The 57671-nt window shown below is 62.1% G+C and carries 41 protein-coding genes (1 of these 41 running past the window's edge); 15 read left to right on the top strand and 26 right to left on the bottom strand.

The genetic code is table 11. The features are described from left to right. On the bottom strand, window positions 1-85 hold the beginning of the coding sequence (locus ACPZMI_RS16100; protein ID WP_426352630.1) for an AAA family ATPase. Its footprint begins 1025 nt before the window's first position; 85 of the gene's 1110 nt are visible here — the first part of the coding sequence; its start codon is at window positions 83-85; the stop codon falls past the left edge of the window. A gap of 327 nt (window positions 86-412) precedes the next feature. On the opposite strand from ACPZMI_RS16100, the gene mobV reads away from it, so the two are divergent. The 3 genes from mobV (at window position 413) to ACPZMI_RS16085 (ending at window position 2301) form a co-directional block, all read left to right on the top strand. Continuing rightward, window positions 413-1375: a MobV family relaxase gene (mobV, locus tag ACPZMI_RS16095; protein ID WP_426352629.1), complete on the top strand. Its 963-nt coding sequence runs from the start codon at window positions 413-415 to the stop codon at window positions 1373-1375. Between the two features lie 141 nt (window positions 1376-1516). Beyond that, entirely contained in the window at window positions 1517-1702 is a 186-nt protein-coding gene (locus ACPZMI_RS16090) for a hypothetical protein (protein WP_196154559.1), read from the top strand. An 80-nt stretch (window positions 1703-1782) separates the two neighbouring features. Beyond that, on the top strand, window positions 1783-2301 hold the full coding sequence (locus tag ACPZMI_RS16085) for a TMF family protein (protein ID WP_426352628.1): 519 nt from the start codon (window positions 1783-1785) through the stop codon (window positions 2299-2301). A 1065-nt stretch (window positions 2302-3366) separates the two neighbouring features. Here the strand turns inward: ACPZMI_RS16085 and ACPZMI_RS16080 are convergent. After that, window positions 3367-3987 (bottom strand): LysE family translocator, encoded by a 621-nt coding sequence (locus ACPZMI_RS16080; protein WP_426352627.1) that lies wholly within the window; start codon window positions 3985-3987, stop codon window positions 3367-3369. A 374-nt stretch (window positions 3988-4361) separates the two neighbouring features. Here ACPZMI_RS16080 and ACPZMI_RS16075 point away from each other — a divergent pair, with 374 nt between their 5' ends. Together ACPZMI_RS16075 and ACPZMI_RS16070 are read left to right on the top strand one after the other, a co-directional pair. Then, window positions 4362-4595, top strand: a complete 234-nt coding sequence (locus ACPZMI_RS16075; protein WP_411383230.1) for a hypothetical protein — start codon at window positions 4362-4364, stop codon at window positions 4593-4595. A gap of 13 nt (window positions 4596-4608) precedes the next feature. Continuing rightward, window positions 4609-4866 carry a DUF3077 domain-containing protein gene (locus ACPZMI_RS16070; protein WP_054892538.1) on the top strand — a complete coding sequence of 86 codons (258 nt, stop codon included), beginning with the start codon at window positions 4609-4611 and terminating at the stop codon, window positions 4864-4866. Window positions 4867-4928: 62 nt separating this feature from the next. On the opposite strand, the gene ACPZMI_RS16065 is transcribed toward ACPZMI_RS16070, so the two are convergent. The 3 genes from ACPZMI_RS16065 to ACPZMI_RS16055 form a co-directional block, all read right to left on the bottom strand. Next, window positions 4929-5393 (bottom strand): hypothetical protein, encoded by a 465-nt coding sequence (locus ACPZMI_RS16065; RefSeq protein WP_426352626.1) that lies wholly within the window; start codon window positions 5391-5393, stop codon window positions 4929-4931. 37 nt (window positions 5394-5430) lie between these two features. Then, a complete protein-coding gene (locus ACPZMI_RS16060; protein ID WP_426352625.1) occupies window positions 5431-6648 on the bottom strand; it encodes a type II toxin-antitoxin system HipA family toxin in 1218 nt (405 codons plus the stop codon). Window positions 6649-7181: 533 nt separating this feature from the next. Then, a complete protein-coding gene (locus tag ACPZMI_RS16055; RefSeq protein ID WP_186668268.1) occupies window positions 7182-8237 on the bottom strand; it encodes a diguanylate cyclase in 1056 nt (351 codons plus the stop codon). 258 nt (window positions 8238-8495) lie between these two features. Here ACPZMI_RS16055 and ACPZMI_RS16050 point away from each other — a divergent pair, with 258 nt between their 5' ends. Continuing rightward, window positions 8496-9386, top strand: coding sequence for a bestrophin family protein (locus tag ACPZMI_RS16050; protein WP_186721554.1), 891 nt, complete (start codon window positions 8496-8498; stop codon window positions 9384-9386). A gap of 95 nt (window positions 9387-9481) precedes the next feature. Here the strand turns inward: ACPZMI_RS16050 and phnE are convergent, their stop codons facing one another. The 4 genes from phnE to ACPZMI_RS16030 are packed head-to-tail and all read right to left on the bottom strand — an operon-like array spanning window position 9482 to window position 12712. After that, window positions 9482-10249, bottom strand: coding sequence for a phosphonate ABC transporter, permease protein PhnE (gene phnE, locus ACPZMI_RS16045; protein WP_186708068.1), 768 nt, complete (start codon window positions 10247-10249; stop codon window positions 9482-9484). After that, window positions 10246-11073 (bottom strand): PhnE/PtxC family ABC transporter permease, encoded by an 828-nt coding sequence (locus ACPZMI_RS16040; RefSeq protein WP_186668275.1) that lies wholly within the window; start codon window positions 11071-11073, stop codon window positions 10246-10248. Before ACPZMI_RS16040 ends, phnE begins: the two co-directional genes overlap by 4 nt. After that, window positions 11067-11861: a phosphonate ABC transporter ATP-binding protein gene (locus ACPZMI_RS16035; RefSeq protein WP_186668277.1), complete on the bottom strand. Its 795-nt coding sequence runs from the start codon at window positions 11859-11861 to the stop codon at window positions 11067-11069. The genes ACPZMI_RS16040 and ACPZMI_RS16035 overlap by 7 nt, the downstream gene beginning before the upstream one ends. After that, entirely contained in the window at window positions 11858-12712 is an 855-nt protein-coding gene (locus tag ACPZMI_RS16030; protein ID WP_426352624.1) for a putative selenate ABC transporter substrate-binding protein, read from the bottom strand. Before ACPZMI_RS16030 ends, ACPZMI_RS16035 begins: the two co-directional genes overlap by 4 nt. Before the next feature lie 125 nt (window positions 12713-12837). Between ACPZMI_RS16030 and selD the strand changes: the two genes are divergently transcribed. Together selD and mnmH are read left to right on the top strand one after the other, a co-directional pair. Beyond that, window positions 12838-13872, top strand: a complete 1035-nt coding sequence (selD, locus tag ACPZMI_RS16025; RefSeq protein ID WP_186721550.1) for a selenide, water dikinase SelD — start codon at window positions 12838-12840, stop codon at window positions 13870-13872. After that, window positions 13872-14975, top strand: coding sequence for a tRNA 2-selenouridine(34) synthase MnmH (mnmH, locus tag ACPZMI_RS16020; RefSeq protein WP_426352623.1), 1104 nt, complete (start codon window positions 13872-13874; stop codon window positions 14973-14975). Before selD ends, mnmH begins: the two co-directional genes overlap by 1 nt. A 205-nt stretch (window positions 14976-15180) precedes the next feature. Here the strand turns inward: mnmH and ACPZMI_RS16015 are convergent, their stop codons facing one another. After that, entirely contained in the window at window positions 15181-15570 is a 390-nt protein-coding gene (locus ACPZMI_RS16015) for a lysozyme inhibitor LprI family protein (RefSeq protein WP_186708077.1), read from the bottom strand. An 87-nt stretch (window positions 15571-15657) separates the two neighbouring features. Further along, the gene (locus ACPZMI_RS16010) at window positions 15658-16575 is read right to left on the bottom strand and encodes a LysR family transcriptional regulator (protein ID WP_426352622.1); all 918 of its coding nucleotides are present in this window, start codon (window positions 16573-16575) and stop codon (window positions 15658-15660) included. A 90-nt stretch (window positions 16576-16665) separates the two neighbouring features. On the opposite strand from ACPZMI_RS16010, the gene ACPZMI_RS16005 reads away from it, so the two are divergent. After that, window positions 16666-17145 carry a DMT family transporter gene (locus ACPZMI_RS16005; RefSeq protein ID WP_186668290.1) on the top strand — a complete coding sequence of 160 codons (480 nt, stop codon included), beginning with the start codon at window positions 16666-16668 and terminating at the stop codon, window positions 17143-17145. Between the two features lie 10 nt (window positions 17146-17155). On the opposite strand, the gene ACPZMI_RS16000 is transcribed toward ACPZMI_RS16005, so the two are convergent. The 14 genes from ACPZMI_RS16000 to ACPZMI_RS15935 form a co-directional block, all read right to left on the bottom strand. After that, window positions 17156-17695, bottom strand: a complete 540-nt coding sequence (locus ACPZMI_RS16000; RefSeq protein WP_186668292.1) for a hypothetical protein — start codon at window positions 17693-17695, stop codon at window positions 17156-17158. 50 nt (window positions 17696-17745) lie between these two features. Continuing rightward, the gene (locus ACPZMI_RS15995) at window positions 17746-18309 is read right to left on the bottom strand and encodes a GNAT family N-acetyltransferase (protein WP_186668294.1); all 564 of its coding nucleotides are present in this window, start codon (window positions 18307-18309) and stop codon (window positions 17746-17748) included. Window positions 18310-18483: 174 nt separating this feature from the next. Beyond that, entirely contained in the window at window positions 18484-32466 is a 13983-nt protein-coding gene (locus tag ACPZMI_RS15990; protein ID WP_426352621.1) for an autotransporter-associated beta strand repeat-containing protein, read from the bottom strand. Window positions 32467-32750: 284 nt separating this feature from the next. After that, window positions 32751-33134 carry a YkgJ family cysteine cluster protein gene (locus ACPZMI_RS15985; RefSeq protein WP_186668298.1) on the bottom strand — a complete coding sequence of 128 codons (384 nt, stop codon included), beginning with the start codon at window positions 33132-33134 and terminating at the stop codon, window positions 32751-32753. Between the two features lie 200 nt (window positions 33135-33334). Beyond that, the gene (gene alaC / locus ACPZMI_RS15980; RefSeq protein WP_186708085.1) at window positions 33335-34543 is read right to left on the bottom strand and encodes an alanine transaminase; all 1209 of its coding nucleotides are present in this window, start codon (window positions 34541-34543) and stop codon (window positions 33335-33337) included. Window positions 34544-34702: 159 nt separating this feature from the next. Continuing rightward, window positions 34703-35830 carry a hypothetical protein gene (locus tag ACPZMI_RS15975; protein WP_186708087.1) on the bottom strand — a complete coding sequence of 376 codons (1128 nt, stop codon included), beginning with the start codon at window positions 35828-35830 and terminating at the stop codon, window positions 34703-34705. 120 nt (window positions 35831-35950) lie between these two features. Continuing rightward, window positions 35951-36838 carry a heme o synthase gene (cyoE, locus tag ACPZMI_RS15970; protein ID WP_054892516.1) on the bottom strand — a complete coding sequence of 296 codons (888 nt, stop codon included), beginning with the start codon at window positions 36836-36838 and terminating at the stop codon, window positions 35951-35953. Between the two features lie 11 nt (window positions 36839-36849). Next, the gene (gene cyoD, locus ACPZMI_RS15965) at window positions 36850-37182 is read right to left on the bottom strand and encodes a cytochrome o ubiquinol oxidase subunit IV (RefSeq protein ID WP_054892515.1); all 333 of its coding nucleotides are present in this window, start codon (window positions 37180-37182) and stop codon (window positions 36850-36852) included. Then, window positions 37182-37805, bottom strand: a complete 624-nt coding sequence (locus tag ACPZMI_RS15960) for a cytochrome o ubiquinol oxidase subunit III (RefSeq protein WP_186668302.1) — start codon at window positions 37803-37805, stop codon at window positions 37182-37184. The genes cyoD and ACPZMI_RS15960 overlap by 1 nt, the downstream gene beginning before the upstream one ends. A 3-nt stretch (window positions 37806-37808) precedes the next feature. Beyond that, the gene (cyoB, locus tag ACPZMI_RS15955) at window positions 37809-39827 is read right to left on the bottom strand and encodes a cytochrome o ubiquinol oxidase subunit I (protein ID WP_186668303.1); all 2019 of its coding nucleotides are present in this window, start codon (window positions 39825-39827) and stop codon (window positions 37809-37811) included. A 3-nt stretch (window positions 39828-39830) separates the two neighbouring features. Beyond that, window positions 39831-40775, bottom strand: coding sequence for a ubiquinol oxidase subunit II (gene cyoA / locus ACPZMI_RS15950; RefSeq protein WP_186668304.1), 945 nt, complete (start codon window positions 40773-40775; stop codon window positions 39831-39833). A gap of 556 nt (window positions 40776-41331) precedes the next feature. Then, window positions 41332-41838, bottom strand: coding sequence for a disulfide bond formation protein B (locus tag ACPZMI_RS15945; protein ID WP_054892511.1), 507 nt, complete (start codon window positions 41836-41838; stop codon window positions 41332-41334). A 347-nt stretch (window positions 41839-42185) separates the two neighbouring features. After that, window positions 42186-43364: an NO-inducible flavohemoprotein gene (hmpA, locus tag ACPZMI_RS15940; protein WP_186668305.1), complete on the bottom strand. Its 1179-nt coding sequence runs from the start codon at window positions 43362-43364 to the stop codon at window positions 42186-42188. A gap of 218 nt (window positions 43365-43582) precedes the next feature. Beyond that, a complete protein-coding gene (locus ACPZMI_RS15935) occupies window positions 43583-45409 on the bottom strand; it encodes a hypothetical protein (RefSeq protein WP_426352620.1) in 1827 nt (608 codons plus the stop codon). A gap of 229 nt (window positions 45410-45638) precedes the next feature. Between ACPZMI_RS15935 and norR the strand changes: the two genes are divergently transcribed. Beyond that, window positions 45639-47189 (top strand): nitric oxide reductase transcriptional regulator NorR, encoded by a 1551-nt coding sequence (gene norR / locus ACPZMI_RS15930; RefSeq protein ID WP_186708091.1) that lies wholly within the window; start codon window positions 45639-45641, stop codon window positions 47187-47189. A gap of 96 nt (window positions 47190-47285) precedes the next feature. On the opposite strand, the gene ACPZMI_RS15925 is transcribed toward norR, so the two are convergent. Then, window positions 47286-50084: a hypothetical protein gene (locus ACPZMI_RS15925; RefSeq protein ID WP_426352619.1), complete on the bottom strand. Its 2799-nt coding sequence runs from the start codon at window positions 50082-50084 to the stop codon at window positions 47286-47288. Window positions 50085-50535: 451 nt separating this feature from the next. Between ACPZMI_RS15925 and ACPZMI_RS15920 the strand changes: the two genes are divergently transcribed. The 5 genes from ACPZMI_RS15920 to ACPZMI_RS15900 all read left to right on the top strand — a co-directional run bounded on the left by ACPZMI_RS15920 (window position 50536) and on the right by ACPZMI_RS15900 (window position 57491). Then, window positions 50536-53007, top strand: a complete 2472-nt coding sequence (locus ACPZMI_RS15920) for an autotransporter outer membrane beta-barrel domain-containing protein (RefSeq protein ID WP_426352618.1) — start codon at window positions 50536-50538, stop codon at window positions 53005-53007. Between the two features lie 342 nt (window positions 53008-53349). After that, window positions 53350-55356, top strand: coding sequence for an autotransporter outer membrane beta-barrel domain-containing protein (locus ACPZMI_RS15915; RefSeq protein ID WP_426352617.1), 2007 nt, complete (start codon window positions 53350-53352; stop codon window positions 55354-55356). Window positions 55357-55458: 102 nt separating this feature from the next. After that, on the top strand, window positions 55459-56358 hold the full coding sequence (locus tag ACPZMI_RS15910) for a chemotaxis protein (protein WP_054892508.1): 900 nt from the start codon (window positions 55459-55461) through the stop codon (window positions 56356-56358). A 90-nt stretch (window positions 56359-56448) separates the two neighbouring features. Beyond that, on the top strand, window positions 56449-56760 hold the full coding sequence (locus tag ACPZMI_RS15905) for a hypothetical protein (RefSeq protein WP_426352616.1): 312 nt from the start codon (window positions 56449-56451) through the stop codon (window positions 56758-56760). Continuing rightward, window positions 56757-57491: a YkgJ family cysteine cluster protein gene (locus ACPZMI_RS15900; protein WP_426352615.1), complete on the top strand. Its 735-nt coding sequence runs from the start codon at window positions 56757-56759 to the stop codon at window positions 57489-57491. Before ACPZMI_RS15905 ends, ACPZMI_RS15900 begins: the two co-directional genes overlap by 4 nt. Window positions 57492-57671: the final 180 nt, after the last annotated feature.

Here is a 57671-nt window from a genome sequence, read left to right as displayed (position 1 = left end):
GAAGCTGGAATGATGGTGCATTTCCAGTGCAGCCTTCACGGACTAGGGCAATCCATTCAGCGTGGGAGGCGGGAACTGTAGGCACGTGATTTTCTCTATGTGTGTTGCTGTCGTTGCGCAGTGTTGCATGATTTCGCGCAACACTCAAGACACCCCGATGCACTGCCAGCAGTTAAGAGCCCCCTCCATGTGGCACCCTCAGGCATTTCAATCGAAGCTAAGCATCTGAAAAATAAAAGCTTTCGTCTCTCCATGGAAATTCTCCGCAGAAGCTGCGACTGCGCAGCGCGCCTAGCAAGCCGATGTGTAGTGAGTAAACGCAACAACACGCCCCTTCACCTCGACGCGCCTTGTTTGCACCAACGCTCCACCCGCACGCTGATGGTAAGCGTTAGCAACAGGGGGGGTTGATATGCCTTACGCAATACTGAGGACGAAAAAGCTGAAAACGATCGCCGGGGTTTTAGGATCGGGCCGGCACACGTTCCGAGAGATGCCAACGCCGAACTCCGATGGCGCGCCTGGCGTGCACATCTGTGGAGCAACGAACTCGGCTGAATTGGGTAGGGCAGTCCTGACTAGGCTTCCGATGAGGCGCCGAAGAGATGCAGTGCTCTGCATCGAATACTTGATCACCGCGAGCCCAGAAGCATTCAAGAGGCATGGCGGTACGATGCCCGACACTGGCGGGTACTTTGATCAAGCCATGATTTGGCTCAGCGCTCGTCATGGGGCCGAAAACATTGTTTGCGCGGAGCTGCACCTGGACGAGAGGACTCCGCACCTGGTTGCTTACATCACGCCTCTAACCCAGGACGGGCGTTTGTCGGCTCGTGATTTCCTTGGAGGCCCGGCAGCGCTGCGCAGAATGCAGACCGACTTCCATGAGCAGTGTGGTAAGCCATTTGGGCTCGCCCGGGGCATTGAGGGTTCGAAAGCAACTCACCAGGCGGTCAGTGCCTATTACCAAGCGCTTCAATCCAGCCCGTCAATGATTAGCCGTTCAGACATGCTTGCTGCTGCATTTGGTATCCAGACTCCCAAATTCAAGTCGTACCTTTCGGCAATCAGATCCATAACAGCCCTAACCGAGTTGCAACAATCAGCAACTGAATCAATCCAAGCTCGAAACATTGCCCTGACCCGCAAGGCTGATGAGCTTCACGCTCGTGAGCTTGCCCTTGAAAGCTTGGAGCTCTCGCTTGAGAAGCGAGCAGACCAACTTGATAGAATCGATCGCGAGCTAGAGATGGCCCTATACAGAGCAGCAAGCGAAAGAGCGCGCGCCGACAAGCTATCTAGTCAACTGGCCGCTCTGAAGGCTCTATCGACTGATCACTATGCTTTGACGCGGAGAGACGGATTTGATCAATGAGCTTCATTTCTTGACATCCGCACTAGCCCCTGCCTCGCGCGCGCGCGCGTTTGGGGGCTCAATATGACCAGGCGAAAGGCACCAGTGAAGCACATCGATTGGTTCCAGGTGATCACTGCGCTATCCCGCAAAGGTTACTCCATGCAAGCCCTGGCAGATGAGCTGATGGTGGCGCGTACCACCCTCATCGGTTGGCGCCAAGGTGCAGAACCGCCCCATTCGGGTGGCGATCGCCTGTTGACCCTGTGGAGCCATGCAACCGGCCTGGAGCGCACACGGGTGCCAACTGTGACCATTGATGACTGGTGGGCCTATCACGCCAAGTGACAGTTAGCCGTCTCGAACCATCGCTAGTTAGCAAGGCCGGGGGGAGGTACCCTGCCTGCGCAATGACAAGGAGCATAGTTATGACCACAGAGATAATTTCGATGGGGCAAGCGGCCTCAATCATTGGCTTCATCACTGCCGTATTTGTCCTGTATCGGATACTGGTGCAGAAGAAGGATGCCGTGATCCAGCTGCTGAAGGAGCGGATTGCAGAGAAGGATGAGCAGATCGCCAAGCTAAAGGATCAGAGTCCAGATTCCTTGGCAGCAGCGCTCTCGGATCGGATCAAAATCTCCCTGGAGGAGATCTCCCGCCTGAGGAGTGATGGAGCTACCCATGAGAGGCAGATCGAATCCAAGGAAAACGAGCTTGCAGAAATCCAAGCCAAGCTGGCCTCTCTCTCCGAGTTGATTCGTGAAAGCGACCTGGTATGCCCGAAATGTGGGGATCCACTAGCCGGCCGCCAGGTACAAACGATCTATGGAGGTAGGGATGGTGAACAGGAGGCGGACATCGTGATCAATAACTACGAGTGCGGGTACTCGATCGCAGACGATGGCAAAGAGCTGTCCCGCTGTGAGCATCAGCTCACAACCTAGGCACATCGGGGCTGCTCTGGAAGGCTCTGAACCGCCTGGGTAAGAAGCCACGAAGGCAAATGTGAGTACATTTGTGAGTAGAACGATAATCAAACAAACATAAAACACTTATAAATCATTAGCTTACGAAAGATATTCGAGTCTCCCTCGGGCACCAAGATCCAGAAAAAACCGACCTTATGGTCGGTTTTTTTGTGGCCGGGATTCAGGGCCTGAAAGCGGTAAGCGTCAGCGGAAATCGCCCTCTTCTCATCTCGCCCTGGTCGTAGTGGGCATATCGGGGCGGCGAACCGCGACGAACACTGGCAATGCCGATGCCACCCAGACAGTCAGTGGCTTCGCGGGTAAATCCTTTAGTGATTTACGTGCCAACTCGGAAACTGTTTGTGGGCTGCCTAGACGGCAGTGAACCTACACCCACGCCGATCCTGGCGAGGTTGAGCTTTCTGAGCTGCCTACACGGCAGTGAACACTTCGGCGCGCTCGGCTCTGCGCTGGCGGATATTTCTGAGCTGCCTACACGGCAGTGAACATGCTGCGCCATCGCTGGGACGATGCCAGGGATTTCTGAGCTGCCTACACGGCAGTGAACCCGCAAGTCAGCAGTAGCCAGCCGATCAAGCATTTCTGAGCTGCCTACACGGCAGCTCAGAAAAAAATCGACGACTCCCTTCTCTATTCCAAGAAGTTCACTGCCGTGTAGGCAGCTCAGAAATCATGCAGGTCGTTGTACAGCTGGGTGAAAGCGTTCACTGCCGTGTAGGCAGCTCAGAAAGACGCCCAACAGGTGAATCCCTGCAACTGTCCGTTCACTGCCGCGTAGGCAGTTCAGGAAAGGCAAAAAAATACCGCCAGGCGGCGGTTGTCTGTTCACTGCCGTGCAGGCAGCTCAGAAACAAGCCCAGCCCCGCACTGGGCCGAGGCCGTAGTTCACTGCCGCGTAGGCAGCTCAACAAAATAGTCGTAGCGAAACTACTTCTGGTTACTCGCCGAGGATGGCACGAACTACACCGTGCTCGCGGCGTTTCGACAAGCCCGTGGCTGCAAGGAGTCGTATCGCAGCCTTTAACGTCGGCTCAGTGCCAAACGTGCAGCGAACAGTACAAAGACCATACCTGTTACTCGATCCATCCATTTGATGAGGTTTCCTTTGCGCAGGATGCCTGCAAAGGATTGTGTCGCACTGATCAACCCCACCGCCCAGATCAACCCCAGCAGCACATGAATGCCCACAAGCCCGAAGGTCCATGCAATCAATGGCTGGCTTTGCGGAATGAATTGCGGCAGGAACGACACGTAGAAAATGCCGACTTTGGGATTGAGCAGATTGCCCATCATGCCCTTGAGAAACCAGTTCGCTGCCGGTCTCCCCTCAGCCTCGGCAGGCGCCAGCGACTGGCGTGGGCGCAGGAGCATGTTCACGCCCAACCATGCCAGATAGGCAGCGCCACAGTACTTGAGGATGTCGTACGCCAGCTCGGAGACGGCGATCAATGCGCCAAGGCCGAAGGCGACCGCCGCGCCCCAAAGCAGGCAACCGGCGTTGATGCCCAGGGCCGCGCGCAGTCCCTGCTTGCGTCCTTCGACGGCGGAGGTTCTGAGGATCAGGGCGGTGTCGAGGCCGGGGGTTATCGTCAGCAGGGTAGCCGCGAGCGTGAAGGCAATCAGATTGTCGGCGATGGACATGGGGGCTCTACCTGACGGGAAGTTGCCCTAGATTAGCTTGGGCGCAGCTTTTTTCGTTGTGGATAAGTGGCTCGATTTTCAGTTTTTCCCCATTCCCTGTAGTCCGTTTCCCAAACATACTCTCGGCCGCCTAAAGCCGTTGCGGTGCCATGGGGCGCGTTCTAGTCTCGCCCGGTCGTTGCTCATCAACGACCGGCTATGACAGGCCGAATCAGCATTGCAACTCACACGGCTTCGCTTTTATGGCGGCTGTAGGTGGGGCACCTTCGGGTGCGCCGGGTTTCCTTGCTGACCGGTCTGTCAACCTGCTTACAGCTGCCACCCTCTTGTTTGACAGCAATGGTGGTTGTCCCTTCATCAGCGAGGAGTTCACCATGTTAAAGATCGTCCCCGATCCCCCTTTCTCCCACGAAAATCCCCACGCCCTCGAAGACCTCGTCCTCCAAATCATCGAACACCTCACCTGCGCCCTAGCCATCACCCATCACAGCACCGCCCTCACCCTCGGCTCCCCCGCCCAGCCCCTGACCATCGCCACCGCCCACGAAGTCGATGCCGCACTGACGCTGGCGGAAACCGCACTGAGCAGGATCCAGGTCCGTCACTGAAGGAGCATCGGAGATGAGCGATACCACTGCAGGCGTCACCGGGTTCGGTTACGGCGATGGCGACAAGCCGCTGTTCCGGGTCGAGCCCGGACATGATTCGAAACTGGCAATGGAACAGGCCTCGGCGATGATGGCCTGCGCCAAGCGCATGACCTTGCTCGCCTCCACCGACGGCGAGGCCGACCTGGGCTGGGCAGCGCACTTGCTGTGCGACATGGTCAAGGCGGTGATGGATGACGTGGAGATAGGGCGCGGACGGGAAAGCCGCTAGGTCAGAGCCGCATTGTCGATAGGTGGGGCTGCACGTAGCCCCGGCCTATTGAGTCGCATCGGCTACACAGGCTGTGATTCAGTCGCTTGGGCGAACCGCTGGCTTCGCACCAGCAGTACCAAACTCCACACTTTAACGGCTTCCGTGACAACTCCCAGTAGAAAAAGCAGCCAGGGTGCTGGCGTAACAAGGACGTTGGGCCATAGGAAGGCGATAGGTATCGAGGGAAGCAGGATCATTCGAAATGGCGCCTGGGCCAGGCCGACATAGGCCGCAGCACGCACGCCTTTGATAAACAGCAAACCACTGGCGACTACCGAGAGATGCACCGCTACGCCTGTAAGGCCGATAAACAATGCCAACTCACCATGCTCGCGTGACAAGGCCACAATGCTTTGCAGATCATCCCAAAATGGAATCCGACCACGGCGAATACTGGCGACTGCGTAGAGCACGATGATGAGCGCATCCATCGCGCCCCAGCATAATTGGATGAATCGCTGAAGCCGATCATTCATCAGGGCCAAAAGCTTCTCCTTTTTTTTCCACACCCACCATCAAGACTCAGCCCAGAATCCTCTGTGCGCTGGTCGCATTGCGCGCCAGCTCCAACACTTTGCCTTGCAGAAAGTCCGCGTAGTACTCCTTCAACTCATCGGCCCAACCAGCAACCAGGTCAAGGATACCTTCCGCCTCATCCTGCGCGAGCCCGAAGTGCTGCCGTTGGCTAAGCAGATTCGCGCGTGACAACCGCGCCCCATCCAGCCCGACGCTCATGGACAGATATTTCGCAGGCCCCTCATCCAGGATCGGCAGCACGTCGTACATGGGCGAAAGTCGCCATCCATCGTTGATGAAAATGACGGCGTGATTGCGAGGATGGTCGTCTGCGTTGCCGACCAGGGCGTTATAGGCCATGCGCATGTACAGCTCACGCAGATCCTGATCCGGCACGCCACGACGATGCATTTCGTTGGCCAGGCGAGCGTACGAACGGGCCTGGAGATCCAGCAGCGTCCAATCCGTCTTCAGCAAGGTCAGGCCACTGAGCATCGGGACTCGCCGGAAGACGCCGTCCATGTACCGACGATCAAAGCGCTCTACCAGCAAGGTCGGCCCCTTTCCATCCAGGTACAGCGAGGTGTTGGCGACGCGCATGCCTTTCATGGCGGCGAAGGTCATGCAGGCATGCTCTACCGGCGCCAGCTCATATTGGTCATAGCGATCATGCGGCTTGGCCAGAATGAGTTTTCCGTCACCCTGGAACGTACGCTTTGGACGGGCGCCTCCAGCAGATGAGCGCTGGTCTCGCACGCCCAAGGTTCTGGCAGTCTCTTCATCGATGTCCTGGTCGTAGACGACATCGCAGGCTTCGATGAACTTGTCCAACCCCGACAGCCGTGGCAGTGGCTTTTGGCCGACACCGACAGGTGGTTTTTTGTCGCGCCCGGTCATCAGGTTTCCCGCGCGATCGCTGTTGGGCGAATCGATCAGCAGGTCATAACGTGTGATCGGGTCACGCTTGAGGCGCTGGAGCAACCTCTCGCCCCAACCGTCTGGCAGGGCGTCGTCAATAAAGCCCGGAACCCCGTGGTTACTGGCGACGCTGAAGACTTGATCCGACAAGGGGTAGTGGAAAGGGTCGGGCACCCATACCTTCGAGTCCAGCACGGCGGGCGAATAGATGAACTCGCCAGGGCGGTTGCCACTCAAGGTCAGGCGCCCAAGCGTCAGAACCTCACCGGTCTGGGGGTGCTCCATGTAGATGTAGGCACTGGGCATCAGAAGTCCTCCGGCTTGGCCCGACGTCTGCGCGCTCGGCGGCCACTGGTCTCGTCCTTCAACTCAACGAAGGAGACTGAAGCGTCCTCCAGAGGACGGAAAACCTTGTCTGCGAGACCAAGGTTCCACAACACGAGCATCAACGATCTGACACTGACGGATGGATCACCACGTTCGATGCGACGCAGCATCTTCTCGGTAACGCCAAGTCTACTGACGACATCCAGTTGCCGGACACCCTGCTCCAGGCGCGCCGTTTTGACTAGAAGCCCTATACGCTGGAGGCTTGCGTCACAATCTACCGGAAAAAATCTTTCCATAAGCGGCCAAATATGTCCGACTAATTAAAATAAACGGACGATTAAATCCGTTTATCCATAGGGTTGGGTACGCCTAAGCATAGCTGAAGAGCCTGCTTATCGAGAACAATCGGATGATTGGCGTCCGTTTATTTTTGAGCTGCGCGGGTCAGAAGAGGTCGACCTGCTGAGCCAACTAAAAACCAACACATAGCAGCTATGGAATTGCTGGTGTTAGACCATCGCCCCATACCGCCCCGCCACCACAATCCGATTGCGCCCCGCACTCTTGGCCTGGTACAGCGCCATATCCGCCTCATGCAACCAGGCCTCGGCGCTCTGAAGATGCCCGCCAAAAGGCGCGATGCCGATGCTCAGGCTCAACCCCTGCTCCGGCAATTCAGGATGGCGATAACACTCCACCGCCTCGCGCAGCCGCTCGAGCACTTCTTCGGCCTGCGCCACGCTGACGCCGGGCAGCATCACGCAGAACTCGTCACCGCCATAGCGCGCCACCGGGTCGCTCTTGCGCAGGTGGGTCGGCAGGAACGCGCTGAGGGTGCGCAGGATGTCGTCGCCCATCAGGTGGCCGTGACGGTCGTTGATCTGCTTGAAATGGTCGATGTCGATCAGCGCCAGCACATTGGCCTGATTGTCGCGGCGGCAACGCTGGAATTCGCGCAGCAGCAGGTCTTTCCAGGCGCCGTGGTTGATCAGGCCGGTGAGGCTGTCGGTCTGGCTCAGGCGCGCCAGGGTGCGTTTGTGCTGGGCGAGCTGGACGGTGACTTGATAGCAGATCAGGCCGATGGCCATGGGGTAGATCAGCAGGATCGGCAGGCACGCAAGCATCTGTGCCTGGCTGGTAGGCGGGAATAGCGGTGGCGCGTACAACCAGAGCCCCAGGCCAATGCCCAGCGCCTGGGCGAGGAAGGTCTTGCCGAGCATGTGCCAGCCGCCAGCAGCGATCTTGTCCATGGCGATCATCGACAGGATGATCACGCTCGGCAGCGGGTTGAGCCCCATGACACCAGCCCAGCAGCCTCCTGCAAAGCCATCGAACACCAGGTTGCGCTGCTCGGCGCGAAAGGGCTGCTTCGACAACCGGGCCAGCTGATAAGCGACGTGCGGCCAGACGAAGCCGTGCAGCGCGAGCAAGGCCCAGGTCCACCAGGCCGGCTGCAGCGGCCAGATGCCGATCAGCACACAGAAGAACCCCAGCCCGGTGCCAATGGCGCGGGGTGGGTACATGCGTTTGGCGAAGGAAAGACCCTTACCCGTTCGCTCGATCATCGAGGGCTCACCGAAAAAATGGACTGTCCTTGAATGCACCGGACAGGCAGCCAGGCGGGAAAATGCCCTGGGGGTCGGCGTTCGAGCATTGTGCCACTATCGAAAACAGGACTTCAAACGTGCTGGACGAAATACACTAACCGTCGGGTTAATTCCGTCTCGACCTCGCGAGAAACACGTCCAGTAACATCCAGTCCACCGAACCTTGCCCCGCCCCCGACGTCGGATCCTTCATCCGCTCCACGAAGAGATCCCTGCGTGAAAAACTACCTCGTGCGCAAGTACCGCCTGGTCCTCAAGACCTTCAACTACATCGGCTGGTCGCTGCTGTGGCTGCTGGTGTGGGACATCCTGGTCACCATCGACTTCATGCTGTTCTTCAACAGCAAGTTCAGCCTGCCGCTGATCCCGCTGACGCTATTGGGTTCGGCGCTGGTGGTGCTGGTGAGCTTTCGCAACAGCAGTGCCTACAACCGCTGGTGGGAGGCGCGCACGCTGTGGGGGGCGATGGTGAACAGTTCACGCAGCTTTGCGCGGCAGGTGCTGACGCTGGTAGACGATCCAGATGACGGGCTCAACCCGGTCAAGGCGACCTTGCTGCGTCGGCATGTGGCCTATGTGAACTGCCTGGCAGCGAACCTGAAGAACGAGCCGTGCCCGCCGGAGCTGATGGCGTTCATCCCGCATCACGAGTTCGAGCGGCGCAATGGTTCGAACAACTTCGCCAACGACATCCTCGCCGGCTCCGCCGCCTTGCTGGCACGCGAATACAAGGCCGGGCGGCTGGACAGCATTCGCCTGGCGCGGCTGGAGTCGACGCTGGTGGACCTGTCCAACGCCCAGGGCGGGATGGAGCGGATCGCCAATACGCCACTGCCCTACCCTTACGTGTATTTTCCGCGGTTGTTCATCACGCTGTTCTGCGTGATCGTGCCGATCGGGCTGGTGGAGTCGCTGGAGTGGTTCACGCCGCTGGCTTCGACGGTGGTGGGCTTCATGCTGCTGGCGATCGAGCGGATCGGCACCGACCTGCAGAGCCCGTTTCGACGCAGCGAGCACCAGATTCCGATGGACACGATCTGCGAGGCCATCGAACGGAACCTGGAGTCGATGCAGCGTGAGGCGCAGTGTGGGGAATGGGTGGATTGAGGTCGATGTGTGGGAGCGGGCTTGTCCCGCGATCACCGGCAAAGCCGGTGCCATCCCCACAGTAGCCAGCGAATCGCCACGCTTACGGAGAGTGCTCAGGCCCGCACATAGCGCTGGCGCAGCACATCGCTGAAGGCATCCACCAGCAACACCAGCACCAGCATGCCGATGATCACCGTGCTGGCCTGGGCTTCCTGGAACAGGCTGAGGGTGGTGTAGAGCATCTGCCCCAACCCGCCCGCACCAACGAAGCCCAGCACACTGGCCATGCGGATATTGTTCTCCCAGCGATACAGGCTGTAGGCCAGCAACTGCGGCCACAGATTGGGCAAGGTGCCGAAGCAGAACGCTGCGACCTGGCTGCCGCCCTGCAAGCGGATCGCCGCCGCCGGCTCTGCGGGCGCGTTCTCCAGCGCCTCGGCGAACAGGCGCCCCAGCACGCCTGCCGTGTGCAGTGCCAGGGCCAGGGTGCCGGCATTGGGCCCGAGCCCGGCTGCCAGCACGGTCAAGGCCGCCCACACCAGCTCAGGGATAGCCCGCAGGGCATTGAGCAGCAAGCGCGCCGCCCCCTGCAGCGGCCAGCCGAAGCGCCCGGCCGCGGGCAATGCCAGTAGCAGGCCAAGCACCATCGCCAGCAAGGTGCCCAGCCCCGACATCGCCAGGGTTTCCAATGCACCACGGCCCACGGCACGCAGATGCTCGGGGGACAGGTCGGGGCTCAGGAAGCGCGAGGCGTACTCGCCCATCTGCGCCAATCCACCATTGCCGACGACGGCCGCAAGGTCGAGTTCCAGGTAGGCGAACGACGCCACCACCGCCGCGACGATGGCGACGATCACCAGCAGGTTGATCGCCCGGTTCATGCCAGCCTCCCGCGCAACACGCGGCTCAACACATCGGCCAGGGTCACCAGTACGAGAAACGCCAGCAGCATGCTCGCCACCTCGGCGCCAGCGAACATGCGCATCGACAGGTCGATCTGCTGCCCCAGGCCGCCAGCACCGACAAAGCCCATCACCACCGAAGCCCGCACCGCGCATTCCCAGCGATAGACCGTGTAGGACACCACCTCCGCCGCCGCCACCGGCAGGATGCCATAGCAGAACGCACTCAGCCGTCCGCTGCCGGCCTGCATCAAGGCGTGGGCCGGGCGCTGGTCCACCGACTCGAAGATTTCGGCATAGACCTTGCCAAGCATGCCGCTGTAGGTGATGGCGATGGCCAGTACCCCCGCCGTCGGTCCCAGCCCCACGGCGCGCACGAACAACAACGCCCAGACGATCTCCGGCACGCTGCGCAGGAACACCAGCAGGCCGCGTACCGGCATGCGCACCAGCCGCGACCAAGGCCCGGGGCGACCCGCGCGGGATGCCGCCCTCAACGACAATGCCCGGCTGCCCAGCAGGCTGGCGGGGATGGCCAGCAGCAATGCCAGGGTCATGCCGGCAGTGGCCACGGCAAGCGTCTGCAGGGTGGCCTCGAACAGCAACGCCAGAAAGTCCCGGTCATGGGCCGGTGGCCAGAAGGCGCCAACGAAGCTTGCCATCTGTTGGCGGTTCTCGGCCTGCAACAGCACCCCGGGGTCGAGTTCGCTCAACTGCACGCCCGGCCACAACAGGGCCAGGCACAACAGCGTCAGCAACAGACGTGGCAACGCCGCAGGGTCGCGGGCATCGGTCTTCAGCATCGCGGGATCTGCACCGTCAGCGTCGGCCCCACGGTCGTTGGCGACGCCAGTTGCTCATTGGCGTAGAGGGCGTCGAGCAAGGCATCGGTCACCGCCACTGCCGGGCAATCGAACACCACGCGCCCTTCGCGGATGCCAATCACCCGGGGGAAATGCGCGAGCGCCAGCTCCACGGCATGCAGGCTGGCGACCAGTGTCACGCCATGGGTTTGCGCGTGGCGATTGAGCAGGGCCAGGCTGTGATCAGCCAGCACCGGGTCCATCGCCGAGACGGGTTCGTCGGCCAGCAGTACTTCAGGTTGTTGATACAGCGCCCGGGCGATACCCACCCTTTGCAACTGGCCACCGGACAACTGCCCGCACTGCACGAACAGCTTGTCGGCCAGCCCCAACTCCGCCAGCACCTGTCGCGCGCCCGGCACATCGCTGGGGTGCAGCAGATTGAGCAGGCCGCGCAAGGTGCCCCACTGGCCAAGGCGCCCGGCCAGGACGGCGGTGACCACCCGCTGGCGCGGCGGCAGCGGCGGCGCCTGGTGCACCAGCGCGACCCGCGCCCGCAGGCGCTGCCGCGCACCCGCCGACAATGCCCAGGGCTGTGCGCCAAGTAACTCCAGGTGCCCGGCGCCGGGCTGCACGGCCGTGGCCATCAGGTGCAGCAGGCTGGACTTGCCCGCTCCCGATGGCCCGATCACCGCCACCCGCTCGCCCTTGTCGATGCGCAGGCTCACGTCTTCGAGGGCGCGCACCTGACCATGCCGAAGCCCTGCCGCGTGCAGTTGAATACTCACTTGAGCAAGCCGGCCTCACGGGCAGCCTGTTCGGTGCCGGCGTAGTTTTCGGGTTTGGTTTCGATGAAGCGGCTGGCCGCTTGCAGGTCGAGGATCGCCTTGTGCTCAGGCTTGGCCGGGTCGAGGGCGAGGAAGGCTTGCTTGATCTTGTCTTTCAGGGCCGGGTCCATGTTGCCGCGCACGGTCCAGTTGTAATCGTAGTAGGTCGGCGTGGTGGCAAACACCTTCACCTTGCTGGTGTCGACCTTGCCCGCATCGACCAGCTTCTGCCAGACGCTGGCGTTGAGCACGCCGGCATCGACCTTACCCGCCTGAACCCAGGCCACGGTGGCGTCGTGCGCACCGGAATAGGCGACCCGACTGAAGTAGCCTTCAGGCTTGATGTTGTCTTGCTTGAGCATGAAATAGCGCGGCATCAGGCTGCCGGACGTCGAGGAGATCGAACCGAAGGCAAAAGTCTTGCCCTTCAGGTCGGCCAGGCTCTTCACGTCCGGGTTGGCGGTGATGAACTTGCTGGTGAACTGCGCATCCTGCTCACGCTGCACCAGCGGAGTGGCGGTCGGATCCTTCAGGTGCACCTGGACGAAGGTGAAGCCCCCCAGCCAGGCCAGGTCCAGGCGATTGCTGGCCAGCGACTCGACCACCGCCGGGTAGTCGGCGACCGGTACGAACTGCACCTTCATGCCCAGTTGCTGCTCGAGGTATTCACCCAGCGGCTTGAACTTGCGCAGCAGTTCGGTCGGCGCTTCGTCGGGAATAGCGCTGACCCGCAAAGTGTCGGCGGCCTGTGCGATGACGGCGCAGCAGGACAGCATGAGGCCGGCGGCGAGCGCCAAGGGGCGTTTGAGCATGGGAGTTCTCCGGTTCAATAGCGGGGAAAGTGCCGGCGACGCACCGACTGCGGGAATTATAAGAGCCGATGGCGCAAAGGCCAGCTTTGCTACAATCGCGCAACAATTGGACCCCGAGGTGCCTAATGAGCGAGCCGATTCGCCTGACCCAGTACAGCCACGGCGCAGGCTGTGGCTGCAAGATCTCCCCCAAGGTGCTGGATGTGATCCTTGCCGAAAGCGGCAGCCAGGCGCTGGACCCCAAGCTCTGGGTCGGCAACGCCTCGCGTGACGACGCTGCCGTGTACGCCCTGGACGACGAGCGCGGGGTGGTCTCGACCACCGACTTCTTCATGCCCATCGTCGACGATCCGTACGACTTCGGCCGTATCGCCGCGACCAACGCCATCAGCGACATCTACGCCATGGGCGGCGACCCGCTGATGGCCATCGCCATCCTCGGCTGGCCAGTCAACGTGTTGCCGCCTGAGGTTGCCCGCGAGGTGATCCGTGGTGGCCGTGCGGTCTGCGCCGAAGCGGGCATTCCACTGGCCGGCGGCCACTCCATCGATGCGCCCGAGCCAATCTTCGGCCTCGCGGTGACCGGCGTGGTCGGCAAGCGCAATCTCAAGCGCAACGACACCGCGACCGCCGGCTGCACGCTGTACCTGACCAAGCCACTGGGTATCGGCATCCTCACCACCGCCGAGAAAAAGTCCAAGCTGCGTGAACAGGACCAGGGCCTTGCGCGGGACTGGATGTGCACCCTGAACACACCCGGCAGCCGCTTCGGCAAGCTCGACGGGGTCAAGGCGATGACCGACGTGACCGGCTTCGGCCTGCTCGGCCATCTGGTCGAAGTCGCCGAAGGCAGCGGCCTGACCGCGCGCCTGCAGTTCGAGGCAGTACCGCGCCTGCCGGGTGTGGATCACTACCTGGCCGAGGGCTGCATTCCCGGCGGTACGCTGCGCAACCACGACAGCTATGGCCACAAGATCGGCACCCTGAGCGATGAGCAGAAGCACCTGCTGTGCGACCCGCAGACCAGTGGTGGCCTGCTGGTAGCCGTGAGTCCCGAGGGTGAGGCGGAGTTTCTGGGGGTCGCCGCTGAACTGGGCCTGGACCTGTCGCCGATCGGCACACTGGTCGAGCGACAGACCTACGCAGTCGAGGTGATTTGATGCGCCCCGACTGCACTGACTTCAAACAGCTGTTCCTCGACGATGCGCCGATGATGGACATGCGTGCACCGGTCGAGTTTGCCAAGGGTGCCTTCCCCAGCGCCATCAACCTGCCGCTGATGAACGACCAGGAGCGGCAGAAGGTTGGCACCTGCTACAAGCATCAGGGCCAAAGCGCAGCCATCGCCCTGGGCCACCAACTGGTCAGCGGCGCGGTCAAGCAGGCGCGCCTGGAAGCCTGGGCCGCATTCGCCCAGGCCAACCCCCAAGGGTATCTGTACTGTTTTCGTGGCGGCCTGCGCTCGCAGATCGTCCAGGGCTGGCTGAAAGACGTGGGCATCGACTATCCGCGGGTCAAAGGCGGCTACAAGGCCCTGCGGACCTTCCTGATGGACACCACCCAACAGGCAGTCGAGCAATGCGACTTCGTACTGCTGGGCGGCCTGACCGGCACCGGCAAGACCGACGTGCTGCTGCAACTGGACAACGTGCTCGACCTCGAAGGCCACGCCAACCACCGCGGCTCCAGCTTCGGCAAGCGCGCCACCGCGCAACCGGCACCGATCGACTTCGAGAACCGCCTGGCCATCGATGTGCTCAAGAAGCGGGCGCGGGGCGTGCAGCAGTTCGTGCTGGAGGACGAGGGGCGGATGGTCGGCAGCTGCTCGGTGCCGCTGGCGCTGTACCAAGGCATGCAGCAGTATCCGCTGGTGTGGCTGGAAGACAGTTTTGCCCATCGCGTCGAGCGCATCCTGCGCGACTACGTGATCAACCTGTGTGCCGAATTCGTTGCCCTGCATGGCGAAGAGGATGGGCGCCGCCTGTTTGCCGAGCGCCTGCGTCAGAGCATGGGCAATATCCACAAGCGTCTGGGTGGCGAACGCTTCCAGCGGCTGTATGAACTGCTGGAGCAGGCGCTGCAGGTGCAATTGCGCAGCGGTGAAGTGGACCTGCACCGAGGCTGGATCGAGGGTTTGCTCAACGAGTACTACGACCCGATGTATGCGTATCAGCGTGAGGCGAAGTCGGGCAGGATCGAGTTTGCCGGCGATGCGGTCGAGGTGCGGGAGTACCTGAAAGCACGGGCGCTGCGTCGGCGCTGATTGCCTCGCGGGGCATGGCACCGGCTTTGCCGGTGCGATACCTGGAGGAGCAACTGTCTTGCTCAAAATCTAAAGGCCAGCCCACCCCCCCTGTGGGAGCGGGCTTGTCGGGGCGCCGAACCGCCGCGAACACGGGCGTAGCCCGTGCCAGGCAGCGCGTTGTATTTTTCGCGGGCAAGCCCGCTCCTACAGGGTTCGAGACCATTCACTGCCCAGGGCTGAGAATCCGCTCCAGCTCCGCGGCGCGCTCGCGGGTCATGTCCAGTACGCACATGCCGCCTTCGAGTTGCGCCAGGGTCCCGCCGCTGGCCTGCACGTGGAACTTGCAGTTCTTGTCGCGGAAGCTGATCCAGTCGCGCTGCACTTCGCGCAGGCTTTTCTGCTGCGGCGCCTCGAGCTTGCCGAGCAACTGCTTGTAGACCCGGTTGAGGCGATCATCCTGCAACTTGGTTTCATCCTTGATGCAGGCACTCATCGCAACGGTGCTGGAGGCGTTGTCCATGCATTGGGTATAGGCGGGGGAGTTCTCGTCGGCCTGTGCCTGCGAGGCGAATACCAGCGCGGCAACGACGGCTGCCAGGGAATGCTTGAACATCGAAGAGAACCCTCTGATCGGAAAGATTGCCAGCCTAGCAGCAAGTACGCCGCAAGGCCCCTGTAACCCTGTGAAATCGGACCCGTCCTACGCAGGTGAATGCCAGCCCTGGCAGTGGCGATGGATCAGCTCGCGCAACCACTGATGCCCAGCATCGCCCTCGCGCCGGGCATGCCAGGCCTGGGCAAAGCTGAACGCGCTGATCGGCAGCGGCGGCTCGAAGACCCGCAGGGCCTTGTCTGGCGGGCTTGCTGCCAGACTGCGCCGGGCCACGGTCAGCACCAGGTCGGTCCCGGCCAGCACGGTCTGGGCCGCGCCCCAATGCGGCAGAGTAAGGGCAATGCGCCGACGGACACCAAGAGCCTTGAGTGCCTGGTCGATCTCGTTGTCGATGCCAGGACGTACCGCCACCAGTACATGCGGGCGCGCCAGCCAGGTGTCCAGAGTCAGGCCGCCACGTGCTGGCAGGCTGCTGCGATCGGCCACACAGACAAACGACTCCTCGAACAAGCCCTGCTCATGGACCTCCGAGGGCAACTCGGGAAACACCCCCAGGGCAAGATCCACTTCGCCATCGATCAACTGCCCGAGCATCGCCTCGCGGCTGCCCTGGGAGATGACCAGATCGATCTGCGGTGCCACGCTACGCAACTCGCGCATCAGCGCAGGGAGGACCACCTGGGCGCCGTAGTCGGACATCGCCAGGCGAAAGGTGCGGCGCGCCTTGCCCGGCTCGAACCCCGGGCTGCCCAGCAGCCCGTCGAGCTGCGCCAGCGCCTGCTGCAGCGGATCGCGCAGGGCCTGGGCGCGAGGGCTCAGTACCAGGCGGGCGCCACGGCGTACCAGCAGCGGGTCGGCGAAGATGTCGCGCAGCTGCGCCAGTGCGTGGCTCACCGCCGGCTGGCTGCGGTGCAAACGCAGCGCCGCGCGCGAGACGTGCTGCTCGCTGAGCAAGGCATGCAGGGTCAGGAGCAGGTTGAGATCGATGCGACGCAGGTCATCCATATGGCGAATACAGCCTGTGCAGAATTCGAATTTCCATCATTTAAGCGCATACAAGAGACTGGGCCAAGGTTATCCACAGGAGCTCACGCCATGCCCAACGTCTTTGCCTTGTCCGCCATCCTGCCCTTGCTCGTCGCCCTGCTCGCAGGAGCGGCGGTGCCTTTTCAGGCTGGCAGCAATGCTGCATTGGGGCGCTTGCTCGGGCACCCGTTGTGGGCGGCGGGGGTTTCGCTGCTGGTCAGCCTGATGATGCTGGTGCCAGCGCTGCTGTTGATGCGCGCGCCCATGCCACAGCTGCAGAACCTGGCCCAGGCACCCTGGTGGGCCTGGCTGGGGGGCGTCGCCGGGGTGATCTACATCACCGCCGCGTTGGTGCTGACGCCACGCCTGGGCGCGGCGGGGTTCATCGTCTGCGTGATCGCCGGGCAGGTGCTGTCGTCGTTGCTGATCGACCAGTTCGGCTTGATGGGCCTGCCGGAGAAACCCGTGAACCTGCCACGGCTGCTGGGGGTGGCGATGATCGTCGGGGGCATGCTGGTGGTGCAGTGGGGCACGGCGCGCAGCGCCTGAGGCCAGGGCTCTACAAGCTTTGTGCAGGCTCGGGCGGCATCAGCACCTGATCCACCTCGAAGCGCAGCGAGGGCATCTGCGTTGCGGCATACAGCATCACCCCGAGCGCCGCGATCAGGGCCACGTCCAGCCAGTGCCAACCTGGCATGTCGTCGGCCTTGCGGGCCTTCCAGCACCACCAGGCCTGGCCCGCGCAGAAGGTCAGGATCGACAGCGACCACAGGTAGAACCCGGCACCGAAACCTGTGACATCGTGGAACGCGTAGCTGCGGTTGTCGGGTAGCCGCTCGAGGCCAAGGCTGCTTGCGGCCAGGTACAGCGCGAGCAGACCGAACAGCAACGACAGTCGCCGCAAGCGCCGATGGCTCAGGACCGCCAGCGCCATCAGGGGGTTGGCGAACCACTGGTACAGCTCGAATGCCACGCCCCAGGGGCCGTAGAGCAGCATCTGCAAAGCGGGCATGTGCCGCCCGGCCCCCATCAGGACGCCGTCGAAACACAGGCCAAGCAGGTAAAGCAGCAGGCTGATACTGAGGTAGTAGGCTGGCAACCGAAGCTCCATCGGATCGGGCGAAACCCCGACCTTACCGCACCCGCGCCTCAGGCGACAGGCGGTTCCAGCAACAGCCCGTAAATCCCCGAGTCGGACAGCTCGCCCGCCACGCACCAGCGGGCGCGCAGCGTGCCTTCGAGGACGAAGCCCTGGCGCTCCAGGGTGCGCGCCGAGCCTTGGTTGCGCGGGTCGATCTCCGCCTCCAGGCGGCGCATGTGCAGGGTGTGGGCCAGATAGTCGATGAAGCAGGTCAGCGCCTCGTCCATGTAACCCCGACCTTGCACGGCCTTGGCCAGGCAATAGCCGATCTCGCCACGACGCGAATCGTCATCGAGATTGAACAACTGGACCATGCCGATCAGCTCGCCGTTGTCGCGCCGGTACATGCCGAGCTTGAGCAGGGTGCCGGCGGCATAGGCTTCACGGTCGGCGGCCAGGGCGCTTTCGGCCTCGGCCAGTTCTTGCCAGGGGGCATGGTGCCAAAAACGCATGACCTCCGGGTCGGCCATGATCGCCAGCCACTGCGCCGCATCGCCATGACGCATGGGGCGCAGTTGCAGGCGCGGGCTGTCCAGGCACAGGTCGCTGGGGAAACTGCGGGGGTGGGTCACGCCGGGACTCCTGTCCGACTTTGGGAAGATGACAGTCTAGCGTCAGCGGCGTGACGAAAGTAAGTCGAGGTGGCGGTGAAGGCTCCGTCACGTAGCAAGCCCGCACCCACAGGTCTTGTGGGTGCGGGCTTGTTATGTAACGGGGCTGCAGAACAGCCCCTGTGGTTCAACCGATCAGAAGCCCATGCTGAAGCTCAGCACCACGCCATGGTCGCGGTTCTCGCTGGACAACTGCCCGGAGTAACCCAGGCCCAGCTTGCCGCTCTGGCCCACGGCCAGGTCGACACCCGCCTCGACCACCGCCGCATCCCGCGCGATCGGCACCCCTTCGGTGCTGAAGCTCGCACCTCCGGCGATGAAGCGTGCATCGGCATCGGGCTTGGTATCGCCGAACGCGTGGCGCCAGCCGACCGACAGCCGCGGAGTGATCTCGCTGCCGTTGTCCAGCTTGATACGCTTGCCGGCGCGCACCCCGACGGTGGAGAAGGTCACGTCCTGATCGACGCTGGCCTTCAGGCGACCGTCCCCACCCTTCTCACGGGCACTGTCGCTGTCGTAGTTGACGTAGGCAAGGCCTGCGAACGGCTCCAGGGCGATACCGCCAGCGTCGATGGCGTAACCCACCTCGCCGAACACCTGGGCGCTGCGTGCCTTGTACTTGGCTTTCAGGCGGTCGTCGTAGCTGCCCACCTGGACATCGCGCTTGGTATCGATGTCGTGCCAGGTGTAGCTGGCGCCCAGGCGTGCGGCGAAGGCATCCATCTGGTAACCCAGGTAGGTGGCCAGGTGGTAGCTGTCGACGCTGGCGTCCGACTGACGACGGTGGGCATCGATGCTGCTGCGGGTGTACCCGGCAGCGATACCGACCTTCCACTGATCGTCCAGGGCACGATCGACACCGAGCATGAAGCCCGACAGGTCACGGTCGACGCTGGCATGGCTGCTGCTGCCGTCGTAGTCACCCCAGCCGCCGATGGCGCGGATCCAGCCCACGGCCTGGCCCTGGCAACCTTCGCTGGTCAGCTGCTGGTTGGCGGTCGGCGCCAGGGTGCGGCGTGGGTCGTCCTCGCGGCTGCAATCCGGTTGACGCATACGGTCGTTGACCGCGTCGCGGATGTAGCGCGAATCCTCGATCAGCACGGTCGCGGTGCTGGCGTGTATTTCCCCGGACAGGCTGTCGAACGCCGACTGCGCGGCCTGACGGTCGAGCGGCAGGATGTTGTCGCGCAGGCTGGTCGGCGCACCGGTGCTTTCCAGGGCCGTGGCGACACCACGCTGGTTGCTGGAGGCAGCGACATCGGCGAACGAGTTGCCGTTGCGGCTGACCGACAGGGTCACCTGGTTGGCGCCATAGTCGATCGAGCTGTTGAGGAACGCCGAGTTCACCAGGTTGTTGCTGGCGAAGGTGCCGTTGATGCCGCCAGCTGCACTGACCACGGTGTACTGCCCGTTGCCGCCGGAGAGGTTGGCAACCGTCAGGCTGCCACCCAGGTTGGCGGTGCCGCCGACATTCAGGTAGTTCACCGGGGCGGTGCCCAGGTCGATGACCAGGTTGCCGTCACTGGCGTTGGTGAAGTTGCCACTGACATTGAGGTTGCCCGCAGGCCCTGGCAGCACGGTGCCGTGGTTGGTCAGGCTGGCGACGGTGCCGTTGCCGGTCAGCGCCGCGCCGTTGGCCACGGTGACCTGGGCGCCAAGGTTGGTGCCCGGGTTGTCGGCATTGCCGACTTGCAGCGTGCCCTGGTTGACGTTGAAGGCGCCGCTGAACGGCTGGTTGCCGGTCAGCAACAGGCTGCCCGCCCCTTGCTTGGTGGTGGTGCCGGTGCCGCTGAGGGTGCCGTTGAAGGTGCCGTTGGTGCCCTGCGCGAACACCAGGTTGGCGTTGTTGGTGATGTTGCCTTGCAGGCTGGTGGTGTTACCGGCCAAGGTGCCGCCGCTGACGGTGGTGCCGCCGCTGTAGGTGTTGGCACCGGTCAGCACCAGGGTGCCTGCGTCGAGTTTTTCGATACCGCCAGTGCCAACCAGTGGCGCACTGATCACGGCGCTGGCACCTGCGTTGACCCGTACCGGCGCCAGGCTGCCATCGGCGCCGTTGACCGGGGTCAGGCTGCCACCTGTACCCGGCACCACCTGGTAGCCGTCGCTGAGGAACTGCATGCCGCTGAACGACTGATTGCCGACCACGGTGACGGTGCCAGGCTGGCCACCGAACACGGCGAAGGCATCGCTCCAGGTTTCGCCAGTGGTGCCGTTGGCGTTGGTCCAGTTGGTACCAGGGCCCCAGGTGCCACTGCCGCCGCCGATGCTGCCGTCCGGATTGGTCTTGCCGCCGTTCCAGAACTGCAGCTGGTCGCCCGCGCCCTGCACCACCAGGTTGATCTGGTTGGCGATGGCGGTCTGCAGGCTCAGGTCGCCCAGTGCCACGCTGCCGGGGACAGCGCCGAAGACCAGACCATTGTTGGTCAGCGCGCCGCCATAGTTGAACAGCTGGTAGACGCCGGTGCCGAAGCCGCCGGCATTGGTGATGTTCAGCGTACCGTCGAGCACCAGGTTGCCGTCGACCTTGACCACCGTAGTGGACGCCGCTGGCGCCCCGAGCGAGAAGTCCAGGGCGCTGCCGGAACTCAGGTTCAGGCTGCCTACCGTCAACGGTGTGCTGCTCTGGCCTGCGGCCAGGGTGGCGCCGTCGGCGATCTGCACAGCCCCGGCATAGGTGCCGCTGCCGCCCAGGCGAGCGCCGGTAGCGACCTGTACCGTGGCGCTGTCCAGGCGTCCGTTGACCAGCAGGCTGCCGGCATTGACGGTGGTGGCACCGGTCAAGCCGTTGACACCGGTCAGCAGCAGTTCACCACTGCCGTTCTTGGTCAGCGTACCGCTGCCAGTGAGGTTGCCGGTGTAGCTGCCGTTGGCGTTCTGCTCGAAGGTCAGCGCCGCGTTGTTGAGGATCGCACCCTGCAGGCTTGTGGTGTTGCCGACCACGCTGCCCGCGTTGATCTGGGTGCCGCCGCTGTAGCTGTTGCTGCCGCCCAAGGTCAGCAGTCCTGCGCCATTCTTGACCAGCCCGCCGACACCGCTGATGTCGCCGTTGAGGGTCAGCGCGTTGCTGCCGCCGATGGCCAGTGCGCCGTTGAGTACTGCGGCGTTGGCCAGGGTGACGGCGGTGTTGCTGTCCAGGGTGGTGCCCGCGGCGGCCGTCAGCGTGCCGCTACCCAGCGCACTGTCGTTGCCGACCACCAGGGTGCCGCCGTTGAGCGCGGTGCCGCCGCTGTAGCCGTTGGCGGCGTTGAGCACCAGGGTGCCAGCATCGTACTTGGCCACGTTGCCGGCACCGTTGAGGGCGACGTTGAGGGTGGCGGTGACGCCGCTGTCTACCCGCAGGTTGGTGGTGCCGCTGGTGCTGGTGAGCAGCTCGCCCCCCGTCCCGGCATCGAGCACATAGCCGTCGGTGATGAACTGCAGGCCGGTGATGCTGTGGCTGCCGTTCACGGTGACGGTGCCGGTGGCGCCCTGGAAGACGGCGAAGGTGTCGTTCCAGGTGGTGTTGAGTACGCCGTTGGCATCGGTCCAGTTGGTATTGGTGGCATCCCATGTACCGCTGCCGCCATCGATCAGGCCGTTGGCCACGCTCTGGCTGCCGTCCCAGAACAGCACGTTGCTGGCACCGCCCACCACCAGGTTGACCTGGTTGGCAATGGCCGTCTGCACCGTCAGGTCGGTCACTGGAACGGGCGTGGTGCCAAAGGTCAGGCCATTGTTGACGAGGCTGCCGCCGTAGGCGAACAGGCGGTACACACCGGCACCGAAGCCACCGATATCAGTGACGTTCAAGGTGCCGCCAAGGGTCAGGTTGTTGGATACGTTGACCAACGGCGAATTGCCGCCAGTCGGCGCGCCAAGGGCCGCGTTGAAGTTCGAACCGGCATCCAGCGACAGGTTGCCCGCGTTCAGGGTCGTGCCGCTGGTGGCTGCGAGGCTGCCGCCGCTGGCGACGGTCACCGCCCCACCGAGGCTGCCCGCACCCGACAGCGTCGCCCCACTGGCAACGTTGACCGCGCTGCTGGCGAGCGATCCATCCACCTTCAAGCCCCCGGCCTGCACGTTGGTATTGCCGGTATGGCTGTTGCTGCTGCTCAGGGCCAGGGTGCCGGTGCCGAGTTTATTGAGCGTGCCGGTGCCGCTGATGTTGCCGTCGAACACGCCGCCTTCGACGTTGAGGCTGTTGCCTGCAGCGATCTGGATCGCGCCGGTGCCACCGATCTCGCCCAGCGTGGTGTTGCCGTCAAGATTGAGGCTGGCGCCTGCACTGACGTTCAACTCGCTCTGGGTGCCCAGCGCGGTGGTGCCGATAGTGCTCAGGCTGCCGGAGAGGATGTTGAGGATACCGCTGAAGGTGTTGTTGCCCGACAGGGTGAGGTCGGCCAGGCCGTTCTTGTTCAACACGCCGTTGCCACTGAGCACACCGGCCAGTTGCAGGTCGTTGCTGCCCAGCACGTTGAGGATGCCGGTGACACTGACCGGATTGGCCAGCGTGACCGCAGCGCTGCTGTCGAGGTTGGCGTTGCCGGTCACGTCCAGGCCACCTGTGCCGAGCGCGCCGTTGTTGCCGACCACCAGGGTGCCGGCCTGCAGCTCGGTGCCGCCGCTGAAGGTATTGGCGCCCAGCAGGCTGAACCGCGCGATGCCGGACTTGATCAGACGGCCAGCGCCAGCGACGGTGCCGCCGAGGCTCAGGTCATTGCCGCCCAGCACGTTGAGGTTACCGGCCAGGTTGACGTTGTTGGCCAGCGCCACGGCCTGGCTGCTGTCCAGGCTGGTGCCTGCCGCCACATCGAGCGCGCCGGTACCCAGTGCGGTGTTGGAACCTACCACCAGGGTGCCGCCGTTCAGCGCGGTGCCGCCGCTGTAGCTGTTGTTGCCGGACAAGGCCAGTTGCGCACTGCCGGCCTTGACCAGGCTGCCAGCGCCGCCAATGTTGCCGGTGAGCGCCAGATCGTTGTTGCCGGTCAGGTTCAGCGGGCCGGCGAGGGTGATCGCATTGGCCAGGCTCACGTTCTTGTTGGTGTCCAGGGTGGTACCACTGGCAGTGTCCAGCAGGCCGGTGCCGAGGGCGGTGTTGCTGCCCAGCACCAGGGTGCCGCCACTGAGCTGGGTGCCGCCGCTGTAGCTGTTGTTGCCGTTGAGCACCAGGGTGCCGGTGTCGAGCTTGTTCAGTTTGCCGACACCGCCCAGGCCGACATCGAGGGTCGCGATCACGCCGGGATCGACCCGCACGCTGGTATCGCCACCGCTGCCGTTGACCAGGTCGAGCAGGCCGGCGGTTCCGGCCAGCAGGCGATAGCCGTTGCTGACGAACTGCATGCCATTGACGCTCTGGCTGCCGTCGACGGTGACGTCACCTGCCGTGCCCTGGAACACCGCGAAGGTGCTGCCCCAGGTAGTGTTGACGGTGCCGTTGAGGTCGGTCCAGTTGGTGTTGCCGGCGTTCCACACGCCGGTGCCACCATCGACCTGGCCGTTCGGGGCAGTCTGGCTGCCGTCCCAGAACTGGATGTTCAGGCCGCTGGAGCTGACGAGCAGGTTGATCTGGTTGGCCAGGGCGGTCTGCAGCGACACATCGCCAAGGCTCACGCCCAGCGGCAGGGTGCCGAAGTCCAGACCGTTGTCGGTCAGCGCGCCGGCGTAGTCGAACAAGCGGTACACGCCGTTGCCGAAGCCACCGATATTGCTGACGTTGAGGGTGCCGTCGAGGGTCAGGTTGCCGCCGACATTGAACAGTGCGGTGCCGCCAGTGCCTGGCGAAGCCAGGCCGACATCGACGATCGATCCGCTGTTGAGCACCAGCGAACCGAGGCCCAGGGTGGCGCCGCTCTGGCCTGCCAGGTGGCCGCCGTTGTCGATCACCACCGAGGCATTGGCAGAGCCGCTGCCGGTGAGGGTTGCGCCGCTGGCGACGGTCAGCAGGTTACTGCCCAGGCTGCCATCGATTTTCAGGGTGCCAGCGTTGACCTGCGTGTTGTCAGCCAGGTTGCTGGTACCGGTAAGGGTCAGAGTACCGGTGCCATCTTTGGCCAGGCCGCCCAAGCCGCTGAGGGCGCCACCGAAGGTCGTACTGGCGTTGTTGCTGCCCAGGTTCAGGGTGCTGCCAACGCCGACATCGACGTTGCCGCTGCCGGTGAGGGCACCAAGGCTGGTGTTGCCGTTGAGGTTGAGCTGGCCACTGGCACCGATGTTGAGGGTGTCGACGTTGGCCAGCACGCCGCTGCCGAGCGTGGTGAGCGAGCCGGCCTGGATATCGACGTTGCCGGTGAAAGTCTTGACGCCGACCAGGGTCAGGTCGTCGACACCGGTCTTGACCAGGTTGCCTGTGCCGCCCAGATCGCCACTGAGGATCAGGGCGTTGGCGGCCTCGACGGTCAGGTTGGCGCCGTTGCTCAGGGCGATGGTGTTGCCCAGTGCCATCGGCGCGCTGTTGGCCAGGGTGGCGTCGGCGGTCACGCTGAGGGTGCCGGTGCCCAGGGCGCCACTGCTGCCGAGGGTCAGGCGCCCGGCATTGAGCTCGGTGCCGCCCTGGTAGCCGTTGTTGCCGTTAAGGGTGAGGTTGCCGCTGCCGTTCTTGGTCAGCCCAGCGGTACCGTTGATCACACCGTTGAGGGTCAGGTCGTTGGTGCCGGCGACAGTGAGGCCGGCGTTGAGGGTGACGTTGTTGGCCAGGGTGGTGCTGGCGACGCCGCTGCTCAGGGTCGAAGCCCCGGCGACGGTCAGGGCGCCCTGCCCCAGCGCGTTGTCGTTACCCACCACCAGTTGCCCGGCGCCCAGGGTGGTACCGCCCAGGTAGTTGTTGGCGCCATTGAGGGTCAGGGTGCTGGCGCCAGCCTTGTTCAGGCCACCGACACCGTCGAGCACGCCATTGAGGGTCAGGTCGGCGGTGCCTGGCAGGTTGAGCGTGCCGCCCAGGTGCACATTGTTGGCCAAGGCGGCGCTCGCGCTGGCATCGAGGGAGGTATTGGCGCCTGTGGTCAGATCCCCGGTGCCCAGCGCGGTATTGCTGCCGACGGTCAGCGTGCCGGCGTTGAGCGTGGTGCCGCCGCTGTAGGTGTTGTTGCCGTTGAGGGTCAGGCTGGCGGCACCGTTCTTCACCAGGCCGTTGGTGCCGGAAACCACACCGTTGAGGGTGAGGGCCTGGCTGCCATCGAGGGTAAGATTGCCACCGGTCAGGTTGACCGCGTTGACCAGAGCCAGAGCCTGGCTGGCGTCGAGGGCTGCGGCGCCGGTGACGTTCAGGGCGCCACTGCCCAGGGCACTGGCGTTGCCCAGCAGCAGGCTGCCGGCTTGCAACGAGGTGCCGCCGGTGTAATTGTTGGCGCCGTTGAGCACCAGTTGACCGGTGCTGGTCTTGTTAAGGCCGCCGCCGCCGCTGATGACCCCGTCGAGGGTCAGCGTCTGGGCGTTGTTGACGCCCAAGGTAGCGCCCGTGCCCAGGCCGATGGCGTTGGCTACTTGCAGGGCGCCCGTGGTGGCCAGGGTGCTGTTGCCGGTGACCGAAAGATTGCCAGCGCCCAGCGCGCTGCCGTTGCCCAGGGTCAGGGTGCCTGCGGCGAGCGTGGTGGTGCCTTGGTAGGTGTTGGCGGCACCGAGGGTCAGGTTGCCGGTGCCGGTCTTGGTCAGCCCACCAGTACCGCTGATCACGCCGCTCAGGGCCAGGTCGTTGTTACCAGGCAGGGTCAGGGTGTCGTTGAGCGTGACCTGATTGGCCACGATCAGGGGGCCAGTGGTGGCCAGGTTGCTGGCGCCGCCGACGGTCAGGTTGCCGAGGCCCAGTGCCGAGTTATTGCCCAGGGTCAGGGTGCCGGCGTTGAGGGTCACGCCACCGGACAGGGTGTTGGGGCCACCCAAGGTGAGGTTGCCGGCGCCATTCTTGGTCAGGCTGCCAGCGCCCGCGACCAGCCCAACAAGGCCCAGGTCGTTGCTGCCGGCGATGGTGAGGTTGCCGCCCAGATTGACGGTGTTGCCGATAGTGAGCGCCGAGTTGCTGTCCAGGGTGGTGCCCGCAGCCGCGTTGAGCTGGCCGAGGCCGAGCGCGCTGGCGTTGCCGAGCACCAAGGTGCCCGCGTTGAGACTGGTGTTGCCCAGGTTGCCATTGGTGCCATTGAGGGTGAGTGTGCCGCTGCCGGTCTTGGTCAGGCCGCCGACACCATTGATGTTGCCGCCTAGCACCAGGTCCTGCGCGCCAGCGATGGTGAGGTTGCCCGCCAGGTTGAGCGCATTGGCCAGGGTCACGTTGGCGCCTGCACTCAGGGTTGTGCCACCTGTGGCATTCAGCGCGCCAGTGCCCAGGGCGGTGTTGCTGCCAACCACCAGGGTGCCGCCATTGAGGCTGGTAGAGCCCTGCTGGCTGTTGCTGCCGTTCAGGGTGAGTACGCCGGTGCCGTTCTTGATCAGCCCACCGGTGCCGCTGAGTGCGCCGTTGAGCGTGAGGTTGCCAGTGCCTGGCACAGTCAGGTTGGCGTTCAGCGCTACAGTATTGGCCAGCGCCACGCTGCCAGTAGCGGCGAGGCTGGAAGCGCCAGTGACGTTCAGGCCGCCTGTGCCGAGGGCCAGGTCGTTGCCCAGGGTCAAGGTGCCAGCGGCAAGGGTGGTGCCGCCGCTGTAGGTGTTGGCGTTGCCCAGCGTCAGGTTGGCCGCGCCGTTCTTGACCAGGCTGCCGGCACCCGATACCACGCCAGACAAGCCAAGGTCGGCGCTGCCAGCGATGGTCAGCGCGCCACTCAGGGCCAGGGCGTTGCCAAGGGTGACTGCGGTGTTGCTGTCCAGCGTGGTGCCCGTTGCGGCGCTGACCGCGCCAGTGCCCAGGGCGGTGTCGTTGCCCACTACCAGGGTGCCACCGTTGAGCAGCGTCCCGCCGATGTAGCTGTTGGCGCCGTTGAGCACCAGGGTGCCGGTGTCGAGCTTGGCCAGTTGGCCGCTGCCGGAGAGGCCGACGTTGATCGTCGCGGTAGCGCCCGGATCGACACGCACAGCGAATGCGCCGTTGCTGCCATTGACCAGGTTCAGGCCACCGGTACCGATCAGGCGATAGCCATTGGTGACGAATTGCAGACCGGTGGCAGCCTGGGTGCCCACCACGTTGACATCGCCAGCGGTGCCCTGGAACACGGCGAAATCGCTGGCCCAGCTGCCGTTGAGCACACCGTTGATATCGGTCCAGTTGGTATTGCTGCCATCCCAGGTGCCGGCGCCACCGTCGATGACGCCGTTCGGCACGCTTTGCGCACCGTCCCAGAACTGCACGGTGCCGGTGGCACCGCCCACCAGCAGGTTGATCTGCGCGCCGATGGTGGTCTGCACCTGGACATCGCCCGGCAGAACGCTACCCGGCAACGCGCCAACGACCAGACCGTTGTCGACCAGCGCGCCGGTGTAGTCGAACAGCCGATAGATACCGGTGCCGAAGCCACCGAGGTCGGTGACGTTGAGGGTGCCGTCGAGGGTCAGGTTGCCGTTGACGTTGACCAAGGCAGTGCCGCCCGTGGAGGGCGAGCCGAGGCCGAAGTCGAGAATCGAGCCGCTGTGCAGGGTCAGCGCGCCGGTGTTGAGGGTCGCGCCGCTGTTGGCCAGCAGGTGCGCCCCGTTGGCGATGTCCACAGGGCCGATCACGCTGCCGGTGCCGCCCAGGCTGGCGCCGACATTGACCTGTACGCCGGAGCTGGCGAGCGAACCGCTGACATTGAGCAGGCCGCCATTGACCGTGGTGGCGCCGCCAAGCACGTTCACACCGGATAGCTCCAGAGCACCGGTACCTGCCTTGATCAGGCCACCGCTACCGGCCAGGGCGCCGCTGAAAACGCTGTTGAGGTTGTTGCCGCCGACCGTCAGGTCACTGCCCCCCGCCACGCTCACCGCGCCGGCACCGCTCAGGCCGCCGATCGTGGTACTGGCACCGAGGTTCAGGCTGGCGCCCGCCCCGACGTTGACGCCCGCGCTGTTGCCGAGGGCGCCAGTACCTATGGTGGTGAGGCTGCCGCCGAGCAAGTCGACGGCACCGCTGAAGGTGTTGTTGCCGGTCAGCGTGAGGTCGGCCAGGCCATTCTTGATCAGACCTGCGGTACCGCTGATGACACCGCCCAGGGTCAGGTCGTTGCTGCCGCCGAGGGTCAGGTTGGCGTTGAGCGCGATGTCGTTGCCCAGGGTAGCGACCGCGCTGTTGTCCAGGCTGGCGGCGCCGGCCACGGTCAGGGCACCGGTCCCCAGGGCGCTGCCGTTGCCTATCACCAGGCCACCCGCGTTGAGCGTGGTGCCACCGGCATAGGTGTTGACCCCGTCCAAGGTCACGGTGGCATTGCCGTTCTTGACCAACTTTCCTGTCCCGCTGACTACACCACCGAGGGTCAGCGCGTTGCTGCCGGTGAGGGTGAGGTCGGCGTTCAGGCCGATGTTGTTGCCCAGGCTAAGTGCGGCGCTGGCGTCCAGGCTTGCGGCGCCACCGACGGTGAGGTCGCCGGTGCCGATGGCGCTACCATTGCCCAGCACCAGGGCGCCAGCGTTGAGCAGTGTGCCACCGGCATAGGTGTTCAGGCCGCCGAGGGTGAGCGTGCTGGTGCCATTCTTGATCAGACGGCCGGTGCCATCGACCAGGCCGGAGAGGTTGAGGTTGTTGCTGCCGGCCAGGGTGAGGTCGGCATCCAGGGTAACGGCGTTGCCAACGGTCAGCGCAGCCGTGGTATCCAGGGTACCGGCACCTGCGACGGTCAACTTGCCGACGCCCAGTGCGTCTCCATTGCCCAGCACCAGGCCACCGGCATTGAGGGTGGTGCCGCCCAGGAAGGTGTTGGGGCCGGAGAGCGTCAGCGTGGCGGCACCGTTCTTGACCAGGCTGCCGGCACCGGCGATCACGCCACCGAGGCCCAGGTTGGCGGTGCCGTCGAGGGTCAGGGCACCGGCCAGGTTCACGGCGTTGCCGAGGTTGACTACGGTGTTGGCGTCCAGGTGGGTACCGGCAGCGGCATTCAGCGCGCCAGTGCCCAAGGCCGTGTTGCTGCCGACCACAAGGGTGCCGGCGTTGAGGTTGGTGGCGCCGAACTGCGTGTTGGCGCCATTGAGGGTCAGGGTCGTGCTGCCGTTCTTGGTCAGGCCACCGATACCGGCGATAACGCCGCCCAGGGTCAGGTCGTTGCTGCCGGCGAGGGTGATGTTACCGGCCAGGTTCAACGCGTTGCCCAGGGTCAGCCCGGCCACCGAAGAATCCAACGTGGTGTTTGCGGCGGCGTTGAGCGCGCCTGTGCCCAGGGCGGTGGCGCTGCCGACCACCAGGGTGCCGGCGTTGAGCGCGGTGGCACCGCTCTGGGTGTTGCTGCCGCTCAGGGTAAGGGTGCTCGCCCCATTCTTGATCAGGCCGCCGGTACCGCTCAGGTTGCCAGCCAGGGTCAGGTTGTTGGCGCCGGAGAGGGTCAGGTTGGCGCCGAGGTTGACGCCATTGTTCAGGGTCATCGCCGCGCTGTTGGCGAGTGTGGATGCGCCGCCAACGTTGAGCGCGCCGGTGCCCAGCGCCGCGGCGCTGGCCAGGGTCAGGGTGCCGGCGTTGAGGTTCAGGCCGCCGCTGAAGGTATTGGCACCACTGAGGGTGAGGTTGCTGGCACCGCTCTTGACCAACGCACCAGTGCCACTGACCACCCCGCCCAGGGTGGTGGCGTTGCTACCCAGCACGCTCAGGGTGTTGGCCCCCAGGTCGATGGCGTTGCCCAGGTTGACGGCCACGCCCGCGTCGAGGCTGGCATTGCCGCCCAGGCTGAGGGCACCGGTGCCCAGTGCGGCGTTGTTGCCGACGGTCAGCACCCCGGCGTTGAGGGTGGTGCCACCGCTGAAGGTGTTGGCGCCGTTGAGGGTCAGGCCGGCGGCGCCGTTCTTGACCAGCGCGCCGGTGCCGCTGACCACCCCACCCAAGGTGGTGGCACTGGTGCCCAGCAGGTTGAGGGTATTGGCGCCCAGGCTGATGGCGTTGCCCAGGTTGACACCGGTGCTGGCATCGAGGCTGGCATTGCCACCCAAGGTCAAGGCACCGCCGCCCAGGGCGTTGTTGTTGCCCACGGTGAGTTTGCCGGTGTTGAGGGTCAGGCCGCCGCTGAAGGTGTTGTTGCCGTTGAGCGCCAGGTCGGCTGCGCCGCTCTTGACCAGTGCGCCGGTGCCGCTGATCACCCCGCCCAGGGTGGTGGCACTGGTGCCCAGCAGGTTGAGGGTGTTGGCGCCGAGGTTGATCGCGTTACCCAGGCTGACCGCTGCGCTGGCGTCGAGGCTGGCGTTGCCAGTCAATGCGAGAGCGCCCGTACCCAGCGCGGCGCTGTTGCCGACAGTGAGTTTGCCGGTGCTGAGCGTGGTGCCGCCGCTGAAGGTATTGACGCCGTTCAGGGTCAGGTCGGCCGCGCCGTTCTTGACCAGGCTGCCGGTACCGCCAATCACACCGCCCAGTGTGAGCGCGTTGTTGCCAGTCAAGGTCAAGGCACTGCTGCCCAGGTTGATGGCATTGCCCAGGGTCATGACGGCCGTGGTATCGAGGGTGCCGTTGCCGGTCAGGGTCAACGCGCCACTGCCCAGACCGCTGGCATTGCCGAGGGTGAGCGTGCCTGTGCCGAGGGTGGTGCCGCCGGAGAAGGTATTGACGCCATTGAGCGTCAGGTTGCCGGTACCGCTCTTGACCAGCGAGCCGGTGCCGCTCAGCACGCCGCCAAGGCTCAGGGCGTTGCTGCCGGGCAAGGTCAGCGCCGCGTTCAGCGCCACCGCGTTGTTCAATACCAGCGGCACACTGCCTTGCAGGCTGCCCGCACCACTGACGGTGAGCGCTCCACTGCCGAGCGCCGCAGCGCTGGTCAGGTTGAGGCCGCCCGCAGTCAGGTTGGTGCCGCCGCTGTAAGTGTTGGTGGCACCGAGGGTGAGCAGGCCGGCGCCGGTCTTGGTCAGCCCGCCGACGCCCGAGACCACGCCGTTGAGGGCCAGGTCGTTGCCACCGCCGACACTCAGGCCGGCGTTGAGGGTCAGGGCGTTGGCCAGGCTCAACCCCGCGACACTGCCCAACAGGCTGCCACCGTTGACGGTGATGCCGCCGCTGCCGAAGGCGCTGGAGTTGTCGAAGTTGAGCACGCCGCCGTTGAGGGTGGTCTGGGTCGTGCCGCTGAGCACCGCGCCGATCAGGCTCCAGGTGCCGCTATCGACGATCAGACGGCTGAAGTTGATGTAGTTGTTGGCGTTGATCGTGCCGCTGCCGGCAGTCCCGCTGCCGCCACCAATAGCGTTCTGCAAGGCCAGCGTGTTGGTGCCGCCGGCACCGCCGTCGATCTTGCCGGCGGCTGCGAAAGCCAGGTTGGGATTACTGGTGACCAGCAAGGCGACACTGATACCAAGCCCGGCACCGACACTCGAACCAGTGATGGCATTGAAGCGGTTGGTGCTGTTGGCCCCCATCGACAAGCTGCCGGTCAAGGTGCCGGCGTTAGTGAAGGTGTTGCCTGCGGCAGAAGCCTCGAACGCTGCCCGGCCAAGAATGGTGCCGGTGTTGGTGAAGTTCACCGTGCTGCCGCCGGTAACCGCGATGACCGGGGTGTCTTCACTGAGCAGCGTCAGTGAAGCCAATGCCGAGGAGCCAATGCTGCCGGCGTTGGTGATGGTAGTGGTACCGGCCGCACCGTTGCGCGCGTCCAGCGCCATGCCCGTGAGGTTAAGAAGGTTGGCGCCGAGCAAGGCACCCGTGCCCTTGATCACACCCGTGGCATTGTTGTTGATGTTGAGCGTGCTGCCGGTGCCGGTATTGCCGATCAGCACTGCACTGGACTGAATGCTCAACAGCCCCAGCAATGTAGGGTCGATGGTGCCGGAGTTGTTCAACGTGTTGTTGTTGCCCGCCAGCGACAGCGACGTGCCCCCTACGCCCAGCAAGGTACCCAGGCTGGCGCCAGGGTTCACGTTGACCGTCAGGCCGCTGCCGCCGTTGGTATAGCTCGGTGCCAGAGGGTTGGCGGCGCCGTTACACGTGATGGTGGAACCGGCCGCACTGCACACGGCCAGGGCCTGCTCGCTCGTCAGACCGAAGGCCAGGCCTCCGACAGCGAGGCTCACAGCGAGCGACAAATGGGAAAGACGGGTAGGCAAAATGGAGGCGACGCTTCTGTCCACGGAGAGCTCCTTCGTGGATCAGGTGGTTCGGTCCTTGAACGCGTGCACTGCTATGTTGCCGGTTAGTCGAACACGCGACGACGAAACACCTGACCATGGCTACATGATTCCTTGTTGGGAATGTGTAGCCGCTGGCGAGCAGGCGCGAAGGGACGCGGGGACGGTCAAATGGTGTTAATACTTTCTCGAGGCAGCACGTATTTCGCGGGCTGCAGCAGGGTGTCGCTTGGATCCAACCGACGAACGGTCATGTCCGGTGGGCAAAACGTGATGTGTTTGGCCGTTCAGGCGACCTCTGCCCCATCGTCAGGCCAGTGCGGTTCGTTGGCGCCAGGCGGGGTCAGCGGTGGCAGGCCATAGGCGGCACGGGCGTCATCACAGCTGGGGTTGTGCACGCCGTTCTCCCACGACGCGTCGAACTCGCGACAGGGGCTGGAACGATTCTCGTAGATGGTGCACCCCACCTTGTTGCCGATCTCGCCTTCCAGGCTGATACAGCGGCAAGGCTTGGCGTCGGTGCCGATCATGGCCACGCGGGTCGGATTGATCTGCACCACCAGATCGTCGGGCACCAACCCGCCCGAAGACTGGCATTCACCCCAAAAGAAAGACACACGAAAGTAGCCGCAGCAGGCGCCGCAGGTCAGGCAAGGGTTCTGTTCGGACATGATGGCCAGGAAGGGAAGTTGTTGTTATCGAGCGGGCGCTCGCGGCGCCATTTTTAATCCAAGCACGAGCGGCTGGATAGAGGGGAAATGAAAAAAAGACGGCCGCTGGTCGCAGCCCTCGAGCGCCATGCCGACCGTGGCAGGCAAAAGCCGCAATCGGCCTGCCATCGCAGACCGGCTTGCGGCTTGACGCCTGGGGCTTACTTGCTGGTCAGCCCGTCGGCGCGGAACATCTGACGGATACCGCGGATGGCCTGGCGGATGCGGTCCTGGTTCTCGATCAGGGCAAAGCGCACATGGTCATCGCCATAGTCGCCAAAACCGATACCGGGCGAGACACAGACCTTGGCCTCGGCCAGCAGCTTCTTGGAGAACTCCAGCGAGCCGAGGTGTGCATAGGCTTCGGGGATCTTGGCCCAGACGTACATCGAGGCTTTCGGATTCTCGACCATCCAGCCCATCTCATGCAGCCCCTTGACCAACAGGTTGCGGCGTTGGCGGTACTGCTCGGCGATGTCGCGCACGCACTGCTGGTCACCTTCCAGCGCGGCAATCGCCGCCACCTGCAGCGGCGTGAAAGTGCCGTAGTCGTGGTAGCTCTTGATCCGCGCCAGGGCGCTGACCAGCTCGGGGTTGCCGACCATGAAGCCGATCCGCCAGCCCGCCATGTTGTAGCTCTTGGACAGGGTGAAGAACTCCACCGCGATATCCTTGGCGCCAGGCACCTGCATGATCGAAGGCGCCTTCCAGCCGTCGTAGACGATGTCGGCGTAAGCGAGGTCGTGCACCACCAGCACGTCGTACTGCTTGGCCAGGGCCACCACTCGTTCGAAGAAGTCCAATTCCACGCACTGCGCGGTCGGGTTGGAGGGGAAGCCCAGGATCATCATCTTCGGCTTGGGGATCGATTCGCGGATCGCCCGCTCCAGCTCATTGAAGAAGTCCACTCCCGGCACCAGCGGCACGGAGCGCACCTGGGCACCGGCGATCACAGCCCCGTAGATGTGAATCGGGTAGCTGGGGTTGGGTACCAGCACCGTGTCGCCATGGTCGAGGGTGGCGAGCATCAGGTGCGCGAGGCCCTCTTTCGAGCCGATGGTGACGATGGCTTCGCTGTCCGGGTCGATCTCGACGTCGTAGCGTTCCTTGTACCAGTTGGAAATGGCGCGGCGCAGTCGCGGGATGCCGCGCGAGGTGGAATAGCCGTGGGTATCTTCACGCTGGGCGACCTGCACCAGCTTCTCGACGATGTGTGGCGGGGTCGCGCCATCCGGGTTGCCCATGCTCAGGTCGATGATGTCTTCGCCACGACGGCGTGCCGCCATCTTGAGCTCGGCAGTGATGTTGAAGACGTAGGGGGGGAGACGATCGATGCGCGCAAAGCGGCGCGGCGAACCTGGGTTGGCCATGCTTTCCTCGAGAGACGTAAGCGCCCGGAACCGTCCGAGCGACGTTGGCCACTGCGGTGGCCGAAGCAGAAAATAGTCTGGTTGCCCCGGCGTTGTAAAGGGGCTGTCGATAGATTCGCCGCCCACCAGCGAGACTTACCCGCTGGTGGGTCGAAGAACTCAGCGCAGGGCTTTGTAGGCGTGCAGGTCGAAACGCTGGATACTCAACCCATCGCTGGGGTCCAGGTGCTCGCCACGCACCTGGCTGAACTCCGTGGCAATGCTGCCGCGATGAACCATACGCTCATCGGCAGTGCCTTCGGTCAGTACGGTATAGGACTTCTTGCGCATGGCGCGGTAAAGCTCATCGTTCGCATCGATGGTCTTGTGATAGGTCATCAGCCCCGCATCGTCCAACTCCAGACACTTGTCCAGCTTTACGCCCCAACGCTTCAGGCAAACCTCCGCGAAGTGCCGCACGATCATCCCCGGCTCAGGCAGTGCCTTGCCAGAACCTGCGCCGTCTATCGAAGCATTGCCCACCAGCGTTGCATGGCGGCCCGGCATCGGCAGTACGCTGACACGTGTACCGTACGCTGTGGCAGGCACCACACAGGCGAACCCTTTGGATCGCTCGTCTCGCGCATAGAACCCCACGTACTCCTTCACGTTGGCTCCCAGTTGCACGCGCTCAGACTTCAGGTTACCTACCCCCGGCACCGGATCGATGGCAAAGATGTTGACCTTCACATCACGCAGCTCCGGATCTTGCGCCATTGCGTTGGCGAGCATGTGACAACTGATTCCGCCCCTGCTCCACCCCACCAGGTTGACCGTGGTCGGGATCAACGGTTTGCGCAGTTGCCTGATCATCTGCTCTTGCAAGGCCTGGGGGGTCACCGCGCGATCACCATAGTCGTAGGTGCGCCAGAACCACGAGCCACCGGCCTCGGCATCAGGAATTGGAATGCCAGCGCTCTTCAGGTTCTGGTATTGCTGCTCGGTGAGCTTGGTGCGGGCCCAGGTACTCTTGCCCTTGATGACCTGCAGGGCATGCCGCACGTTCTCATCCCAACCTTTGCCGAACAGCGTGCCGGTCACTTTGTAGTAGTCGCCGTCGTCTACGAACAAGGCATCGTCCTGCAGGTTGCCACTGCCTGGGCCATCGACTGCGATCCAGTCGACGAACTCCCTGCCGAAGGTATGGTTGGCCAGCGTGGCGATCAGCTCGCCATTCCAGAAATTAGGGTTGTTGTGATCGAAACGGTGGGAGCCGGTTCCGCAGAAATAGACGGTAAAAACACTCATTTGGATGCTTCCTTATGACTTGGAAGCTCAAACTAGTGCGTTCGGATACCAGCGCGCAGACGGAAAATCTACCAATAAAAAACCCGGCCAAAGGCCGGGTTCTTGTAATGCGCGTAGGCTTCAGCGTGCGTAGGTCATCAGCACGTCGGCAGCAGTCTGGCTGTCCACCGACATCATCACGCTCAGCGCGGTGACGGTCAGGATGGAGAAGCCAAACACTTTGCGTGCCCACTTGCTGTCATCTTCGGCCTTGTAGCCACCCCAGGCCATGTACAACCAGTACAGACCCATGGCGGCTGCGACGGCCAGGTAACCCAGACCGGCGTACCCACCCAGCGTCAGCATCAACGTGGCGAGCACGAAGGCCAGCACGTACAGCACGATCTGCTTCTTCGCCGCCAGGATACCGCGAGCCACCGGCAGGACCGGGATGTTGGCTGCGCTGTAATCCTTGAAGCGGAAGATGGCGATGGCAAAGCTGTGCGGCATCTGCCACAGGCTGAACATCACCAGCAGCGTGACCGCTGCCAGGTCGAAGCTGTTGCTCACTGCGCAATAGCCGATCACCGGAGGCATGGCACCGGACAGGCTGCCGACCAGGGTGCCGTGCACCGATTTGCGCTTGAGCCACAGGCTGTAGAAGCCGACGTAGACCACGAAGCCGATCAACGCACAGAACGCCGACAGCGGGTTGGCCTGGACATACAGCAGGCTGAAACCCGCCACCCCGAGCAGGGTGGCGTAGATCAGTGCGAGGGGCAGCGACATGCCGCCCTGAACCATGACACGGTTCTTGGTACGTTCCATCTTCTGGTCGATGTCACGGTCGATGCAGTTGTTGAACACGCAACCGGACGCAACCACAAGCGAAGTACCTACCACCACCGCCAGGAACAGGGCGAAATCCACATGGCCCTTCGCGGCAAGGAAGAAACCGCCTGCCACGGAAAGCACGTTACCGAAAATGATCCCCGGTTTGGTGATTTGGATAAAGTGCTTCACGGACATGCAGTCTTACCTCACTTGGCCAACATTTCGTAGTGGATGCTGAACATGATCCACAGCGACAGGCCTACCAGCAGTGCGATTACCAGAGCGGTGAACAGGAACGTCGAGACAGTGGAGCGCTGCTCTTTCGAGCGGTCCATGTGCAGGAAGTACACCAGGTGCACCACGACCTGAATGACAGCCATGGCCACCACGATCAGGACGGTCAGGTTCTTCGGCAGGGTCGGATACATCACCAGGCCGAACGGGATCGCGGTCAGGATGATCGACAGGATGAAGCCGATCATGTAGGACTTCACGCTGCCGTGGTTACCTTCGTGGTGAGTGTCGTGTGCGTTAGCCATTACAGAACCCCCAGCAGGTAGACGACGGTGAAGACGCAGATCCAGACCACGTCCAGGAAGTGCCAGAACAGGCTCAGGCAGCTCATGCGGGTCTTGGCAGTCGGCGTGATGCCGTGCTTGTTGATCTGGTACATCAGGATGGCCATCCAGATCAGACCCGAGGTCACGTGCAGGCCGTGGGTGCCGACCAGCGCGAAGAACGCCGACAGGAAACCACTGCGCTGCGGGCCGTAGCCTTCAACGATCAGGTGATGGAACTCGTAGATTTCCATCGCGATGAAGCCTGCACCGAACAGGAAGGTGATAGCCAACCAGCCCAGTACGCCTGCCTTGTTACCGGCGAACATCTTCAGCATGGCGAAGCCGAAGGTGATCGAGGACAGCAGCAGGAACGCGGTTTCGACCAGCACGAAGTCGAGCTGGAAGATGTCATGACCCGACGGGCCGCCGGCAAAACTGCCGGACAGCACCGCGTAGGTGGCGAAGAGCGACGCAAACAGGATGCAGTCGGTCATCAGGTACAGCCAGAAACCGAAGACGGTCATCTGGCCCGAGTCGTGGTGGTGATCGTCGTGCCCATGGTCGTGACCATGCGCATCGCCGTGAATTACTTGACTGGACATTGATTACACCCGTTCAAAGGTTTCGACACGTGCGCCACCGGTAGGTACACCGGCAAGCTGCAGGGCCCGCTGGCGTTCGCCTTCGATGCGCGCCACTTCTTCGGCAGGAACCATGTAGCCCTGATCGTCACGTGCAGCGTGGCGAACGAAGACCGCGATGGTTGCTACCAGGCTCGCACCCACCAGCCACCAGATGTGCCAGATGAAAGCGAAGCCGAAGATGGTCAGGAACAGACCCATGAACAGACCGGTCGAGGTGTTGTTCGGCATGTGGATCGCTTCGTACTTGGCCGGCACCTTGTAGGCGACACCGGCTTCCTTGGCTTCTTGCCAGGCGTCCAGGCCGACCTTCTCAGGCATGTGGGCGAAGTTGTAGAACGGAGGTGGCGACGAAGTCGACCATTCCAGGGTACGGCCACCCCATGGATCGCCAGTGACGTCCAGGTTCTGGTTGCGGTCGCGAACCGATACGTACAGCTGGATCAGTTGGCAGGCGATACCGAACAGGATCAGCACCGCACCGACCACGGCCACGTACAGGTAGGGTTCCCACAGTGGGTTGTCGGAGTGGTTCAGACGACGGGTCATACCCATGAAGCCCAGCGCGTACAGCGGCATGAAGGCCACGTAGAAACCGGACAGCCAGAACCAGAATGCCGCCTTGCCCCACTTCTCGTTGAGGGTGAAACCGAAGGCTTTCGGGAACCAGAAGGCGAAGCCGGCAATGTAGCCGAACACCGCGCCGCCGATGATCACGTTGTGGAAGTGGGCGATAACGAACAGGCTGTTGTGCAGTACGAAGTCAGCACCCGGAACGGCCAGCAGTACGCCGGTCATGCCACCGATGGAGAAGGTGACCATGAAGCCCAGGGTCCAGAGCATCGGCGGAGTGAAACGCACGCGACCCTGGTACATGGTGAACAGCCAGTTGAACAGCTTCACACCGGTCGGAATGGAGATCAGCATCGTCGCCAGACCGAAGAAGGTGTTGACGCTGGCGCCGGCACCCATGGTGAAGAAGTGGTGCAGCCAGACCGCGAAGCCCAGTACGGCAATGGCACCCGATGCGTAGATCATCGCGTGGTGGCCGAACAGACGCTTGCTGGAGAAGGTCGAGGTTACTTCCGAGAACACGCCGAACGCCGGCAGGATCAGGATGTACACCTCAGGGTGACCCCAGGCCCAGAACAGGTTGACGTACATCATCGGGTTCCCACCAAGCTCGTTGGTGAAGATGTGGAAGTCCAGATAACGGTCAACGGTCAGCAGAGCGAGTGCGGCGGTCAGGATCGGGAAGGAAGCGACGATCAGCACGTTGGCCCAGGTGCAGGTCCAGGTGAAGATCGGCATGTCCATCAGTTTCATGCCAGGTGCGCGCATCTTCAGGACGGTGACCAGGAAGTTCACGCCTGTCAGTGTCGTACCCAAGCCTGATAGCTGTAGCGCCCAGATGTAGTAGTCAACCCCTACGCCCGGACTGTACTGGATCCCCGAAAGTGGCGGATAGGCAACCCAACCGGTCTTGGCGAATTCGCCGACGCCCAGGGAGATGTTGACCAGCAGCACGCCTGCCAGCAGCAGGTAGAAGCTCAGGGAGTTCAGGAACGGGAAGGCAACGTCACGTGCACCGATCTGCAGAGGCAGGGCCAGGTTCATCAGGCCGGTGAAGAACGGCATCGCCATGAAGATGATCATGATCACACCGTGGGCGGTGAAGATCTGGTCATAGTGTTCAGGCGGCAGGTAGCCTTCGGAGCCGCCGGTAGCGGCAGCCAACTGGGTACGCATCATGATGGCGTCGGCGAAGCCGCGCAGCAGCATGACCATCGCGACGATGATGTACATCACCCCGATCTTCTTGTGGTCGACCGTGGTCAACCACTCGGTCCACAAGTAGGACCACTTGCGGAAATAGGTGATGGCACCAACGACGGCGAGGCCCCCGAGCGCGATCATGGCAAGCGTCACCATGACTATCGGCTCGTGATAGGGAATCGCCTCCAGGCTTAATTTACCGAACATCTCTTACTCCTCTGCACCGGCAGCTGGTTGCATACTCGTTTCCACACCCTTGGTAGTGGCCAGGTCTTTGCTGCCTGCTTCTTCGTGGCTCGGACGACCACGGTTCATGCCTTCGTACTTGTCGACGATGAGCTGGAACGTGTCAGGCGAAGCCTCGCTGTACAGCGCGACTGGGTTGTTTTCGCTTGGTTTGGCCAAGGCGTCGTATTCGGCCTTGTCCAGCTTCTTCGGCGAGGCCTTCACTTGCGCGACCCATGCATCGAAGTCGGCTTGGGAAGTGGCGGTTGCCTTGAATTTCATACCGGTGAAGCCAGCACCGCTGTAGTTCGCGGAGATACCGTCGAACTCGCCATTTTCGTTGGCGATCAGGTGCAGCTTGGTGGTCATGCCGGCCATCGCGTAGATCTGGCCGCCCAGCGCAGGGATGAAGAACGAGTTCATCACGGCGTCGGAGGTCACGCGGAAGTTGACCGGGGTGTTAGCCGGGAAGACGATCTTGTTGACCGTGGCAATGCCCTGCTCCGGGTAGATGAACAGCCATTTCCAGTCCAGGGCGACCACGTCGATCTGCACCGGCTTCACATCGGAATCCAGCGGACGATAAGGGTCGAGCTTGTGGGTGGAGTGGTAGGTGACGTAGCCCAGGGCGATGATGATCAGGATCGGGATGATCCACACCGCGGCTTCGATCTTGGTCGAGTGCGACCAGTCTGGGGTGTAGGTGGCAGCCTTGTTGGAAGCACGGTACTTCCAGGCGAAGACCAGGGTCATGATGATGACTGGCACCACGACCAGCAGCATCAGGCCGGTAGCGATGAGGATCAGGTTCTTTTGCTCAATGCCGACCTGGCCCTTCGGGTCGAGCAGGGTCCAGTTGCACCCACTGAGTAAAAGCATGCCTAAAAAGGGCAATATGCCAAACAGTCTGGGGTAACGCTTTTTACTCATCTCACGACCTCTAGATCAGCTTGCTTCAATGCAATGTGTTTTGTTCGCCAACACTTCGTCCTGCCAAGCGTTAGCATTTCGAGCTCGAACCCGCGCCTGCCTGGGATCCGACTGCTGGATCTGGGCGTTGAGCGCATGGACGAGCTTGGGGTTTTCTTAGGCTAAAGGCCTGTACTTCAGACCAATTCCATTTGGTGCGGGAAAACGCGGAGGGGTGTCCGCCCGGATCGCCGTTGGGCGAAACTTGTCGAAGTCAGCAAAAGGAGCGCTGGGGCTTCCTTCAATCCTGCGACTCGCAAGCAGTGCCGAACGGAAATTGGGGGCGATTGTAGATAGGTCGCCCCCCCTTGACTATGACTTATTGAGCAACAGTCTTTTACAGAATTTGTAATAATCCTGGCTGAAAAATCAACTTCGCGACAGTTTGTCGCACCCGGCTTGATAGCCCTGAAACCCTTGTATTACAAGGGCTCAACGTTGATCAGGATCAGTCTCTGGGGAAATTTTGCCGGTTATCTCACCGTGCAATAGACCTGCATCAAATCGGGACTTTTGTCTAAGCCCGGCGCCGATTTCGATAGATGCCCAGCGGCACCAGGATGGCAGTGAGGACGAAGGCCACCAGCGCCCATTGCGCCAGCGACAGACCCAGGATGGGCGGGTACGGTGTGGTGCAGAAACCGTCGACCTGGAATGCCAGGGGCCAGAGCCGCGCCAGGGGCAGGTCGTCGACGATTGGTTGCAGGACATCGACGCCGCAACTGGCGTACGGGTTGGCGAGTATATACACATGGTTGCCGGCCGCAACGATTCCGCCAATTGCGCTGAGCACGACCAACGCCTCGAAGAAGGTCAGGCTCCGTCGTCCGGGCATGGCCGCAGCGATGAACGCGAACAGCGCGATCAGCAGCAAGGCATAGCGCTGCAGGATACACAGCGGGCAAGGTGCCTCGCCTAGCACGACCTGCATGTACAGCGCGCCGCCGATCAGCGAGAGGCAGATTACCCCCAACAGCACGAGGAAGCGCCGTTCCCGATTCAGGCGCAGGGTTTGTTCGTTCATTGCCGATTCCTTGGATGGATAGGTGGCAGCGTGTTCCGCCTGCCTGGCGCAAGTCTACACGCAGGGATGGTCTCTTAGCGTGTCGAGGAAGCGGCGAGACAGCGCTGCGCAGGGCTATCCGGAGATGCTGTGACCGGAGTTGGCGACATCGGTTCAACCTTGGCCGGTAAAAAAAACGGCTACCCGGGCGTCGCGCAGGGACCAGCCCCTCGACACCCGGGAGTGAAGGATACAGTGATTAAAGCAGGATTAAAGATGAAAGCTGCGGGACGTTGTTCATCCTTCTTTATATATGCACAGGCCAACCCCTCCGACTTGCCCGCGAAGACGCCAGCCTGGTCAGTAGATCATTCCAGGGCAGCCGCCGGCCCGAAAAATTCGTAGCGGCTCTGCGCATCCGGAACCCCCAGCCCCTTCAAGTGACGACGGATCGCCGCCATGAAGCCCTTCGGCCCAAGGAAGTAGGCATCCACGTCACGCTCACGCGGCAGCCACTCGGCCAGCAGATCCTGGCTCAGCAGGCCGACTGCATTCGCATCCCGGCTGCCGTCGTCCTCGGCGTAGCAATAAAAACGCTGCAGTTGCGGATGTTGCGCAGCCAGACCGTCGACCCAGTCACGGAAGGCGTGTACCGAACCGTTGCGCGCACAGTGGATGAAGTGCACCCGACGCTCGGTCTGCAGCGCCGCCTCGAGCATCGCCAGGGTCGGGGTGATGCCGACACCACCACTGATCAGTACCAGCGGCTTGTCGCCAGCCGCCAGAGTGAAGTCGCCCGACGGCGGGAACAGCTTTAGGGTGTCGCCGACCTGCAGTTGATCATGCAGATGGTTCGACACCTTGCCCCCGGCCTCGCGCTTGACGCTGATGCGGTACTGCTGACCATCGCACAATGCCGAGAGCGAATAGTTGCGGCGTTGCTCGGCACCGTCGATGAACAGCTGCAAGCCGATGTACTGACCCGGCTCGGCCTTGAGTACCGGCTTGCCATCGACCGGAGCGAAGTAGAACGAGACGATCTCGCTGCTTTCCTGCTCACGGCGCACCACACGAAAATCGCGAGCACCGCGCCAGCCACCGTCGGCCTCCTCCTTGGCCTTGTACAGGCCCTCTTCGGCGCCGATGAGGATATCAGCCAGCTGGCCATAGGCCGCGCCCCAGGCAGCGATCACCTCCGGGGTGGCGATGTCCTTGCCCAGCACTTCCTCGATGGCGCGCAGCAGGCAACTGCCAACGATGGGGTAGTGTTCGGGCAGGATCTGCAAGGCCACATGCTTGTTGATGATCTGACCAACCAGGCCACCCAGTTGCTCCAGTTGGTCGATATGGCGGGCATACATGAGCACACCGTTGGCCAGCGCACGCGGCTGGTCACCACTGGCCTGGTGCGCCTGGTTGAACAGGGGACGGACCTCGGGGTACTCGCTGAGCATCATCTTGTAGAAGTGGGTAGTCAGCGCCTCGCCACCGCTTTCGAGCAGCGGGACAGTGGCCTTGATGATTGCACGTTGGTCGGCATTGAGCATTGCAGTGACTCCTGAGCCTTGGGCTTCGAATGGTTACCCAGACCATCGCAATTACGATGCCAAAAAATAAAACATTATAAATCAATTAGTTATAAATAAAATTGTCAATATGACCAATGCTCGAGCATGGTCATATCGACAACATAGAGTCTAAATGACAACGGCCTGAGTCAGCAGACATGCGCCGACTCAGGCCGTTGCTCACAAGACCAACGCTATTACGCAGCGTTGCGCTCGACCGAATAGGTCACCGATACATCAACTTCCTCGAAGGGCAGAATATCCGCGTTACCCACAGTGAAGCTGAACGGGAACCCGGTGAACGTCTTGGTCTCGGTGTAGGCAGGCGGGGTATTGCCGACAGCCGCCTCCCAACGCAGCGTGACCCTGTCGTTCACACGCAGAGGAGCATTTGCCGGCACCTCGATGATCGCGTTGATGGTATCCGATGGCAGCGACGCGCCCGCACCACTGCCCTCCACCTGAGCGCAGGTCGGTGCAGGAAAATCGACTGCAGCACTGTCCAGAACGCTGTAGACGTGCTCGGGCGAAGATCGCGTGATACCGAATTCCGGGGTAAGCACCGAATAGCTCAAGGTCAGGGTGCCATCCACCGCCGGGATCAGTAGCGGTAAATCGACCTCGAACACGAGTTCGTTTTTTTCTCCCCCCACAGGAACGGTCAGGTCTGTTCGCCAGGTCGCGCCGCCGCTGCCACCGCTCCTGGCCGTCCAGGCCAAGGTGACGACATCCCCTGCGCTTTGCCCAGGATAGAGAGGGATGCGCACGTGAACCTTGTCTGTGGTCAGGTCGGCAAGATCGATGACATCGCCTGTTGCCTCGACCAGGTCCGGGCGTTGCATCACAATGCCCTCCCCGACAATGGTCAGCGAGCGCCGGCGAGAAGGTCTGGCTGCACCACCAGCGGCAGGTATCGACTCATAAAAGACAGTGGCCAGGCCATTCACCACCAGCACCGCATAGAGATAGGGCAGGCTGAAGATCTTGTCGCGTGTGCCGGTGATCGTTCTGATGGGCCAGTCATAACGCACTTCTCTTGCATCGTTTCCGGCACTGAGCCCGACCCAATGCATCGTGACTCTATCGCCGGGCGTATAACCGACATAGTCCGGCAAGTAGATGGTCACATCCTGCCCCGCCAACGGCACCAGATCCAGCTGGTAGGGTGGACTCTCCGCACTTTCGACTTCAGGTGCCGCGAGCGCATCGGGATCTTCGACCTTTACATAGGCCGATGGAGACGGCCGCGAGTAGTTCTGCACCCGGTCACGGATCTCGTAGTAGACCCGCAGGTCTTCGCCGCTTCCGCCCTTCTCTATCACATCCGCCGGAACATCAATCACCCAATTCTTGCCTACGTCGCCTGCGCCCAGGCGTGCCCCCACATGACGAACACCGCTCCAGATCAAGGTGACCTGGTCATCCGGCTGCATGAAACGCCAAGGCACGATCGAAACGCGTACCGGAGTGGTTGGGGATTCGATCGTGGAGGGCGTTACTAAAGGCGCGACAAGAAATTCGTTGACCGGCGTTTCCGGATCGGGATCAAGCCCCCCGGGCACACGCAGGTCGATCAAGACCTCTCTGTACTGCGAGTAGCGCCTGGATGTTGAGATCGGGTCATACAGCGAGTAATAGAAATAACCGAAATAAGGATAGGGAATCTGCTCGTCCGCTGGCAGTTTCAGGTCACCCTTGACCACACCGAAGCTCAACCAGCCTCGCGCCTGCATTTCGGCATCCAACAGGTAAAACTGCACTGCAGCCTCAGACGGATCGGCTTGCGGCGGTTGCGTAACTGGCTTGGTAGCCGTCCAGAAAAGACTGATCTCATCACCCTGGCGATACGCCTCGGGCAACTTCGCCAACATCGGCACGACACGCTCTGGATCAGACAACTCATTCCAACCCAGGCCATCGCGTTGCGGTCCTCCGGAATCCATGTCAGTGATGACCAGTGGATTCAGCTCACCTGCCAGAGCCGACACCGGCAGCCGATCAAGGAACATCTCTCGTTTGGTCATTGCAGATTACCCTCGCCTGTTGAAAAGGATGTTCGACCATTCCCGCACACGCACAAAGCGCCCTGGCCGCAGTCGTCGCTCGACTCTACCCTCCGCACGCGAAGCCGTAACCTGACAGTTTTACCAGGTCCGATTGCCGTTCAGCCTGCTGCATCGCTGCAAGCGGACCTTGACGTCAGCCCGACAACTCGCCGACCGTATGGTCAACACGCCGTTCCGGAAAACCCGCATGTTCGCAAAACCCCTCCTCACCGCCCTCCTGCCTCTGGTCAGCGATCTGTCTCGCGACCTGCCGGACCAGGAACGCTATCGCCGCCTACTGCAATCCATGCGCAGCCTGCTACCGTGCGATGCTGCAGCACTGCTGCGCCTGGATGGAGAGTGGCTGGTGCCGCTTGCGGTCGACGGCTTGTCGACAGACACCCTGGGGCGGCGTTTCAAGGTCAGCGAGCATCCACGTTTCGAGATACTGCTCAGTCGGCCTGAGCCGACGCGCTTTGCCAGTGACTCCGAACTGCCTGACCCCTACGATGGCCTGGTCGCTGCAATTGATGCAGACCTGCACGTGCACGACTGCATGGGCTGCCCGCTGATGGTCGACGAACGCCCCTGGGGCTTGCTGACCCTTGACGCCCTCACCCCGGGCCGGTTCCAGAGCCTTGAACTCGGCGCCCTCCAGGCATTCGCAAGCCTCGCTGCGGCAACCGTCACCGTCGCCGAGCGCATCGAGAAGCTGGCCCTGCGCGTGGAAGACGAGCAGCAACGCGCGGAGGTCTACCGACAAGCCAACGACCAGCGCAAGGAACTGATCGGCCAGAGCCCGGCGCACAAGCACTTGCTGGAAGAAATCCGCCTGGTGGCAGGCAGCGATCTGACCGTATTGATCACCGGAGAGACCGGTGTCGGCAAGGAGTTGGTCGCGCTGGCACTGCACCAGGCCAGCAAGCGTGCGGACAAACCAATGGTCAGCCTCAACTGCGCCGCCTTGCCCGATACCCTGGTCGAAAGCGAACTGTTCGGTCATGTCAGGGGCGCCTTTACCGGCGCTCATGGCGAGCGGCGCGGCAAGTTCGAACTGGCCCACGGCGCAACGTTGTTTCTCGACGAAGTCGGCGAGCTGCCTCTGTCGGTACAAGCCAAACTGCTACGGGTATTGCAGAGCGGCCAACTGCAGCGCCTGGGCTCGGACCACGAACACAAGGTAGATGTGCGCCTGATCGCCGCCACCAACAGAGACCTGGCCAGCGAAGTGCGCAACGGGAACTTTCGCGCCGATCTTTACCACCGCCTCAGCGTATACCCACTGCAGGTTCCACCGCTGCGCGAGCGAGGACGGGACATATTGCTGCTGGCAGGTTTCTTTCTCGAGCAAAACCGTTCGAGACTGGGGCTGGACAGCCTGCGCCTGAGCAGCGAAGCCCAGACGTCACTAGTGGCTTACGACTGGCCAGGCAACGTGCGTGAACTGGAACACCTGATCGGACGCTCGGCGCTCAAGGCCCTCGGTCAGCACCCCGAACGCCCGCGCATCCTCACCCTGCAAGCAGCAGACCTCGACCTTCGCACTACGCTGCCGACAAAGGCGGCTTCATTGGCCCCCATCGAGCCTGCCCTGCCGTTGCCCGAGGGTGGTCTGCGCGAAGCCGTCGACGCTTACCAGCGCCAAGTGATCGATAACTGCCTGCAACGGCATCAATACAACTGGGCCGCAGCGGCACGGGAACTTGGCCTGGATCGGGCCAATCTCGGCCGCCTGGCTCGTCGACTCGAGTTACGCTGAGCCACGCGGTGCATCGATGCGGCCCGGCAAGGGCGGGTAAAATAATGCGCCTCTTCCGATATCGGTATCCGCAAAGAGGCGCAAGGACAACGTCAACTAACGGGCTGGCGTGATATCTACTTCGATATCCATGAGGCGAGACAGCACGCTGTAGTTACCCGCTTGGTCTTGCACCCGGTAACCAAAGTAGCGCAAACCATTCGAGAGCTGCGCGCGTGTGAAATACACCACTTGAGTCGCCCTGGGATCGTCGACCACCCTGCTGACGCCCAGATATTCGCCCAACCCCTCGTCCGCAGACGAGCCCAGCCACAACTCGATTTTATCGCCCTGTTCACCATACAAGTAAGCGTGAACATTAACGGCCAGTCGGTCATTGACCAGATCGGTATCCCTGATACCGTTCCTCACTTGTTCAGGGGTAAAGCCCAACGCGGAAAGGGCATTTCCACCTGGCGCTCGGCGGTCCAGACGCACGCTGACCGGCAAGTTGGCGACCACCCCCGTTTGGGTGACGGTATCAAACAGCTCGTAATCCAACGTGAACGTCTCATCGGCGCCCTCCCGTGGAAAGTCCTTCTGCTCGATATTCAGTTCGAATTGAACCACTTCGGGATCGTTCAACTCTTCTGTCGTCAATCGGTAAGGCCTGCCATAGCCCTCGAAGTCACGCAGCAGACGGAGCTCATGCGCAGGGGTCATGACATCTGCCTTGGTAATCTGAACGACCAAGTCGTTCTTCAGGTATTCGACAGGCACGATACCGGTGTCGGCATCGCGGCCAGGAATCGAGAGCGGTTGCAGAGGACCGTTCATCCGTGAGGTTTTACTCACTTCGCGCAGTGCCGTTTGTACGCCTGCGCCAAAGCTGGAGGATGTCATCTGCGTATCAACAGCAAAGCTTAGCAGACACTGCCCCCCTCCGTCATTTACTGCGATATACACATAGGCTACAGGCGCCCGCACCGGAATTTCCAGATCATTGATCAATGAGTAGTTCAATTCCGCACCATTGCGGCAGATGCGCTGCAACAGGGTGCGGTACAGCAGGGGCACCTCATAGTATCCCTGGTCAAGATCAGCTTGGGTCAGTGGCACGTTGGATGCCTCGAGGCGAGTACCGGGAAGCGGGGGCCATGGTTTTTCCGGAGGTTTGACATTGTTGCCCGTCTTAAAACCTTCGAAGATGTAACTCAGTCTGGGGTTGCGTCCTATTTCTATGTTGGCGACACCCGCCAGAGGAATTCGGAACATCGTATCCCTCCTGCCAACGTCGTATTGGATGAGTCGGTAGACCTCGCCTGGGTTTTCTTGGTGATCGATCGCTTCCGGGAAGCTCCCCAACTGAAGCGGCGTAGTCCCGCCCGGCAGCTCCGAGCCGGCGGAGACAACGACTTCCTGATCGGGAGATCTGGCCGTTACAGGGGTAGTACCGCCACCAGGCAAATCCAACTCACGGGTAATGACAAAGAAGATTTTCGGTGTGCCTGTTCCGACCGCTTCGATCACATCGGCGAACGGAACCTCAATGCTGATATCGCTGCCTTCATTTGCCGTAGTGATCACGGTCGGCACGATAGGCGCGGAGATCGTGTCATAGGTCAGTTGAATGCTGTCGCCGATCTTCCAGATCGGCTGATTATCTCCAACCCTGGCACGGGAAATCTTTACACTGGCGGCTTTGCCAAAATCATCAGGCAGGATGGTGTTGGGTGGACTGGAACCACAGGTAAGTACTGCAGGCCTGATTAACTCATGAACCGGTGTTTCCGGATCCGGATCCGGATCCGGACCACCGGGTGACTCAAGATTGATATTTACAATGGTATCGGGAGAAGGCACAACCGGCTCAGAACCACGCCTCAAAGAATAGTTGATCGTGGTCTGCCCGAGAGGCCGCTTTGCGACGGTAGCGTAGGGAACCCGGATGATCGTGAGTGGGTCTTTGTCCAGGTCGGCCGACTGCAGGATATAAGGGAATGTATCGCCCTCCCAGGTCAGGGTGATGAGATCCCCCGCGGCAGGCGTACCGACTGTGTAAGTGGGTATTTCTACCTCGATAAAGGGCGTGGCATCATTATAGGTAATCAGCCCCTTTGCAGCCGCCGGCACTACAGCCGCGGCCAGCCCCGGTTGATCCAGATAGACCGGGATCTCCGTAGTGCTTGAAAGACTGCTGACATTACCTGACCAATCCGTTACCCGGTAACCGAAATAGAGTTTGCCGCTTCCACCGAAGGCAGTGAGCTGTTCCCGGGTGAAGTGAACATCCAGGATATTAACCGGGTCAGCAACGTCAAATGCCGGGGTCAGGTAGAACCGCTCGTCCTCGGCATCAACGTTGGAAACCCATAACTCGACTTTGTCCTCAGCCTCACCATCGTGATAAGGGTCAATCTTGACCTTTAATAGATCACCCTCCATATCGGCTTCCGTAATCCCCCTGAGCTGTTCACCGGTAAAGAAGATACCCGGGAGATTGTCGCCACCCGGCGCCAACCGGTCGAAACGCAACGAAATAGGGAGCAGAGACAAATTACCTCTACCTGAAATAGGGTCAAAAACTCGGTAATCCATCGTGTACGTGACGTCGGCACCCGGTGGTGGAAAGTCTGCCACTTTAAAGGGAATAGAAAAAGCCGTGACCGTATTATCATCAAAGCCCAGGTCTGCCAACCTGTATTTGGCACCGAAAGGTTCACCATTTCGATACAGTTCAAGACTGTCTTGACGACGCATGTCTGGAGCCCGCGGAATAATAACTTCCACGTCGTCCGACAGAAAATCTTTGTGTATACGTCCCCCGACAGGGTCACGGTTAGGAATAGTCATTTCTTCGAGCAATATCTCCGCAGCCGGTGCAACACTTCCCTGCCGGCGGCTCTTGATATTCATCCTTGTGTTCATGCTCATGCCCTCACCCAATCTGATTTACCTGATATCAAGTGCGCAGCGTTTAAACAACAAACATGCTCTCACCCACGAGACAACACATATCGCCCGTGACTCAGAACGACCCAGCCACATCACCATTCGTTGTCTACCAGCAAAAACATACAAGCATGAATATTCAACGCCGTAACCTAGCATTTTTAACAGGTGTGCGATCTCGAAACAGACTTCTATACTCGCTCTCATATCAAGTGCATGCGCTGCTCGGAATACGTGTACCGGGCACCGGGCGATGTTGAAACCTATCCGTTTGGAGCATGAGCCAATGCAAGGAAGCATTTCAGTCAAGAATCCGCCTATCCAAAGCGTGCTGTGCTTGTTTGCCCTTCTCGCAGCCCCCCTTGATGCCGCCACACTTCCAGCGGGAGGTTCGGCGACCGTAAGAGCCGGCGACGTGAGCGAACGCTGGACACTGACTGCCGCCACACTGCTCATCGAGCCCGGAGGGCAGGCGCTGGACATTTATGCTGACCCAGATTCCACAGTCACGCTGGACGGCGCCACAGTACGAGGCGGCAGTCGAGCGGCGCTTGATCTCATTGAGAGCCAAAGCACTATCCGCAACTCATCGCTGACCTCCACCGGTGATATGGGGCTTTCGGTTTCCACCGGTTTAGTCTTCAACGGCCGAACTTCGACCGCCTTGGTGGAAGGTAGCGAGATCAGCGGCTTCGGTCGTGGGTTGAATGTCTCGGGAAGCAGCAGTGCAACGTTGATCGACTCCACCTTGACCGGTACCGGCAACCCGACAGACTTCATCGTCTACAGCGGTCTTGGCATGTCGCTGGTCGGCGGAGAGGCGATTCTGAGAAACAGCACGGCAACCGGTAGCAACATCGCTGCGGCGTTGCTTGCAGTGGATGATGGCCATGCGAATTCGCGACTGGTGGTGGATCACTCCAACCTTATATCCCAGAGCGGTAGCGCCATCGTAGTCAGCAACCTTGGTATCGATCCGATGCTGGGACAGATCGAGATTCGCAACAACTCGAGCGTAACTGCCGCCAACGGCATCCTGCTGCAGGTCGGTCTCCCCGATGAAGCGCCCGCAGCCGTCACTCAGGCGCATCTGCTTATCGACTCCAGCACCCTTGCCGGAGATATTCAGGTGGCCGCTCATGCGTCAGCGGATGTAGTCATGGCCAATGGCGCCAGTCTGACCGGCAATGTGAACAACATCCGCAGCCTGTCCATGGCTGCCAGCACACTGAACGGCACGATCAACCAGCCAGTCGGCTCCAGCGCAACGGTGAGCATGACAGCACAATCGAGCATCGTGGGTGATGTCACCAACGTCGCGGCATTGACGCTGGATGCGAGCAACCTGACCGGCAGTGTCAGCACAAGCCCTGGCAGTGCCAGCGAGCTGACCCTCGCCAATGGAGCAACGCTGACCGGGACTGTCAGCAACGTTCTCGGCATTGCGCTGGACAACAGCCGGATGACCGGCAATATCCTTCACGATTCACCTGCCACAGGCACGTTGAGCCTGGCCAACGGTTCAAGCCTGATGGGTACCGTGACCAATGCAAAAGCCACCGAGATAGGTGATCGCTCCCGCTTCGACATGGTCAATAGCTCGAACGTCGGAGCATTGAACCTGCAAGGTGGTGTGGTGAATCTACGGGGTGGCAATGACGAGTTTCGGGTGCTCACGGCAAGCAGCCTCGACGGCACCGGGACATTTGCTCTGGGTACCGACCTGGCCGCTGGTCGCAGTGACCTGGTCAACATCGAAGGCCTCGCGCGTGGCAGCTACGGCATGACTATCCAGAACAGCGGAGCAGATCCCACAGCAGGAGGCACCGCTCAACGCGTGGTACATACCCAGGGTGGCGATGCCAACTTCAAGGTCCTCAGCGATAACGGCCTGGTCGATCTCGGTGCGTTCTCCTACTCACTGGAGCGCCAGGGCAATGACTGGTACCTGACCCAACGCCAGGACGATCCGATCATCTCACCTAGCACGCAGATGGCCGTTGCAGTATTCAGCGCCGCCCCGACCGTATGGTATGGGGAACTCAGCACCTTGCGCAGTCGCATGGGCGAATTGCGTGGTGGTTACGACCAAGGTGGCTTCTGGGGGCGCACCTATGGCAACAAGTATCGTGTCTCGGCGGCAGACCAGGTGCATTACCAGCAAGTGCAGCAAGGCGTCTCCATAGGTGTCGACAGGGCACTGCCAACCGAGAGCGGACGCTGGTTGCTCGGTATCATGGGAGGGTACAGCGACTCCCGGCTCAATATGCGCCTGGGCAGTGACGGTCGAGTGGACAGCTATTACCTGGGAGTGTACGGCACCTGGTTGGCCGACAGCGGCTATTACATTGATGCGGTGATCAAGGCAAATCGCTTCGAGAACAAGGCTAACGCGCGCATGAGTGATGGGCACAAGGCCAAAGGTGAATACAACAATTATGGCTTCGGGGGATCCGTCGAAGCCGGACGGCATTTCAAGCTCGATGACAACTGGTTCATCGAGCCTTACCTCCAGGCGTCCGCGCTTTGGGTCAGCGGCGAAAACTACAGCATGGACAATGGCATGGAGCTCAAGAGCAACAAGGCCAACTCATTGCTGGGCAAGGCCGGGGCCCATGTAGGCAAAACCATCGCCCTGCAATCGGGTGGTTACGTACAGCCTTACGTAAAACTGGCAGCCGCTCGCGAATTCGCCCGCAACAATGATATTCGCGTCAACAGCACCACTTTTCATGATGATCTGTCTGGCGGGCGAGGCGAGCTCGGCGCAGGCGTAGCCATCCAGCTGGCAAATGCGCTGCAGTTGCATGTCGACCTTGATTACAGCAACGGCAAGAATATCGAGCAACCGTGGGGTATGAATATCGGATTCAACCTAGCCTGGTAAGGGCCAATAGCAGCCTGCTTGTGCACTCGGCCGCGACCCTAACCCCAGACTATTCCTACATACAACTTCCGAGACCTCCGATCAAATTCAGATCTTTTTTGACCGGAGATCTCCATGTTTTTCAAGACCACGCTGGCAATATTGAGCGCTGGCGCATACGCGAGTACAGCGATGGCGGCTGATGTCATTCTGCGTCCCGGCGAAAGCCGTGAGGTAAACAGGGACACACCGATGCATCGCTACTACCTAGTCGGCCAGAACACCCTCAATGTAAGTAGCGGCGCTCAAACGGGAAGAATCCTTGCTACAGACAATTCACGTGTAAACATCAACGATGGCCGCGTGCACAGCGTGGGCGAAAACGCGCTCAGCCTGTACAACAGCCATGCAGAGATAGATGCCAGCACCATTACAGCCTTCATCGACCCATCTCGGCCAGGGCGTTCGCTGATCGGAATTGCGCTCTCCGGCGACCAACAAGCCTCCAGCGCACGCATCACCAATAGTAAAGTCCAGGCCACTGGTCGCGGTATCAACATAAGCCAAAACGCCACTCTTGACCTTGCCAATACCTACGTCGAAGGCTTGGCAGGCGCTGACGAAGAGGGCCCCATTGCCGGCGGAGTCGGTCTGGTGATTGCCGGCGCCACTGCATCTGTTCGCGCGGGCAGCGTCATCACTGGCGACAACAATGGCATCGTCATGCTGCCCGATGTCACAGATGGTTCTGCAACCAAGGCCAATCTGGTACTGGACCAGTCAAGTGTGATCGGTCGTGAAGGCAGTGCTATCAAGGTGCTCCGACATATCGACGATGAAGACGTGAACATCGAAATCAACAACGGCTCCACCCTTTCGGGCGGTAACGGCATGATTCTCGAGGTTAGCGAAGGCGCTCGCGCCAATGCGGCGATCAACAACAGCCATCTGACCGGCAACATCGTGGCCGACAAGAACTCCACCTTGAATATAAGCTTGGCTGATCATGCCAGCTTGACGGGTTCCATCGAGAATGCCGCCTCGCTGAAGATCGATGCCAGCTCCAGCTGGTCCCTGACCGGCGATTCCAGCGTCGACAAGCTGAACCTCTCGGACGGCACCGTGAACCTGCGCGGCCCTGGAGGCAGCACTGGCTTCAATCGCCTGCAACTGGGCGAGCTGTCTGGCTCGGGCACCTTCGTGCTTGGCGCCGACCTGGCCACCGGCCAAGGCGACTTCATCGACGTCAGCGGCAAGGCCAGCGGCGAACATCGCCTGCTGGTGGAAAGCACCGGCACCGACCCGAACGCCGCAGTGATCGACCATCAGGTCGTGCACACCGGCGAGGGCAGCACCTCGCAATTCGACTTGATCGGCGGCCAGGTGGACTTCGGCACCTTCGCCTACGAACTGGAACAGCGCGGCGACGACTGGTTCCTGGTACGCAAGGGCAACACCACCACCCCGGGCACACGCACGGTCACCGGTCTGTTCAGCGCCGCGCCTACCGTGTGGTACGGCGAGGCAACCACCCTGCGCTCGCGCATGGGCGAGCTGCGCAACGGCAACACCCAAGGTGGTGGCTGGCTGCGCACCTACGGCAACAAGCACAAGGTATCTGCAGGCGCCGGTGCCGACTACAACCAGGTACAACAGGGCATTTCCTTCGGTGCCGACGCGCCACTGCCGTCGAACGGCAGCCAGTGGCTGCTGGGCGTGACGGGCGGCTACAGCCGTTCGGACCTCGATCTGTCCGCCGGCACCACCGGCAAGGTCGACAGCTTCCATCTGGGCATGTACAGCACCTGGCTGGCGGACGATGGCCTTTACATCGATGCACTGCTCAAGGCAAACCGCTTCCAGAACACCTCGGACGTGCGCATGAGCGATGGCCGCAAGGCCAAGGGCAAATACAGCAACAACGGTATCGGCGCCTCGATCGAAGTCGGCAAGCACATCAAGCTGGACGACGGCTGGTTCGTCGAACCCTATACCCAGCTGTCCACGCTGTGGGTCGACGGTGCCAGCTACAACCTGGACAACGGCATGCGCGCCAGCGCTGCCAATGCCGACTCCTTCCTGGGCAAGGTCGGTAGCCATGTCGGCCGTACCTTCCCACTGGATAAAGGCGGTTTCGTGCAGCCCTACGTAAAGGTCGCAGCAGCCCACGAGTTCGCTCGCAACAATCAGGTCAAGGTCAACGACAACAAGTTCGACAACGACCTGTCGGGCAGCCGCATCGAGCTCGGTGCAGGTGTGGCCGCGCAAGTCACCGACACGGTGCAGGTGAATGCAGGCTTCGACTACATGAAAGGCAACAACATCGAACAGCCTTGGGGAGTCAACCTGGGTGCGCGTTACAGCTGGTAATCCTTCAGGGGCCGCAAGGCCCTCTTTTTTGCCTAAAGCCTGAACGGCCAAGGCCGATAACCCGGCATCCACTCCCTTTTCCGACATGCCCGAAGGTTATCCATGGCCACGCAAAATGCCCGCGCGGACTCGCTGTCCCTGCTGCTGTTCACCCTGCGCAGCGGCAAGCTGATGGCTATCAACCTGCTCAAGGTCAGCGAGATCATTCCCTGCCCGCCCCTGACCAAGCTTCCCGAGTCGCATCCCCACGTCAAAGGCGTAGCGACCTTGCGCGGCAACTCGCTGTCGGTGATCGACCTGTCGCGGGCGATCGGCGAAATGCCACTGGCCGACCCCGATGGCGGCTGCCTGATCGTCACCGACATCAGCCGCACCCGCCAAGGCCTGCACGTGCAGGCGGTCAGCCGCATCGTCCATTGCCTGAGCACCGACATCAAGCCGCCGCCGTACGGTTCGGGCAACCGCTCCTTCATCACCGGCGTGACCCGGGTCGACAACACGCTGGTGCAGGTGCTGGACATCGAGAAGGTCATCCACGGCATCGCCCCGCCGGAACCTGAAACGCATCCCGGCGAGCTCAGCGCAGAAGACGCCAGCCTGCTGGCCGCCGCCAACATCCTGGTGGTGGACGACAGCCAGGTGGCGCTGCAGCAATCGGTGCACACCCTTCGCCACCTCGGCGTCGAATGCCATACCGCGCGCAGCGCCAAGGATGCGATCAATGTCCTGCTGGAGCTGCAGGGCACCGCCCAGGAAATCAACATCGTGGTGTCGGACATCGAAATGTCCGAGATGGACGGTTACGCCTTCACCCGCACCGTGCGCGAGACCCCGGACTTCAAGCACCTCTACGTGCTGCTGCACACCTCGCTGGACAGCGCCATGAGCGCCGAAAAAGCCAAGGTCGCAGGCGCCAACGCGATTCTCACCAAGTTTTCCTCGCCCGAGCTGACCGACTGCCTCGTCGTCGCGGCGCGAGCGGTCGGCTTCGCCGAGCGCTGATACATCTGGCGACACAATGCCTTCACTTGATGGTGAGGAGGACTCGGGCATAATCACTCCCCTTCCGAGGTTTTCTTGCCGGTATCGCTTATGACCCTTCTTCGCATTGCCCTGATTGCCCTCGCCATGACCAGCGGTCTTGCCCAGGCCTCCAGCCCCGACGCCTGGAACGAGTACCGCCAGCAGATGGTCAAGCGCTGCCTGGCCGCCAGCCAGTTCAAGGACGCCCACGCCCTGGGCAAGCCCGCTGAATTCGACGACCGCACCGCCTATAGCGCCCTGCTGATCGAAGGCGTGTACAAGCCAAAATACATGAAGAACCAGACAGGCACCGAACTGTGCCTGTACGACCGCGCCCAGCAGCAAGCCTACGTCACCGAATGGAAGCCAGGCGCCAAGTGAGCGACGGCATTCGTTTCGCCTGCACCGGCTGCGGCAAGTGCTGCACCGGCCACCATGTACCGCTCACGCTCGCCGAGTCCCGCCAGTGGGCTGCCAGTGGCGGCCAGGTCGTGGTGCTGATCGAAGGCTTCATCACCGATGGCCCGGGCATGCCGGTCGAGCAACGCGATCATGTGCTGCGCCGTTCGCTCGCCGTGCCTTGCGGAAGTGCAGAGGTGCGGGTCTCGGTGACCTTCGCGGCCTTCAATCCAGGGCGCTGTCGCAACCTGGATGCCAACAACCTGTGCGGCATCTATGAAACACGCCCGCTGGTCTGTCGTATCTATCCGGCCGAGGTCAACCCGCACCTGCCTCTGCGCGTCGAAGCCAAGGATTGCCCACCCGAAGCCTGGCAACAAGGCCCGCAACTGATCGTCGGCAACAGGGCCGTCGATCCGCAACTGGCCGCACTGATCGAAGCCTCGCGCCAGGCCGACCGCGACGACATCGCCGCCAAGGTTGCGGTCTGCCAGGCGTTGGGCATGACCACCAGCGCGCTCAAGGGCAACGGTTTCACCGCCTGGCTGCCAGACATGCAGGCGTTTCTCGCGGCGCTGGATCAGACGAGCGATCAAGCGCTCGTCCCATGGACAGTGCATGTGCAAGATGTCGAACTGGCAGACGGGCTGCAGGGGCATGGGCTGCTGACGACCGGCGAAGCGCCGGTGTACTACGCCTTTATCGGGTTCTGAGCTGGAATCTGCGGTGCCCTTTTCGCGGGCAAGCCCGCTCCCACAAAAAAAAGCAGTCCTAGCCCCTGTGGGAGGGGCTTGCCCGCGAAAAGGGCACCGCAGATTCCAGCTCAGAACCCGATAAAGGCGTAGTACACCGGCGCTTCGCCGGTCGTCAGCAGCCCATGCCCCTGCAGCCCG

Source organism: Pseudomonas wayambapalatensis, assembly GCF_049942315.1.
GTDB classification, from domain to species: domain Bacteria; phylum Pseudomonadota; class Gammaproteobacteria; order Pseudomonadales; family Pseudomonadaceae; genus Aquipseudomonas; species Aquipseudomonas wayambapalatensis.
Note: the sequence above shows the minus strand (reverse complement) of the source record. Positions and strands in the feature narration are given on the sequence as shown.

What these genes read in the sequence shown, in the direction of transcription:
- ACPZMI_RS15985 (WP_186668298.1), bottom strand. Translation starts at nt 33,134, where the DNA reads ATGTCCGAACAGAACCCTTGCCTGACCTGCGGCGCCTGCTGCGGCTAC.
- alaC (WP_186708085.1), bottom strand. Translation starts at nt 34,543, where the DNA reads ATGGCCAACCCAGGTTCGCCGCGCCGCTTTGCGCGCATCGATCGTCTC.
- ACPZMI_RS16075 (WP_411383230.1), top strand. Translation starts at nt 4,362, where the DNA reads ATGTTAAAGATCGTCCCCGATCCCCCTTTCTCCCACGAAAATCCCCAC.
- ACPZMI_RS15935 (WP_426352620.1), bottom strand. Translation starts at nt 45,409, where the DNA reads ATGACCAAACGAGAGATGTTCCTTGATCGGCTGCCGGTGTCGGCTCTG.
- ACPZMI_RS15945 (WP_054892511.1), bottom strand. Translation starts at nt 41,838, where the DNA reads ATGAACGAACAAACCCTGCGCCTGAATCGGGAACGGCGCTTCCTCGTG.
- cyoA (WP_186668304.1), bottom strand. Translation starts at nt 40,775, where the DNA reads ATGAGTAAAAAGCGTTACCCCAGACTGTTTGGCATATTGCCCTTTTTA.
- ACPZMI_RS16060 (WP_426352625.1), bottom strand. Translation starts at nt 6,648, where the DNA reads ATGCCCAGTGCCTACATCTACATGGAGCACCCCCAGACCGGTGAGGTT.
- ACPZMI_RS15905 (WP_426352616.1), top strand. Translation starts at nt 56,449, where the DNA reads ATGACCCTTCTTCGCATTGCCCTGATTGCCCTCGCCATGACCAGCGGT.
- selD (WP_186721550.1), top strand. Translation starts at nt 12,838, where the DNA reads ATGAGCGAGCCGATTCGCCTGACCCAGTACAGCCACGGCGCAGGCTGT.
- hmpA (WP_186668305.1), bottom strand. Translation starts at nt 43,364, where the DNA reads ATGCTCAATGCCGACCAACGTGCAATCATCAAGGCCACTGTCCCGCTG.
- mobV (WP_426352629.1), top strand. Translation starts at nt 413, where the DNA reads ATGCCTTACGCAATACTGAGGACGAAAAAGCTGAAAACGATCGCCGGG.
- phnE (WP_186708068.1), bottom strand. Translation starts at nt 10,249, where the DNA reads ATGAACCGGGCGATCAACCTGCTGGTGATCGTCGCCATCGTCGCGGCG.
- mnmH (WP_426352623.1), top strand. Translation starts at nt 13,872, where the DNA reads ATGCGCCCCGACTGCACTGACTTCAAACAGCTGTTCCTCGACGATGCG.
- cyoB (WP_186668303.1), bottom strand. Translation starts at nt 39,827, where the DNA reads ATGTTCGGTAAATTAAGCCTGGAGGCGATTCCCTATCACGAGCCGATA.
- ACPZMI_RS16005 (WP_186668290.1), top strand. Translation starts at nt 16,666, where the DNA reads ATGCCCAACGTCTTTGCCTTGTCCGCCATCCTGCCCTTGCTCGTCGCC.
- cyoD (WP_054892515.1), bottom strand. Translation starts at nt 37,182, where the DNA reads ATGGCTAACGCACACGACACTCACCACGAAGGTAACCACGGCAGCGTG.
- ACPZMI_RS15925 (WP_426352619.1), bottom strand. Translation starts at nt 50,084, where the DNA reads ATGAATATCAAGAGCCGCCGGCAGGGAAGTGTTGCACCGGCTGCGGAG.
- ACPZMI_RS15960 (WP_186668302.1), bottom strand. Translation starts at nt 37,805, where the DNA reads ATGTCCAGTCAAGTAATTCACGGCGATGCGCATGGTCACGACCATGGG.
- ACPZMI_RS15910 (WP_054892508.1), top strand. Translation starts at nt 55,459, where the DNA reads ATGGCCACGCAAAATGCCCGCGCGGACTCGCTGTCCCTGCTGCTGTTC.
- ACPZMI_RS16080 (WP_426352627.1), bottom strand. Translation starts at nt 3,987, where the DNA reads ATGTCCATCGCCGACAATCTGATTGCCTTCACGCTCGCGGCTACCCTG.
- ACPZMI_RS16055 (WP_186668268.1), bottom strand. Translation starts at nt 8,237, where the DNA reads ATGATCGAGCGAACGGGTAAGGGTCTTTCCTTCGCCAAACGCATGTAC.
- ACPZMI_RS16015 (WP_186708077.1), bottom strand. Translation starts at nt 15,570, where the DNA reads ATGTTCAAGCATTCCCTGGCAGCCGTCGTTGCCGCGCTGGTATTCGCC.
- ACPZMI_RS16085 (WP_426352628.1), top strand. Translation starts at nt 1,783, where the DNA reads ATGACCACAGAGATAATTTCGATGGGGCAAGCGGCCTCAATCATTGGC.
- ACPZMI_RS15975 (WP_186708087.1), bottom strand. Translation starts at nt 35,830, where the DNA reads ATGAGTGTTTTTACCGTCTATTTCTGCGGAACCGGCTCCCACCGTTTC.
- ACPZMI_RS16010 (WP_426352622.1), bottom strand. Translation starts at nt 16,575, where the DNA reads ATGGATGACCTGCGTCGCATCGATCTCAACCTGCTCCTGACCCTGCAT.
- ACPZMI_RS16030 (WP_426352624.1), bottom strand. Translation starts at nt 12,712, where the DNA reads ATGCTCAAACGCCCCTTGGCGCTCGCCGCCGGCCTCATGCTGTCCTGC.
- ACPZMI_RS16090 (WP_196154559.1), top strand. Translation starts at nt 1,517, where the DNA reads ATGCAAGCCCTGGCAGATGAGCTGATGGTGGCGCGTACCACCCTCATC.
- ACPZMI_RS16070 (WP_054892538.1), top strand. Translation starts at nt 4,609, where the DNA reads ATGAGCGATACCACTGCAGGCGTCACCGGGTTCGGTTACGGCGATGGC.
- ACPZMI_RS16040 (WP_186668275.1), bottom strand. Translation starts at nt 11,073, where the DNA reads ATGCTGAAGACCGATGCCCGCGACCCTGCGGCGTTGCCACGTCTGTTG.
- norR (WP_186708091.1), top strand. Translation starts at nt 45,639, where the DNA reads ATGTTCGCAAAACCCCTCCTCACCGCCCTCCTGCCTCTGGTCAGCGAT.
- cyoE (WP_054892516.1), bottom strand. Translation starts at nt 36,838, where the DNA reads ATGTCCGTGAAGCACTTTATCCAAATCACCAAACCGGGGATCATTTTC.